Annotated in this window: 48 protein-coding genes, 1 pseudogene and 1 riboswitch (2 of these 50 cut by a window edge); of the genes and pseudogenes, 23 read left to right on the top strand and 26 right to left on the bottom strand. The window is 49.5% G+C overall.

Annotated features, from left to right (window positions below):
* The 8 genes from ABWH99_RS14340 to ABWH99_RS14305 all read left to right on the top strand — a co-directional run.
* Positions 1–75 carry the end of a hypothetical protein gene (locus ABWH99_RS14340; RefSeq protein WP_375582535.1) on the top strand. It extends 195 nt beyond the left edge of the window, so the window shows 75 of its 270 coding nt (coding positions 196–270); the start codon falls outside the window, past its left edge; the stop codon is at positions 73–75.
* 71 nt (positions 76–146) lie between these two features.
* Positions 147–1,238, top strand: a complete 1,092-nt coding sequence (locus ABWH99_RS14335; RefSeq protein WP_375582534.1) for a hypothetical protein — start codon at positions 147–149, stop codon at positions 1,236–1,238.
* Positions 1,231–2,562 (top strand): YcaO-like family protein, encoded by a 1,332-nt coding sequence (locus ABWH99_RS14330; RefSeq protein ID WP_375582533.1) that lies wholly within the window; start codon positions 1,231–1,233, stop codon positions 2,560–2,562. Before ABWH99_RS14335 ends, ABWH99_RS14330 begins: the two co-directional genes overlap by 8 nt.
* 31 nt (positions 2,563–2,593) lie before the next feature.
* Entirely contained in the window at positions 2,594–3,397 is an 804-nt protein-coding gene (locus ABWH99_RS14325; RefSeq protein WP_375582532.1) for a SagB family peptide dehydrogenase, read from the top strand.
* Complete coding sequence (locus tag ABWH99_RS14320) at positions 3,375–5,615, top strand: hypothetical protein (RefSeq protein ID WP_375582531.1); 2,241 nt, start codon at positions 3,375–3,377, stop codon at positions 5,613–5,615. Before ABWH99_RS14325 ends, ABWH99_RS14320 begins: the two co-directional genes overlap by 23 nt.
* On the top strand, positions 5,540–6,073 hold the full coding sequence (locus ABWH99_RS14315) for a papain-like cysteine protease family protein (RefSeq protein ID WP_375582530.1): 534 nt from the start codon (positions 5,540–5,542) through the stop codon (positions 6,071–6,073). Before ABWH99_RS14320 ends, ABWH99_RS14315 begins: the two co-directional genes overlap by 76 nt.
* A 299-nt stretch (positions 6,074–6,372) precedes the next feature.
* Positions 6,373–7,368: an NADP-dependent oxidoreductase gene (locus ABWH99_RS14310; protein WP_375582529.1), complete on the top strand. Its 996-nt coding sequence runs from the start codon at positions 6,373–6,375 to the stop codon at positions 7,366–7,368.
* 252 nt (positions 7,369–7,620) lie between these two features.
* Positions 7,621–8,184, top strand: a complete 564-nt coding sequence (locus ABWH99_RS14305; RefSeq protein WP_375582528.1) for a hypothetical protein — start codon at positions 7,621–7,623, stop codon at positions 8,182–8,184.
* A gap of 131 nt (positions 8,185–8,315) precedes the next feature.
* Here the strand turns inward: ABWH99_RS14305 and ABWH99_RS14300 are convergent, their stop codons facing one another.
* Together ABWH99_RS14300 and ABWH99_RS14295 are read right to left on the bottom strand one after the other, a co-directional pair.
* Positions 8,316–9,713, bottom strand: a complete 1,398-nt coding sequence (locus ABWH99_RS14300; protein ID WP_375582527.1) for an aldehyde dehydrogenase family protein — start codon at positions 9,711–9,713, stop codon at positions 8,316–8,318.
* Complete coding sequence (locus ABWH99_RS14295; RefSeq protein ID WP_375582526.1) at positions 9,710–11,350, bottom strand: acetolactate synthase large subunit; 1,641 nt, start codon at positions 11,348–11,350, stop codon at positions 9,710–9,712. Before ABWH99_RS14295 ends, ABWH99_RS14300 begins: the two co-directional genes overlap by 4 nt.
* 257 nt (positions 11,351–11,607) lie before the next feature.
* On the opposite strand from ABWH99_RS14295, the gene ABWH99_RS14290 reads away from it, so the two are divergent.
* The gene (locus ABWH99_RS14290; protein WP_375582525.1) at positions 11,608–12,708 is read left to right on the top strand and encodes a zinc-binding dehydrogenase; all 1,101 of its coding nucleotides are present in this window, start codon (positions 11,608–11,610) and stop codon (positions 12,706–12,708) included.
* Positions 12,709–13,965, top strand: a complete 1,257-nt coding sequence (locus ABWH99_RS14285) for an MFS transporter (protein ID WP_375582524.1) — start codon at positions 12,709–12,711, stop codon at positions 13,963–13,965. It abuts the gene before it with no gap.
* A gap of 351 nt (positions 13,966–14,316) precedes the next feature.
* Here ABWH99_RS14285 and ABWH99_RS14280 read toward each other — a convergent pair whose 3' ends face one another.
* The 7 genes and pseudogenes from ABWH99_RS14280 to ABWH99_RS14250 form a co-directional block, all read right to left on the bottom strand.
* Positions 14,317–15,282 carry a nucleoside hydrolase gene (locus tag ABWH99_RS14280; RefSeq protein WP_375582523.1) on the bottom strand — a complete coding sequence of 322 codons (966 nt, stop codon included), beginning with the start codon at positions 15,280–15,282 and terminating at the stop codon, positions 14,317–14,319.
* A 96-nt stretch (positions 15,283–15,378) separates the two neighbouring features.
* Positions 15,379–16,734 carry a sodium:solute symporter family protein gene (locus ABWH99_RS14275; RefSeq protein WP_375582522.1) on the bottom strand — a complete coding sequence of 452 codons (1,356 nt, stop codon included), beginning with the start codon at positions 16,732–16,734 and terminating at the stop codon, positions 15,379–15,381.
* Between the two features lie 66 nt (positions 16,735–16,800).
* Positions 16,801–18,278 (bottom strand): annotated as a pseudogene (locus ABWH99_RS14270) (aldehyde dehydrogenase family protein).
* Entirely contained in the window at positions 18,275–19,942 is a 1,668-nt protein-coding gene (gene betA, locus ABWH99_RS14265) for a choline dehydrogenase (protein WP_375582521.1), read from the bottom strand. The pseudogene ABWH99_RS14270 and the gene betA overlap by 4 nt, the downstream one beginning before the upstream one ends.
* A gap of 79 nt (positions 19,943–20,021) precedes the next feature.
* Complete coding sequence (locus ABWH99_RS14260; RefSeq protein WP_375582520.1) at positions 20,022–21,149, bottom strand: PQQ-dependent sugar dehydrogenase; 1,128 nt, start codon at positions 21,147–21,149, stop codon at positions 20,022–20,024.
* A 70-nt stretch (positions 21,150–21,219) separates the two neighbouring features.
* The gene (locus ABWH99_RS14255; RefSeq protein ID WP_375582519.1) at positions 21,220–23,664 is read right to left on the bottom strand and encodes a ligase-associated DNA damage response DEXH box helicase; all 2,445 of its coding nucleotides are present in this window, start codon (positions 23,662–23,664) and stop codon (positions 21,220–21,222) included.
* Complete coding sequence (locus ABWH99_RS14250; RefSeq protein ID WP_375582518.1) at positions 23,654–25,246, bottom strand: ATP-dependent DNA ligase; 1,593 nt, start codon at positions 25,244–25,246, stop codon at positions 23,654–23,656. Before ABWH99_RS14250 ends, ABWH99_RS14255 begins: the two co-directional genes overlap by 11 nt.
* 104 nt (positions 25,247–25,350) lie before the next feature.
* Between ABWH99_RS14250 and ABWH99_RS14245 the strand changes: the two genes are divergently transcribed.
* Complete coding sequence (locus ABWH99_RS14245; RefSeq protein ID WP_375582517.1) at positions 25,351–25,866, top strand: hypothetical protein; 516 nt, start codon at positions 25,351–25,353, stop codon at positions 25,864–25,866.
* 190 nt (positions 25,867–26,056) lie between these two features.
* Positions 26,057–26,266, top strand: a complete 210-nt coding sequence (locus tag ABWH99_RS14240; protein ID WP_375582516.1) for a hypothetical protein — start codon at positions 26,057–26,059, stop codon at positions 26,264–26,266.
* A gap of 412 nt (positions 26,267–26,678) precedes the next feature.
* On the opposite strand, the gene ABWH99_RS14235 is transcribed toward ABWH99_RS14240, so the two are convergent.
* The 4 genes from ABWH99_RS14235 to ABWH99_RS14220 all read right to left on the bottom strand — a co-directional run bounded on the left by ABWH99_RS14235 (position 26,679) and on the right by ABWH99_RS14220 (position 30,876).
* Entirely contained in the window at positions 26,679–27,632 is a 954-nt protein-coding gene (locus ABWH99_RS14235) for a DUF4625 domain-containing protein (RefSeq protein ID WP_375582515.1), read from the bottom strand.
* A 113-nt stretch (positions 27,633–27,745) separates the two neighbouring features.
* A complete protein-coding gene (locus ABWH99_RS14230; RefSeq protein WP_375582514.1) occupies positions 27,746–30,121 on the bottom strand; it encodes a TonB-dependent receptor in 2,376 nt (791 codons plus the stop codon).
* Between the two features lie 95 nt (positions 30,122–30,216).
* Positions 30,217–30,432 (bottom strand): DUF3820 family protein, encoded by a 216-nt coding sequence (locus tag ABWH99_RS14225; protein ID WP_375582513.1) that lies wholly within the window; start codon positions 30,430–30,432, stop codon positions 30,217–30,219.
* A 12-nt stretch (positions 30,433–30,444) separates the two neighbouring features.
* Complete coding sequence (locus tag ABWH99_RS14220) at positions 30,445–30,876, bottom strand: hypothetical protein (RefSeq protein ID WP_375582512.1); 432 nt, start codon at positions 30,874–30,876, stop codon at positions 30,445–30,447.
* A 273-nt stretch (positions 30,877–31,149) separates the two neighbouring features.
* On the opposite strand from ABWH99_RS14220, the gene ABWH99_RS14215 reads away from it, so the two are divergent.
* Together ABWH99_RS14215 and ABWH99_RS14210 are read left to right on the top strand one after the other, a co-directional pair.
* Positions 31,150–32,430 (top strand): MFS transporter, encoded by a 1,281-nt coding sequence (locus ABWH99_RS14215; protein WP_375582511.1) that lies wholly within the window; start codon positions 31,150–31,152, stop codon positions 32,428–32,430.
* Positions 32,431–32,548: 118 nt separating this feature from the next.
* Complete coding sequence (locus ABWH99_RS14210; RefSeq protein WP_375582510.1) at positions 32,549–32,770, top strand: hypothetical protein; 222 nt, start codon at positions 32,549–32,551, stop codon at positions 32,768–32,770.
* 2 nt (positions 32,771–32,772) lie between these two features.
* On the opposite strand, the gene argH is transcribed toward ABWH99_RS14210, so the two are convergent.
* From argH to ABWH99_RS14170, 8 genes are read right to left on the bottom strand one after another with little or no spacing between them, the layout of a single operon-like run.
* Complete coding sequence (argH, locus tag ABWH99_RS14205) at positions 32,773–34,101, bottom strand: argininosuccinate lyase (protein ID WP_375582509.1); 1,329 nt, start codon at positions 34,099–34,101, stop codon at positions 32,773–32,775.
* Entirely contained in the window at positions 34,098–35,183 is a 1,086-nt protein-coding gene (locus ABWH99_RS14200; RefSeq protein ID WP_375582508.1) for a M20 family metallo-hydrolase, read from the bottom strand. Before ABWH99_RS14200 ends, argH begins: the two co-directional genes overlap by 4 nt.
* Before the next feature lie 25 nt (positions 35,184–35,208).
* Complete coding sequence (gene argB / locus ABWH99_RS14195; RefSeq protein WP_375582507.1) at positions 35,209–36,009, bottom strand: acetylglutamate kinase; 801 nt, start codon at positions 36,007–36,009, stop codon at positions 35,209–35,211.
* A 12-nt stretch (positions 36,010–36,021) separates the two neighbouring features.
* The gene (locus ABWH99_RS14190) at positions 36,022–36,963 is read right to left on the bottom strand and encodes an acetylornithine carbamoyltransferase (protein WP_375582506.1); all 942 of its coding nucleotides are present in this window, start codon (positions 36,961–36,963) and stop codon (positions 36,022–36,024) included.
* A complete protein-coding gene (locus tag ABWH99_RS14185) occupies positions 36,960–38,117 on the bottom strand; it encodes an aspartate aminotransferase family protein (RefSeq protein ID WP_375582505.1) in 1,158 nt (385 codons plus the stop codon). The genes ABWH99_RS14190 and ABWH99_RS14185 overlap by 4 nt, the downstream gene beginning before the upstream one ends.
* Before the next feature lie 43 nt (positions 38,118–38,160).
* Positions 38,161–39,129: an N-acetyl-gamma-glutamyl-phosphate reductase gene (gene argC, locus ABWH99_RS14180; RefSeq protein ID WP_375586582.1), complete on the bottom strand. Its 969-nt coding sequence runs from the start codon at positions 39,127–39,129 to the stop codon at positions 38,161–38,163.
* A complete protein-coding gene (gene argG, locus ABWH99_RS14175) occupies positions 39,116–40,312 on the bottom strand; it encodes an argininosuccinate synthase (protein ID WP_375582504.1) in 1,197 nt (398 codons plus the stop codon). The genes argC and argG overlap by 14 nt, the downstream gene beginning before the upstream one ends.
* 58 nt (positions 40,313–40,370) lie before the next feature.
* A complete protein-coding gene (locus ABWH99_RS14170) occupies positions 40,371–41,060 on the bottom strand; it encodes a GNAT family N-acetyltransferase (RefSeq protein ID WP_375582503.1) in 690 nt (229 codons plus the stop codon).
* 536 nt (positions 41,061–41,596) lie between these two features.
* On the opposite strand from ABWH99_RS14170, the gene ABWH99_RS14165 reads away from it, so the two are divergent.
* The 3 genes from ABWH99_RS14165 to alr are packed head-to-tail and all read left to right on the top strand — an operon-like array spanning position 41,597 to position 45,988.
* A complete protein-coding gene (locus ABWH99_RS14165; protein ID WP_375582502.1) occupies positions 41,597–42,817 on the top strand; it encodes an acetyl-CoA carboxylase biotin carboxylase subunit family protein in 1,221 nt (406 codons plus the stop codon).
* A 25-nt stretch (positions 42,818–42,842) separates the two neighbouring features.
* The gene (locus ABWH99_RS14160) at positions 42,843–44,837 is read left to right on the top strand and encodes a hypothetical protein (RefSeq protein WP_375582501.1); all 1,995 of its coding nucleotides are present in this window, start codon (positions 42,843–42,845) and stop codon (positions 44,835–44,837) included.
* Complete coding sequence (alr, locus tag ABWH99_RS14155) at positions 44,831–45,988, top strand: alanine racemase (RefSeq protein WP_375582500.1); 1,158 nt, start codon at positions 44,831–44,833, stop codon at positions 45,986–45,988. Before ABWH99_RS14160 ends, alr begins: the two co-directional genes overlap by 7 nt.
* Before the next feature lie 25 nt (positions 45,989–46,013).
* Here alr and ABWH99_RS14150 read toward each other — a convergent pair whose 3' ends face one another.
* The 5 genes from ABWH99_RS14150 to ABWH99_RS14130 all read right to left on the bottom strand — a co-directional run bounded on the left by ABWH99_RS14150 (position 46,014) and on the right by ABWH99_RS14130 (position 51,316).
* A complete protein-coding gene (locus ABWH99_RS14150) occupies positions 46,014–47,618 on the bottom strand; it encodes an alkaline phosphatase family protein (protein ID WP_375582499.1) in 1,605 nt (534 codons plus the stop codon).
* A gap of 4 nt (positions 47,619–47,622) precedes the next feature.
* Positions 47,623–48,402, bottom strand: coding sequence for a glycerophosphodiester phosphodiesterase (locus ABWH99_RS14145; protein ID WP_375582498.1), 780 nt, complete (start codon positions 48,400–48,402; stop codon positions 47,623–47,625).
* Positions 48,403–48,536: 134 nt separating this feature from the next.
* Complete coding sequence (locus tag ABWH99_RS14140) at positions 48,537–48,926, bottom strand: VOC family protein (protein ID WP_375586581.1); 390 nt, start codon at positions 48,924–48,926, stop codon at positions 48,537–48,539.
* Positions 48,927–48,946: 20 nt separating this feature from the next.
* A complete protein-coding gene (gene metX / locus ABWH99_RS14135; protein WP_375582497.1) occupies positions 48,947–50,002 on the bottom strand; it encodes a homoserine O-acetyltransferase in 1,056 nt (351 codons plus the stop codon).
* 15 nt (positions 50,003–50,017) lie between these two features.
* Positions 50,018–51,316: an O-acetylhomoserine aminocarboxypropyltransferase/cysteine synthase family protein gene (locus ABWH99_RS14130; RefSeq protein WP_375582496.1), complete on the bottom strand. Its 1,299-nt coding sequence runs from the start codon at positions 51,314–51,316 to the stop codon at positions 50,018–50,020.
* Between the two features lie 169 nt (positions 51,317–51,485).
* Positions 51,486–51,595, bottom strand: a riboswitch (SAM riboswitch).
* 125 nt (positions 51,596–51,720) lie between these two features.
* Between ABWH99_RS14130 and ABWH99_RS14125 the strand changes: the two genes are divergently transcribed.
* From ABWH99_RS14125 to ABWH99_RS14100, 6 genes are all read left to right on the top strand, one after another.
* Complete coding sequence (locus tag ABWH99_RS14125) at positions 51,721–52,779, top strand: acyloxyacyl hydrolase (protein ID WP_375582495.1); 1,059 nt, start codon at positions 51,721–51,723, stop codon at positions 52,777–52,779.
* 153 nt (positions 52,780–52,932) lie between these two features.
* Positions 52,933–54,588, top strand: a complete 1,656-nt coding sequence (locus ABWH99_RS14120) for a S8 family peptidase (RefSeq protein ID WP_375582494.1) — start codon at positions 52,933–52,935, stop codon at positions 54,586–54,588.
* A gap of 34 nt (positions 54,589–54,622) precedes the next feature.
* A complete protein-coding gene (locus ABWH99_RS14115; protein WP_375582493.1) occupies positions 54,623–55,789 on the top strand; it encodes a cysteine desulfurase family protein in 1,167 nt (388 codons plus the stop codon).
* Positions 55,790–55,801: 12 nt separating this feature from the next.
* Positions 55,802–56,287 carry a cyclic pyranopterin monophosphate synthase MoaC gene (gene moaC / locus ABWH99_RS14110; RefSeq protein WP_375582492.1) on the top strand — a complete coding sequence of 162 codons (486 nt, stop codon included), beginning with the start codon at positions 55,802–55,804 and terminating at the stop codon, positions 56,285–56,287.
* Complete coding sequence (locus ABWH99_RS14105) at positions 56,271–57,449, top strand: NTP transferase domain-containing protein (RefSeq protein WP_375582491.1); 1,179 nt, start codon at positions 56,271–56,273, stop codon at positions 57,447–57,449. The genes moaC and ABWH99_RS14105 overlap by 17 nt, the downstream gene beginning before the upstream one ends.
* A 46-nt stretch (positions 57,450–57,495) precedes the next feature.
* Positions 57,496–57,671: the 5' portion of a class I SAM-dependent RNA methyltransferase gene (locus tag ABWH99_RS14100; protein WP_375582490.1), read on the top strand. 1,021 nt of this gene lie beyond the right edge of the window; the window shows 176 of its 1,197 coding nt (coding positions 1–176); the start codon lies at positions 57,496–57,498; its stop codon lies beyond the right edge, outside the window.

Genomic DNA, 57,671 nt, shown 5'->3' with positions numbered 1-57,671 from the left:
GTGGGCGCCAGCTGCTGCTGTACCTGTACTCCCGCCTGCTGTTGCACGGCAGCGGCTGTAATCAAAGCGGCCTGACCGACTTCTTTGTCTTGAAAGTGGGGAGATTTCCCCACTTTCTTTTTGTACGATCTATTAATTCACGTAATATGGAACATAAATTAAAGGCACTTCCCTTTCAGGTGATTGAATTGGAGGACCGGGTGGTGCTGAAGCGGGGCCTATCCTCCATGGCCATCCCGGACAAAAGTGCACTGCTGATTGTAAAGGTCATCCAAAAAGCCCTGCTGCAACGTCCGCTAACGGTGGATGAACTGGCAGGCTTGTTTACCGGTTCGCTGCGCAACCTGATCACCAGCTTTATCCAACACCTAATCGCCAAAAAATTCATCGTGCCGCTGGAATCGGAGGCGCCCCATCCGATCTCCGGGACGGAAAGCCCGCAGGATATCTTCTATTGGCATTTCAACGCCCAGCAATCCCGCATCGCAGAAGCATTGAACGAAAAGCCCTGGGCGTTTATCGGTATCAACCAGCTAAACAAGCAGCTGCTCCGTTCCCTCTTTCTGGACGGGAAGGATTCGGTATGGGTCGTAGACGATCCTTCGCTTCGAAACGTTTCTTTTTTTGACGACAGCCAGGACATCCTGGATGATTTTTGGAAGGACGAACGCATACGTTTGATGACAGAAACCGAATTTACGGAGCACAGTCAGGAAGTCGGCTTCCTTATCGCTTCTTCCGAATTCGGAAGCTTTTATTTGCTGGAATCCTGGAATGCCCTTGCGGTCAAGCAGGATATTCCCTTTTATCCACTGCTGTTGCAAAATATGGTGGGCTACGCCGGACCGCTGGTAATCAAAGACGAAGGGCCTTGCCTGGAGTGCCTGAAGTTGCGGCAAAACTCGGCCAGTTCGGATTTCGCGGAAAAACGACTGACGGAGAAATTTGCCTTTGAGGGGCAATCCATTGCGGCCTACCATCATTCCATGGTTACGGTACTGGCGGAAGTGGGCGCTTTTGATCTGATCAAATTCAAATCCAATATTCAGTGGGATTTGGGTACGCTATGCGAAGTTGATCTGCTGGCCGGTTCGATGAGCAAGCGAAAGCTTGTGAAAGCGCCACGTTGCGCTGTTTGCAGCCCACTGACCGAAATGCCGCTGATCAATATTCATCGGCAACTAACCTCTGAGGATTCCTGGAAAGAAATTGAACAAACCGTGGGCTACGATGAATGAGTTGCTGAACCCCATTCGCCGGCTAACGGACACCTTGCCTCAGCTATTGGACCCGAAAGTCGGCATCGTTACCGGTGTCAGCGAGCACCCCATGGAAGTGGATTCTCCGCGGTTTTTCCGCTACAATGGTTCCGCAGCCAATACAGAGGCTTTTGGCGAGTACCGCAATTTTGCTATCGGGGGAGGCGCTGCGACGACCCGGGAATTGGCCCTTGCCAAAACCGTGGGTGAGTGCGTGGAACGCTACTGTGCGGCCATCTACGACAAACAGCAGTTTCCCTTGTGTTCCTATAAGGAAGCGCCGTTTGCCTGCGTGCATCCGGAAAGATTTGCCCTGTACCGTGCCGATCAATACAACCACCCGGAATTTGATTTTGACGAATTTACCGAAGACGCTCCGGTACGTTGGGCACCGGCAATCAACCTGGCAACCGGAGCGAAAGAGTCGGTTCCGGCTTCCATGGTATTTGTGCCTTATTTTTTCTATGAAAACGGGGACGAAACGCCCATCGTACAGCCCATTTCCTCCGGCTTGTCCTGCCATTGTTCCTTTGAAGAGGCGGTAGTAGGCGGTATCTGTGAAGTGATCGAACGGGATAATTTTATGATCACCTGGCAGGCCAAACTCTCCCGGCGAAAAATCCGGAAACAAAGTCTGAGCGAAAAAAACAAGGATTTGATTCAGCGTTTCGAGGAGGTAGGCTACGAAATCCACCTGATGGACATTTCCAATGAAACAACGATTACGGGCATATTGGCGGTAGCTACCCATAGGAAAACCGACTTTGTACCGCTGGTAGTGGCCGCTTCGGTAGCCCTTTCACCAGAAGAAGCGGTTCGAAAGGCACTGGAGGAGCTGGCTCATACGGAACGGTACGCCTATCAGATTAAAAACGAGTTGCCCCGGTTGGAGGCCCATCCGGAGTATGACAACGTGCTGGGGCAGGTACACCACGTGAATTTCTGGGTAAATCCCAGCGTTAGCGAACATGCGGCTTTTCTGTATGCTTCGGAAGAAGCAATGGATTTTGAGGAATTGGTGGACCATTCCCAGGAAACTGCCAGGGCAGAGATGCAAAAGCTGGTTTCGCTAATTAAGCATTCCGGATACGAGGTCCTGGTGACCGACATCACCTCATCGGATATCCGAAGTTTGGGCATGACGGTGGTTCGGGCGATTATTCCCGGTTACCATCCGCTTTTTATGGGCTACCACAAGCGCCCCTTGGGAGGCGAACGCTTGTGGACAATTCCTCAGCAATTGGGTTTTGAGGGATTGGCGTCGGGCAGCAACGATTACCCCTTTCCTCATCCTTTTCCTTAATCGGTTAGTACCAAAAAAAAGACAAACACCTATGTTACATTCATTATGGAAAGAAGCCGAACTTAGCAGCGAGTCGGCCACTCCTTCTTGGGAAATATTCCATGAAAATTCCAAAACCGGGCATTACGACGGTGCCTTGACGAACGATCAGGTCGTGGCGGAAATGGATAATCTGTACGACGTGTTTCCGTACAAGCAGTTTCCTACCCTTCCCTTGCCCGAAACCCTGGCACCCATCAGGCGCTCCTTTATGGAGACGGTGACGAATCGGGTGACGCCGAAGGAAATACAGCCAACCACCCTTACACTGGAGCAGCTGCGCACCATTTTATACTGTGGTTACGGCGTCACCAGGGACAATTCCGATAACGAGTACATCACCCGTCCCTTTCGAACCGTTCCCTCCGGAGGTGCGCTGTACCCCTTGGAATTGTATTTCTACACCAATCAACGAGTCACTTCTTTACCTGCTGGTTTGTATCACTATTCTCCGGTGGAAAACGGCATTCAATGTATACGGGAGGGCAATTTTGACGAAGAAATTGCAAACACACTGGTGAGTTTTCAATCCCACCTTGCTTTCGATACGTCCCTGATCCTGTTTATCACCGCAGCATTCAATCGGTCTACCTTTAAGTACAAGGAAAAAGGCTACCGGTTTGCGCTCTTTGAAGCGGGTCACGTGGCACAGAACATCAATCTGGCGGCCACCGCCCTTGAATTGGGAGTTATTAATATCGGCGGGTACCACGATCGCCTGGTGGATCGCTTTTTGAAAATCGATGGATTGAATCATGCAACGGTTTATTTGAATGGAATTTGCAAAGGAAATTGAACCCACACGGCCGACCTTCACCCGAAGCGATGAGCCGCCCCGACTCAAGGGATTTCATTTTGAAACCTGGGATCGCTTGGGGCAGCAGCTGGGGGTCGACCGCCTGAACGAAAGTTGCCTCTTTTCGGATCTTTCCATGGGCGCCTGGAAAGGGCACTGGATCCTGCATGAATTGTGCCTGCAGTTGGGTATCGATGCCTATGCCAACGTGCAGCCAATGATTGGCATGGAAAGGGAAGGGGAGGAGTATGGCGGTGTGATCAATCGCCTGATCGATAACGAAAGTACAGGGAATCAAAACTTTCTCATTGCGTACGAAAGCAGTAAACGGATTATTGCCGAAATCCAACGAAAAGAAATCGCCTGGGTGCTGATTGTACCTCCGACACCGGGCCGTTCCTGGGAGCCGGAAAACGAGATGCTTATTCGATTACTTTCCCAGGGATTGACCGATACTTCCTGCAAGTTGGGCTTGCTGACCTTTCACAGGGCAGTCATCCCGGGAGATTGGGAGGTAGTGCCTGCATACCCGCCGGGCAATTGCCCTCCCTCCAACCGGTCCTTTGCGGTCGCGGGTCTACTGGACGCCAGCTTGCAAAACCTGCTGCAGGAGTGGATTCCGGCGTCCTGCCTGCAGCTAGCCGGGGGACAGCTGCTGGTGCCACCGTCGGCCCGGCCTGAGAAGGTGTCCGACCCGGCCTTATATGCGGAACTATTGCGTGCGAACGATGGTGCCGCCCATTTACGAGTGGTGTTTGAATTACAGCGGCTTGGTAGCGACAGCGACATTGGCTTTTTGCAATGGGAGGCCTCGCGTCGTTTTTCCGAAGGCGGGTATGCTATCGCGCTGCGCATACTGGAAGCCATTCGTAAGGAGATTCGAGATGCGTTAAAATTGGCTGGGGTTATCTCTCAGATTCAAAATATCCGAATCGCCCTGATGCACTTTTCCGCCGCTGCTGCTGAAGCCACTCCCGACGAGGGGTTACCGGAAGATTACAAAGCCTCCCTGTACCAAAGTAAGGCCTGGGGATTGGTGATGACCAACCGGGCGCAAGAAGCCGAACCCTTGTTCGAAAAGGCAAGAAGGTACCTTTCCAAAGAACGGTTTCCACGGGTGTACCTGTACCTGTTGAACATTTCCGCGCTGAATAAACTGAAGATCGGTGCGTTGGAACAAGCCTTCGCTTTTGAAAAAGAAATAGAACAAACGCTGGCAGCCCAGAAAGCAGTTGACTGGCACATTCGCTACATCAATTCCATTAACCTGGCGCGGCTGTACAAGAAAACGGGAGCTTACGCTCTGGCACGCACCTACTACCTCAGGGCTTTCGCCGTTAATACCAGCCTGAAGGTAGAAAGCGATTTGCTCTACGCTAATTTATGTTTTGCACAGCTGGAGGAACAGGAGGGAAACCATAAAGCAGCCTTTCTTTTCTGGCTTCGAACCTGCCTGCATTGGTTGAGCAATGAGACTCCCGAGGCGTTGGCACCCCGTGTAGCCCAGGCCATTTTGGGGCGTGCATTATCTGCCAGAGGAGGTTCGGTTGCAGCCATTTCCGAAAAGCTGGAGCAGACCTTGCGAGGTAGCGTTCAGAAAATGGATTTAACCCTTGACGCCCTAGAAGGGGAGGATTGCCCCTCTTTTTGCCGGATTGAACGGGCAGAAGAGCCTCCGGGAATTGCCCTCGGTACCGCGGGCATTGGGTTAATGGCCTCATCAAACACCGTACGAAGCGTTTGTGAAGGCGTGGAATACCGTGCCCTGCAGAAACTATGTTACCGCGTCTTGTGTGCCCTACTGCCCGATTTGGTCGGTTACCGATCGGTTTACACGGATTCCCAATTTGGCAACGAGTTACCGGTTACTGCCAAAGAGCTGATTGCTTCCTGCATCCGTCATGGGGTAGGTAAAGTGGTATTTGGAGAAAAGAAGTATTCTTTCTCGGAGAGCGAGCGGTTACGTTATTTGATGAGCGCCAAGGTAGGGATTTGTCCTGCCATTGCCTCAGTGGATCGGCAAGAGGATCAACTCCGGGTCTTTTTTAAACGGTATCGACCATCACTTCTCGTGTCTGATTTGGAAAAGTGGGTGCTGGAAAACGTTCACCGACACGAGGAGGTGAAGCAACTTTATTCGGCATGGACTGGTGGAGAGGAGCTTTTAGAGGGGTTGCACCGAATGGAAGCAAAACGATTGATTACCATTTATTTGTAACCACCGTGTCCATCCTGCTCGACTTTGATATGGAGTTGCAACGCGAGTCCCGATTATGTTGGGCGGCTGTATCCGTCGCTATCGGACGCTATTACGGGCAAATGGCCGTGCCAGAACAGCTTGCTTTTGCCGAAAGCGTATGGGGTAGTCGTTACAACCGGTTTTTTGAACCGGATAAATCCCTTGCGTTAGTGGGGAATCTTGGGGAAGTACTGGATCGGCCCTTGCGCTTGGATGAAATCCGCCAGGAATTGGCAGCTGCCCAACCGATTGTTGCCTGCATGAAGCACTTTGTGGGTTGGCACCTGGTGGTCATCTATGGAATGGATGAAACGGGCATGCTCTCCGTCGCGGATTCCCAATTGGGAAAAAGCCAGTGGATGTTTCCTGCATTTACGAGTAAATACCGGGAGTATTACAGCTGGACCCATACGTACACTACCCGAAGAAACGAATAAGGAACGGTTTCCCCCTAACTAAAGGAAGGTTGCCAATCTGTCCGTGCAGCACTTTTCTTCCACATGCTTACTATCGAACCACCCTATGGACTTTCGGAACGATCTTTGTCAGGTCTCATCCGTGTACATCGCGGGGGCTTTTTTGTAACTTGTCTGCTTTCTTCCGAAGGTGATCGGGGAATGGTGCTGAAGGTACCGGATGCTGTTACATCTTTTCCATACAGAGCCAGCGGTACCGGCGACCAGCGGGATACATCCGCCGCTTTTAAACACCTTACAATAAATCAATAGTAAAAAACATGAATAAGACGATTCTTTTAAACAAACGTCCGCAAGGAAAACCGGAACTTTCTGATTTTAAAACAATTACAGAAACAATACCAGCAGCTGGGGCAGGGGAGCTTGTATTGAAAACGCGATACGTATCCGTGGACCCCTACCTGCGGGGCCGGATGAACGATGCCCGTTCCTACGTACCGCCCTTTCAATTGAACGAGCCCATCCAATCCGGTATCATTGCCGAAGTAGTGGAAAGCAAGCATGCCGATTACCAAACGGGTGATTTTGTTTCGGGTATGTTGGCATGGAAGGAATACCAGAATTTTTTTTGCAAAGGGCTGCAGCGGGTAGATCCCTCCGTGGCTTCATTGTCCAGCTACCTGGGGGTACTGGGCATGACCGGGTTAACCGCTTATTTGGGGCTGACAGAAATAGGAAAGCCAGTTGAAGGGGAAACCTTGATCGTTTCCGGGGCAGGAGGAGCCGTAGGAACAGTGGTGGGTCAGGTAGGCAAACTGCTAGGCTGCCGGGTAGTGGGTATCACCGGAAGTGACGAGAAAGTACACCTGCTGAGAGATCGTTTTTCTTTCGATGAGGCCATTAACTACAAGAAAAGTCTTCATTTGAAGCAGGCGATCCGAGCGGCCTGCCCGGATGGAGTGGATTGCTATTTTGATAATGTGGGTGGGGAAATTTCGGATGCCGTTATGACGCAGCTCAATACCTTTGCCCGCATAGCGGTCTGCGGAGCAATTTCCCTGTATAATGAGACAGAGGTCCCTACCGGCCCTCGCCTGCAGCCCATAATCCTGACCAGGCGAGCTACCATGCAAGGCTTTATCATCAGCGATTTTTCTAAGCAATTTGCCTCGGCTAGCAAACAACTCGCAACCTGGCTTGGCGAGGGAAAGTTGACCGCCACGGAAACCATTGTCGAGGGCTTTGATCAGATTCCGCAAGCATTTCTCGACCTGTTTGAAGGCAAAAATACCGGAAAAATGATCGTAAAGGTTTAGCCGCGGCTTTTCACCCCTACTGAATCATGGGTGCGTGAAAGAGGTATGCGGAAACAGCAGGGCTGGTTCTGATTTTGGAGGATGGATCCGTATCGCTGCTTCCCTTCCGGAGACAGAATTCGGGGGCGCCCTTTTTCCCGATTTGATGGATGCATCCTGCCAGGAAGGGGGGAGATTCTTTTTGTTAAATATGGGGATTATTGCAGCTAATTTCTAAAAAAGTTGTTTCTTTCGTGCCAATACAGATAGGAAATGTTCAAAAAAATCGGATTTAGTTTGCTGGCCCTATTCCTTGCTTTTCGTACGTACGAGCAAGTCAATGGCTTACTTAGAATGGGAGACCAAAACTTTTCTGCGCTTGTATCGGTGCTCGTTTCCATGGTATTGGTGGTATTTGTTACCGGAGTATTCGCTTTTCCCGGCTTTGTTTTCCCGACGAGCCGCATGCTACCGGAAGCGTATTACCGCATCCGACATCCCGCGGCACTCCTGCGCCTTTATCATTGGTTGGGGGTGGATTATTTTCGTCAGTTGCTACTCCTTGCTTATTGGGGGAAAGACAAGCAGCGAAAGAAGTATTTTGATGGCAGCAAGGCGGGCATCGCCAATTTGGATTATCAAACCAGGCAGTCCGAATTCGGGCATTTGGCTGCTTTCTTGGTGCTGTTATTGATCGCCCTCCGATTATGGATAGCCGGGTATACTGGGGTATTCATTGGTACTACGGTACTCAATATCTTCGGTAACGCTTATCCAATTATCCTACAGCGTGTGCACCGTATTCGGATACAGGCACTACATGAGCGAATGGGTTAAAGCTGTATTCCTATTGATGAATGATCATCTAGAACCAGGATCTCTATCATCAATCGCCTACTTCCTTAGCTGAAAAAAAAGCCCCTCGCCCAAGGACGAGAGGCTTTTTTATACCTGGTTTTATTAAAAATTTATGGCAATAGTTTGCTTCGGAAAACCATCAGTTTTTCCCGGCTCATTTCGTGCATGGAATAGGGGATGCCTCCCAAACCCTCTCCGGAAGCGTCTCTTCCTCCGAACGGCATCCAGTCCACCCGAAAAGCCGTATGGTCGTTGACCATCACCGCGGTCGCGTTGAGCTTTTGTACGGTGTCTAGTGCCAGGTCGATATTTTTGGTGAATACAGCGGCCTGGAAATGGTAGTCCAGGCTATTGGCTTGCTCAATGGCTGCTTCCCGATCCGTATAGCTATAGACGCAAACGACCGGGCCGAAAATTTCCTCCCGGGAAACGCGGGCATCAGCCGGAGGATTGTACAAGACGGTGGGTTCGAAGCAGGTATTTCCCATGCGTTTGCCACCACAGAGCAGTCGGGCTCCTCCGTCTACGGCTTCCTGTACCCAGGCTTCCACGCGGTCTACCTCCCCGGTAAGGATCAATGGGCCTACTTCCGTATCCTCATCCAAGGGGTCCCCGACCTTCAGTTGTTTGGCCGCTTTGGCCATGTCTTCCGCCAGTTTCTCGGCAAGTTCGGCCGCTACAAATACTTTCTGTACGGAAACACAGACCTGTCCTGCATGGTAAAACCCACCTTTTACCAATAGGGGTAACAGGTCTTCCAGATCTGCATCGGAGGCCACGATCACCGGAGCCGCTCCTCCGTGCTCCAGGGCACATCGGGTTCCAGGGGCCAGTTTGGATTTCAGGTACCAGCCAATTTTCGCAGAACCAATAAAAGACAGGTAATTGATACGCTTATCGGTGGCCAGTTTTTCGGCAAGTTCATTGGAGCATAGAATGGGCTGCACCCAACCCTCCGGAACGCCTGCTTCTTTTAAAATATCCACCAGGGCCAGGCAGCTAAACGGGGTATTGCTTGCCGGTTTGACGATCACGGGGCATCCGGCGGCAAATGCGGTAACGGTCTGGTGCACAATCAAGTTTAGCGGATGATTAAAGGCCGAAAGGGAAGCCACCACGCCGATGGGTTCGCGCATGGTGAATGCGAGTCGATTTACCGAAGATTCGGTAATTCCCATGGGTACTTGCACCCCCTTCATTTGGGAGATCTCTTCCGCAGCGATTTTTACCCCGTTGATCGCCCGAATCACTTCCACTTTGGAATCCCGATAGGGTTTCCCGCCCTCCTGAGCTGCTGTACGGGTCAATTCCTCTACCCGGCTTTCCATAAGCTCTCGGGTTTTCTCAAGGATTGCGATGCGTCGATGGGCTGGAATCCAGGATTTTCGATCAAGAAATAGGTTATGGGCCGTTTGAAGCACATTTTCAAGTTCTTTTTCGTCGATTAACGGCAGGGTATCGATCAGTTTTCGGTCATACGGGGAATATACGGCTAGTTGGTCACTCATAGTTTCGCAGTTTTTTCTTTAATTAATACATTTAGAATGGGGTGATTTAGGGAATAATCCACCTGCAGATCGATCAGGTGCACCCCGGGGCTGTGCAGGGTTTTATCCAGTACCTGTTGTAGTTCCTCATCGCTTTCCGGGCGGTATCCATGGGCACCGTAGCTTTGCGCATACTGAACAAAATCCGGATTTTTGAAATCCAGCCCAAAATCTTTGAATCCCATGTCTTCCTGCTTCCATTTGATCATCCCGTAGGACTGATCATTTAAGATAATTACCAATAGGTTGAGTCCCAGGCGGACAGCAGTCTCCAGTTCCTGTGAATTCATCATAAACCCGCCGTCTCCGCATACTGCCACAACTTTCTTATCCGGGTGTAGCAGGTTCACGGTCATAGCCGAGGGAAGACCTGCCCCCATAGAGGCCAGCGCATTGTCCAGCAAAAGGGTCTTTGGCTGGTAGCAGGTATAGTTACGGGCAAACCAGATTTTATATACCCCATTGTCCAGGGTGATGACATCCGATTCGCCAAGTTTTTTTCGCAAAAGATTTACCAGTCGCTGGGGAAGGGTAGGAAATCGCTCGTCTTCAAAATATTTGCTCAAATGGCCGGCTATTTCTGCCTTTACTTTCTGGTAAAAGGAAAAGTCCCAATTGCTGGTTTTGGTAATTTTTTCCGTAAGCTTCTGTACGGCAGTCGTGATATCGCCCACCACATTGAGTTGGGGGAAATACACCGGATCCACTTCCGCAGGGGCGAAGTTAATGTGTATCACTTTTTTACCGCCCTTTTGCATGAAGAAGGGTGGTTTTTCGATCACGTCGTGACCTACATTGATGATAAGATCCGATTCGTCCAATGCGGCGTGCAGGAAATCGTTGCTGGAGAGTGCCGCAGTGCCCAGGTATTGGGGATGACGTTCGTCAATGACTCCTTTGCCCATCTGTGTGGTAAAGAAATACAACCCGCTCTCGTTTACAAAGGCGGCAAGCGCATCACAGGTTACTTTCCGGTTGGCTCCCGCTCCGATCAGCAAGAGCGGCATTTTGGCTTGTTTGATCAGGTCTACCGCTGCATCTATGGCGGCATCGTCCGGCTTGGGAATGATGTGTCCGACTACCTCGAATACGGTGTCTTCCGTTTCTTCCTGAGCAATGTCTTCGGGTAATTCCAGGTGTACGGCACCGGGCCTCTCTTCGGTTGCCAGACGGAAGGCTTCCCGAATATTCGAGGCAATCACACTGCCGTTGACAATCTGTTTGGTGTATTTGGTGATGGGACGCATCATATCCACTACGTCGATGATCTGAAAACGGGCCTGTTTGCTCTTTTTGATGGGTTTTTGTCCGGTGATCATTAGCATGGGCATGGCACCGAGTTGGGCATAGGCGGCCGGAGTTACCAGGTTGGTTGCTCCGGGACCGAGGGTGGCCAGGCAAACACCCGGCTTACCGGTCAGCCTGCCATAGGTGGCCGCCATAAACCCGGCTCCTTGTTCGTGCCGGGTGAGGATCAGGCGAATGGAAGACTTACTCAATGATTCCAGCAGGTCCAGGTTTTCCTCCCCCGGTACGCCAAAAATATATTCCACGCCTTCTTTCTCAAGGGCTTTGACAAATAAATCGGATGCTTTCATAGGGTTTCGTTAAAGGGAAGTATAAACTTAAAAAAATTAAGTCACTTATAATAGTTTACCGGGAGGGGATCAGGGAATACTGAAGGGGAGGTAATGCAAACCAATTGAAGCGGTATAATGGCAGCGGGCACTTGGCAGTGGAGAACATTTCTTAACGATTTGGTTACATACCCCGGCAAAAAAAGTGGAAAAAATCAGATATCTTTCGATTTAGATGAATCAGACGGTAAAGTAAAACTACCGCTAAAAAGCTATTGATGAAAAAAGGCAGGCTGATAGCATTCAATGGTCCTGGAAACGGCATGGAAATCTGTAACGAACCGATTGGAGAACTGGATCCGGCATCCGTGCTGGTAAGAAATGAGATTACGACCATTTGCGGAAGTGATTTACACACCTATACCGGTGTTCGAAACGAGCCATGTCCGGTAGTGCTGGGTCACGAAATCGTGGGTACCATCGTCGAAATTGGGTCGCAACACAGCGGTCGGGACTATGCCGGCGAAAAGCTGGAGCGGGGCGACTTGGTTACCTGGACGATTTTTTCAAGCGATCCTTCCTCGCCACTGTCCAGGGAAGGAATTCCCCAAAAAGGTGCCGATTTGTTCAAATACGGACATGCCCAACTTACCGAAAAAGAGCATTTTCATGGAGGTTTGTCTGAATTTTGCATCCTTAAACCTGGAACAGGAATTTTGAAACTACCGGTAAACCTACCCCTGGAATTAGCAGCGACGGTCAATTGTGCCGTTTCCACGGCAGCAGGGGCCATCCGTCTGGCAAGCACCCTAAGGGGTAAACGTATCCTTATCTTTGGCGCAGGAATGCTCGGCATCACCTGTGCGGCTATGTGCCGAGATGCCGGCGCAAAATGGGTGGGCATGGTGGATGTGTCTTCTGTACGGCTGAATAATGCCCTTCAATTCGGCGTGGATGCGATTTTTCAGCGTAGGGACACTTCCGGTACCTTGCTGAGCGAATTAGTGGGTGCTGGTTCAGGAGAGGGGATGGATCGGGTATTCGATATGAGCGGAGCTCCGGATGCGATGGAGGTAGGGCTGGATGCCCTGGGTATTGGGGGAGTCGCCGTTTGGGTGGGTGCCGTTTTTGCTACCAGAAAAGTCCAGGTAAACCCGGAAAACCTCATCCGAAAACTGATCACCATTCGCGGCCTTCACAATTACAATTACGAGGATTTCGTAAAAGGACTGGATTTTATGCGTAGGAACTGGCAACGCTTTCCCTTTGCATCCGTGGTCGAAAAAACTTTTGATTTCGAGCAAGCTGAAGAGGCATTTGCCTATGCCCTCGCAAACAAACCCCTGCGGGTTGCCATCCGCATCCATCCAACAACCTAAGTGGCAGCTGCGACGAATTTTCGAAAGGATCAATGGACCATGTTGCTTGCAACCATGTTTTGCTACCTGTTTTTCTATACAGGGAGGCATAATTTTGGCTGGGCAGCAACGGAGATGGCAGCAGACCTGGAGATTTCTTATACGATGATTGGCTGGATAAGTGCTGCCATGCTTTCCGGCTATGCATTAGGTCAGTTTGTCAACGGCAACCTTTCTGATCGGTATAGCCCCAGAAACATGATCGTTTTGGGAGCAATTCTTTCTGTAGGAGCAAATGTTGCCATCAGCTTTAGTACGACCTACCACTACATTCTGGTATTATGGGCACTTAACGGCTATTTTCAGTCCCTGGCCTGGGCACCCGGGAGCCGGCTCATTTCTAACTGGTGGAAGCGGGAGGAAAGGGGAAAGGCCTTCGGTTTGTACACCATGGCTGCAGGGAGTTCTTCGGTGGTGACGTTTTTACTTTCAATTTTGATTATTCAGCATGGAATTCCCTGGCCTTATCTGTTTCGACTACCGGTGCTGTTCCTTTTGTTTGCAGCCATTGTGTTTTTGCTGGTCGCCCGCAGCAAGCCCTCCCAAAAAGGCTACCCGGATTTGTATCCGGACGTATCGAATCAGCCGACAACCTCCTGGATGGAGCGGTACCGGGTGGTGCTGAAAAATAAACGTTTTCTGCTTACCTCCCTATCGCTGGGCTTCGAGAGTATGGCACGGTATGGATTGCTCGTTTGGGTGCCGGTACATTTTCTTGGAACGGTTGCTACCGATGGAGCAGAAAGCCTTTGGGGAAGTTTGTTGTTACCTATCGGTATGGCCTCGGGTGCCTTTTCTTTTGGCATCGTGTCGGACAAGCTTTTTTATGGTAACCGGATTCGATCGATTGGTATGGGCATGCTGCTGGCAGCAGGTACCATGCTGGTGATCTATGTTACACCGCCGGAAAACTGGCAGCTAGGCGCGGTGTTGATGTTTCTGGCTGGATTTTTTGTATACGGGCCACAAGCCAATTTCTGGCCCCTTAGTCCAGAGATTTTAGGTGAACGATTTGTTGGAACAGGCGTGGGAATTATGAATTCCAGTGCCTACCTTTTTGCGGCGTTGGGGGAACCTGTTCTGGGTAAAATCATCGATGTTTATGGTAGCAGCACGCCTGTCTTTCTGGCGCTTGCAACTATTTGTTTCCTTTCCGCCGGGACAATTTTCCTAAGCAACTACCCCAGCGAGTCGTTTAGCTCTACAAAATCCAAGTAAGCTATTATTTACTGCCCCGCCGTCAGCGCTATCGCGTACTGTATCCTGACTACTTCCCGCTGGTTCCAGCCAGGTTGAAATAGCTACCGGAGAGGATGGTTTGTTTGATCTTCCGGATCTTTTTGGTGGGGCAAAATAATCCGGAACAGGCAAAATTCCATAGAAACAGGAGGTACACCCGGCGCTGGGTGAATCCAAGGAATTTTATATTTCCACAGGTGGTTTTGAGGGAGGTCGCTCCACTATTGGGTAGGCTAACCAATAAATCTAAAGGTGTTGCTGTAAAGTCACGGAAAAACCTTTTTGTACCTTTCGTAGCAGGGAATTCTTCTCCTCGGTATTGGGTGCATACTAAAACCCCGGCCGGTACATGCCCACCATCAACGCATCTAGAATTTTTGCGATTTCCTGAGGAGCTAGTTTCTCTTTCAGGTATCGGTGATTGCCAGAGGGGTCCGCTTCCCAGGCATTGGAGCCATCTTCGTAGACCAGTACTTTTCCCGGCTCACTTAACTCCCAATAGGCTTTCTCGGAAAGGGCATACAAAAGGGCTGCCTGGTCCCAGCTTTGCCGACCAAAAAACTGGTTGTACAAATCATAGGCCCGGTAAACCGGGTGGGTATCGGGTAGGCTGTTTTTCAGAAAATCACTTCCCGTGATAATGGCGTTGCCGATTTCCCAACCGGCAAACACGACCTCTCCCGGCCAGTTGGCCACCGCGATGCGGGTGGACTCGGGGTCCGGCCGGTAAAAATTGGCTTCTTTCCCCTCGGGAAATTGCCCACCCATACAGGACCATAGCCGTACCTTTTGGCGAACCAATTCAGCTCCACTCAAGGGACTGATGCTATCGGGGGGCGATTCCAGCAAATGTCGGATATTGGTCAAATGACCGATGCTAATCACTACCAGGCTCTGATCCGCTGCTTCGGCCAGTAATTTCCGGTACAAAAAGGTGGCATCCAGGGGCGGCTTCGAGCCGGCAAGAGATTCGTCCGCCAGGGCCTTTGTGTAGCGGGAGAAGCTTCGTAGCGGGACTCCTTTTTGCACCCCTACAGGAATTTCAGGCCTTTCGTAAAACGTATTGATCGCGGCAGCACAGGCGGCTGCATGGGTATCGTCGCTGGTGACGATAACCCCGAGAATATCTACGCGACGGTTGGCTTCCAGGCTGTGCAGCATGGCCAGGGCACCCACATCGTCTACATCCGAATCCAGGTCGGTATCCAAAATGACCTTGATTTGAGCCCAGCTCGGAAAACCGGCAAGGAAAAACAAAAAGGTCAGAACAAGTAAGTTAGTTTTTAGTGATTTCATTCGGTTCTCGGGGTTCCGGAAAGAGACGGGAAACGAGCAGGATGCAAAGCAGGCTACTCACCATGGCAAAGGTACGGAATGGGAACTGAATACCCGCTACCGGATCTCCATGGGATAGGGTAAAAAGGGAGGGATTCCGAAAATCGGTTCACCGCCCCCAAACCGTAGTAGTAAACCAACCACGATCCCGCTCAAGGCGCCGGTTCGGTTGCTTTTTTTATCGTACAAGGCGAGCAACAGTTGTGGAAACAGAATGACGTACACGAGGTCGGCACAAAGGTACCATAGGTCGTACACACTTTGAAGGGTCAGTGCCAGCCAGGTGGCCATGGAACCAATACCGAGAATGGCCCACCGGATGGTGGTTTTGATCTGTTTGTCACTGCAGCCGGGACGCAGGAGGGGCCGGTACAGGTTCCAGGTAAATAGGGAGGCGGCAGAAAGTACCGATGAATCCACAGAGGACATAACGGCTGCTGCCACCGCCCCCAAACCTAAAGCGGCGATTAGTGGGGGGGTCATTTCCAGCAATACATAGGGCAGTACCATGGTTGCGTCCGGAGTTGAGCCCAAGGTAGAATTGCTCCAATCAAATCCCACACCCGCGAGGCCGATTAGTACCGCCGGAATGGCCATCAGCGCGCAGCAGATCCCTCCATAGATCGACAGGCGAATGGCAGAACGGTCGGAACTGGAGGACAATACCCGTTGGAAATAGACTTGCCAGGGGATGCCGCCCATCACGAGTAACAGGGCAAAATCCAACCACACCCAGATCTCATTTCCCCAGGCTGGATCATTTCCTGAAAATGCGTTCAGGGATGGAAACAGACGAAATCCGTGGGCAATGGCCCGATCGTACTGTGCCAATGCCTGGTCTATGCCACCGACTGTTTCCAGCGCAAAGGGAATGCTGATCCCCAGGCCGATGAGGATGAATACCAGCTGAACCACGTCTGTGTAGGCTACCGACCAGAGCCCACCCAACATGGTGTAACCCACAGCGATAGCTGCAGAAACCAGAATGGAAGTTTCAAGGTCCAATCCAAAGATGGTCGCGAAGGTAATCCCCAACGCGGCCAATATGGCTGCACTCCAGAAAATCTCCCCAATCAATGCGGGAATAAAGAGTACGGCTGCCGTTCGTTTTCCGTATTTTCGTTCGAACACGTCGATGAAGGTGGTAAATCCGAAGCTGCGGATTTTTCGTGCAAAGAACAATCCTCCGAGAATCAGGCTCAGTGCATAGCCCCAGGGAGCCTGCGCCCAGACCAATCCACGGGCGCTATCAAATACCGCTTCGCTGGTTCCGATAATGTAACCACCTCCCACCCAGGTAGCCGTCATCGTAAAGATACCGATCCATGCAGGCATTTTTCGACCTGCCAGGAGCATGCCTTCGGAACTGGTATCCCCCGATTCTTTTCTGCTGGCATAGTACCCCGTCAGCAAAATGATCAGATAAAAAAATACGGTGACGAATATGCCGAGGCTAGTGGTATCGATAATTTTAGCGGTTTATTTCCCGAACCAGTTGAGCGGTTGGGGGTTGAAATTTTGATAGATGTGTTTGATTTCCTGAAACTCTTCTAACCCGGTGCTCCCCAGTTCTCTACCCAATCCCGATTGCTTGTATCCTCCCCAGGGAGCCTGTGTAAAATACACGTTGAAGTCATTTACCCAAACGGTACCAAACCGAAGCGCTTTCGAAACACGTGAAATACGCTCCGGGTCACGCGACCAAAAGCCCCCAGACAAGCCATAAATGGTATCATTGGCACGAGCAACAACCTCATCTTCCGAGTCAAAGGTTTCGACATGGACCACGGGGCCGAAGATTTCTTCCTGTACAATACGCATGCCTGGCTTGCATTCGGTAAGAAGGGTTGGTTCAAAAAAAAACCTTTACTAAGGTGGGGATCGTCCGGCGGGTGCCCCCCGCAGACCAAATGAGCCCCTTCCCGGATGGCTGTTTGAACGTGGTTGGTTACTTTTTGTAGCTGATCGGCTGAAATAAGCGGCCCCATCTGAGTGCCCTCTTCCATCCCGTCGCCCAAACGGATATTCCGGATTCTGCTTTCCAAATGGGCAACTACCTGATCGTGAAGGGAGGCGTGTACCAGTACCCGGGTTCCTGCCAAACAAATTTGTCCGGCGTGAAAAAAGACTCCGTTTAATATAAAATCTACGGCGGTTTCCCAATCTCCATCTTCAAAGAGGATGTGAGGGTTTTTTCCTCCCAATTCCAGCGCAACCTTCTTCACGTTTCCAGCGGCTGCCTGCATGATTTTTTTGCCCGTCACCACGCCGCCCGTGAAAGAAATCATGTCCACATCCTGACTTTCGGCCAATTCAGCGCCAACGGTAGAACCCGGGCCGGTCACCGTATTGATTACTCCTTTCGGAAATCCCACTTCTTCTGCCAGGCGGGTCCATTCCAGCGTACTCAGGGGAGTGAGCTCACTGGGTTTGATCACCAAGGTACAACCTGCGGCAAGTGCCGGAGCGATTTTCCAGGCCGCCTGCAGCAAGGGGTAGTTCCAGGGACAAATCATGCCTACCACGCCTACCGGTTCTTTTTCGATTCGGCTGTGACTGTTTGGATTCGGACTGGCGATGATTTCCCCTGCGTGTTTGTCGGCCAAACCTCCGTAATACCGGAAGATACCCGCAATATCATCCATGTCCCACAGACTTTCGGTAAAGGTTTTTCCGGTGTTGAGCGTCTCCAAGCGTGCCAGGGTTTCTTTTTCTTCGGCGATGCGCTCTCCCAAAGCGTATAGCATCGCACCCCGTTCCGTAGGCGCCAGCTGTGCCCAGCCGGATTCCCGAAAGGCATCGCGGGCGCTTAGAATCGCTGCCTGGGCATCTGTCCTGTCTCCTTCGCAGACGGTGGCGATGGGTTGTTGATCAAAAGGGTTGATGATCAGGCGCTCCTGTCCTGCCTGTCCGGTGACCCAGGATCCATTAATAAAAAAGGGTTGTGCGTTCGTCAATGCGAAAGGTGTTTTTTTTCCACTTTCGGAGAATGTGTATAATAAGGGACTTCCTGAGGTGGTTCCGGGCTATTTCCCAACAAACTATCGGCTGCTTTTTCAGCGATCATGATTACGGGAGCATAGATATTTCCATTGGTAATGGCCGGCATGACGGAAGCGTCCACCACGCTTAAGTTTTCCAGTCCGTGCACGTTTAAGTTAGCATCCACAACGGAAAGTTCGTCGTAGCCCATTTTACAGGTACAGCTGGGGTGGTAAGCGCTTTCCCCCTCCCGAGCCACAAAATCCAGAATCTCATCATCCGATTCGATTGCAGCCCCAGGCGACAATTCGTTACCCCGCAGTTCGTCGAACGCGGGTTGGTTGATCAGTTTTCGGGTACAGCGGATGGCTTCTATCCATTCTTTCCTTTCCTGTTTGGTAGACAGGTAATTGAACAAAATGCTGGGGTACTCGCTGGGGTCGGCTGATTTGATCTTTACGTGTCCGCGCACATCGGTGTTCATGGGACCTACATGTAGTTGAAATCCATGCCCTTCATTGGGAGCAGATCCGTCATAACGAATGGCAATCGGTAGGAAATGGTATTGCAGATTGGGGTAGGCCACCTCTTCGTTTCCACGAATAAAGCCTCCGGCTTCGAAATGGTTACTGGCACCAATTCCCGTTTTATTAAAGAGCCATTCCAACCCGATCTTAGGTTGGTTGTAAAATTTAAGGGAAGGGTATAGGCTGACCGGCTTTCTGGCCGCCCATTGTACGTACACTTCCAGGTGGTCCTGTAGGTTTTCTCCCACTCCCTTCAGATCCGCCACGACGGGAATGCCTAGTTTTTTGAGATCCTCCCCGTTGCCAATACCAGAAAGCTGAAGGACTTGAGGTGAATTGATGGCTCCTCCGCTGCAAATGATTTTGTTGCCGTACACCAGGTGTTTTTTCTTGCCTTTGATAAATTCCACCCCGATGGCCCGATTTCCTTCAAACAAAATGCGCGAAACAGTAGATTTAAGGGAAATTGTGAGATTTTTACGGTCTTTTACCGGATGGATATAGGCCCTTGCTGCATTCCAGCGTTTGCCTTTATAAATTGTAGCATCGAATTTTCCAAAGCCTTCCTGCTGGTATCCGTTGACGTCATCGGTCAATGGGTAGCCCGCTTGCTGTACAGAGTTAAAAAAAGCATCAAACAAGGGATTATCGCATTTCGGTGTGGTAAGGTGCAAGGGTCCACCCATACCCCGGTAGTCATCCCCACCAATGAGGCGGTTTTCCATGCGCTTGAAATAGGGGAGACAATGCGCGTAACTCCAATTTTCCAAGCCATCCATTCCAGCCCATTTTTCGTAGTCCAATGCGTTGCCCCGGATATAAATCATGCCGTTGATACAACTGGAGCCTCCTAGCACTTTTCCACGAGGCTGATAGATCCTACGGTGGTGCATGTAGGGTTCGGGGTCGGATTCGTACCCCCAGTTGTAGAAATTATTGGATAGCGGATAGGTGAGGGCTGCCGGCATGTGAATGCGAAAATCCCAGGCATGGTCCATTCTGCCTGCTTCAATGACGAGTACGTTAGTATCGGGTTCCTTGCTTAATCTATTGGCCAGTACACTTCCGGCAGAGCCGCCACCAATAATGATAAAATCATACGTAGTATTCAACCTAACTTATTTTTTATGCAATTCGAGTTTTGTTTTCCGGTGGCTGCGATAAGGCTTCATCGGACAGGATGGTCGGCAATCAATTGGCCGATGGCACCAGCCGCACGATTCCCTTTCCTTCGATACCGGCGTAGATGTACCCGTCGGGTCCCATCACTACGTTGCGAACCCTTCCCATACCGTCAATGATTTTTTCTCGTTTGGTAACCGTCGAGCCTTCCAGCGTTAGTTTTTCGAGATAGGCAAAACTCAGGGATCCCACCAGCAAATCGCCCTTCCAGGCAGGATACCGGTCACTGGTTACCACAGCAAAGCCGCTTGGCGCAATGGAAGGCACCCAGTAGTAAAGCGGTTGCTCCATACCGGGTTTGGCCGTTTCCTCGGTAAAGGTGGTACCGTTGTAATTGATCCCATAGGAAATTACCGGCCACCCGTAATTGGCCGCTTTTTTGACTACATTGATTTCGTCACCTCCCCTGGGACCGTGCTCGTGCACCCATATTTCTCCGGTTTTCGGGTGGACAATCATTCCCTGCGGATTTCGGTGTCCGTAGGAATAAATGGCTTTTTTGGCACCGGCTGTCGTAACAAATGGATTGTCAGTAGGTATTTTTCCGTCATCGTGCAGGCGGTAGACCTTGCCTCCATCCCGGGTGATATCCTGCGGGTTTTCGTCGCGGGCACCCCGCTCACCAATGGTAAAAAACAAATAGCCGTCTCCGTCGAAGACAATCCTGGAACCGTAATGCTGCCCTTTTTCGGTGTTTGGCGTCGCCTTGTACAATACCTCCAGGTCGGTTAGACGGGTTCCCTGCAGCTTTGCCCGGCTGATGGCTGTGTGCGCACCACTACCCGGACCTTCTTCCGACGAGTAAGAAAAGTATATCCAGCCGTTGCTGGCGTATTGGGGATGGAGCGCTATGTCGAGCAATCCTCCCTGTCCTTTGGCCCGGACTTTGGGTACACCGCTTATTTCTGTTTTCTTTCCGTTTTTGAAATGAATCAACTCTCCAGACCTTTCGGTAATAAGCAAGCTTCCATCCGGTAAAAAAGCCATTCCCCAGGGTAACTTTAAGCCCTCTACCACCGGTTCGATGGTGTATTGGTCCCACTGAGGTTCAGTTACTTCCGGGCCATTGGGTGGCGTTTGACCCATACAGGCCACGTACAGGCTGACCATTAGTAAGGAAAGGAATAGTGATTTCATAAAGGAATTTTTAGAATTTTTAAAGTAAATAAAAGACCAATTTAACGGGAAAATCGCTTCTAAACAAATGCTAAGCCAGTAGTTCGGCTTGTAAACGTTGTATTCGGTCTTCAATATTCTCCGAACTTAGGCTGTTTCGGCTTAAGCGGTCCACCATGATCGGAAAGGCGAAGGGACTTACCCTTGGGGTAGTAACCAGGTGAATCTTTTGTGAATTAATGCGCTCGACTACCTTTTCCAATCTGCTTTTTTCCACCTGCACATGCAGCACTTCATCACGGGCCTGTTTGAGTAGTAGGTTTTCCGGGTCATAGGTTTCAAAAACGCCATAAAGTATTCCTGAGCTTGCCTGCAAATGCCGGGTTTGTATTCCTTTGCCAGGGTAACCCTGAAAAACCAGGCCTGCAATTGCCGCGATTTCTCTAAAACGCCTGCGGGCCATTTCGCTTTCGTTGATGCCTGCAAAGATATCTTCCATCAGTTGGTCGGTGGAAAACAAATCTTCTTCCAGCGCTTCTGCTATGGGAATGGGACTTTCAGACAGGAGCTCGAAGCCATAGTCGTTCATGGCGATGCTCAGACTTATTGGATGACTAACGCTGATGCGGTAGGCTAGCAGCGCTGCCAATACTTCGTGTACAAACCTGCCTTCAAATGGAAAAAAAAATACGTGGTAGCCTTCCCTGGTTTTACATGTTTCGATCAGAAGGGACCTCTGATCCGGTATTTTGGACAGGGATTGCTGCAGGGTCAAAATGGGTTCAATGGTGCGTAGTTCGATCGAATCTTCCCTGTGATCCGCAGCCTTTTGCAATTCGATCCGAATCAATTCGGCCAGCCGGGAAGAAAGCGGCATGCGCCCTCCCATCCAACGGGGAACCGTACCGGTTTTCTTGGTAGATCGGCGGACCAGCGCTTTCATTTCCTTGATTTGGACAAACTCCAGGCTCCGGCCCGCGAACCAAAAGACATTTCCCGGCTTGAGTTTGGAAATAAAGCTTTCCTCAACCGAACCGATGTACCCGCCCCGCAGGTATTTGACCTGAATCATGGGATCACTCACAATTGTTCCCATGGACAAGCGGTGCCGCATGGCAATTTTTCGGCTCGTTACTTTGTACAGACCATCGGGTTGGATGGCGACTTTCGAGAACTCTTCGTAACTACCGAGTGCCGTGCCGCCGACGGTAATAAATTCCAGCATCCAATCAAAAGCTGCTTGGGTTAAATTCCGAAAAGCATACGTCGATTGAATGATCGGCAATAGTCTTTTTGGATAAAAGCCTTCGCCCAGGGCAAGGCTTACCAAAAATTGGATAAGCACATCGTAGCAATTTTCCAGTGGGACCTGTTCTTCGAAGTGGTCCTGCCGAATGGCCTGTCGCAGCGCGCTCGCCTCTATCAGTTCCAGGGAATGTGTCGGAACAAAATAGATGCTGCTGACAGCTCCCGGTCGATGACCAGCCCGGCCGGCACGCTGTACAAAACGGGTTACACCTTTAGGCCCACCTACCTGAATGACCGTGTCCACCGGACGGAAATCTACGCCAAGGTCAAGACTGCTGGTGCATACCACCAATTTGAGTTTTTTTTGGTGAAGAGCCTGTTCTACCCAGGCCCGTACCGATGGGTCAAGGGAACCGTGGTGCATGGCCATGATTCCTGCCCATTCTGGTTTTGCCTCTAGAATTTTTTGATACCAAATTTCAGTTTGTGCGCGGGTATTGGTAAACAATAATACACTTTGGCTTTTTTCGATCACCGGCAGAATTTTGGGAATCAGTTTGTTTCCGAGGTGGCCTGCCCATGGATAGCGCTCTACTTCATCGGGCAGGACAGATAGGACTTGAATTTCTTTTTTGATGCGTGACCGCACGATTAGTTCCGATGCCTGCTCGCCCAATAACACCCGGTGTGCCTGGGAAAGATTACCGATAGTGGCCGATACTCCCCAGATTTTCAACGCTTTTGGTGTCAGTCTGCGGATGTGGCTAAGCGCCAGTTGTACTTGCACGCCTCGCTTATTGGCGAGTAATTCGTGCCATTCGTCCACGACGATGGCTTTCAGATTGTTGAAGAGGGCTGGATGGCCTTTTTGGGTGAGCAACAGGTGCAGGCTTTCCGGCGTGGTAATCAGGCATTCCGGCATGGATTTCTTTTGTTTCTGTCGTTCTGTTGTCCCTGTATCTCCATTCCTCACCCCGATACGCCAGGGCAGACCCGTTTCTTCACACACGCGTACCATCGCTTGTTGTATGTCCTGGGCAAGGGCCCGCAAGGGGCAGATCCAGACGATTTGTAAGCCGTTTTTCTTCGGTTTTTGCCAAGTAGTTGGATGCTCACGCAGGTATTCCATCAGGATAGGCATCCACAAAGCCAGGGTTTTGCCGGAGCCGGTGGGGGCATTGAGCAGGCCACTTTTTCCATTCAGATAGTGCTTCCAACAGGCCCGTTGGAAATCAAAGGGAGTCCACCCTTTCGACTCGAACCACTGTTCCGCCCAGTTACTTTCCATATTTTTCCAATAGGTCCTTTAAATCATCCAGGGTATTGGCGCTTTCAATGGTCTTATCCTTGCGCCATCGGTGGATCCGTGGAAACCGCAACGCAATACCGGATTTGTGTCTGGGGCTTTCCTGTATTCCCTCAAAGGCAATTTCAAACACCAGCCCCGGCTTGACGGTCCGAACCGGCCCAAACCGTTCCCTGGTATTTTTTTTTACATAGCTATCCACGTCTTTCATCTCCTGGTCCGTCAACCCGGAATACGCTTTGGCAAAAGGAATAAGCACGCCGCTGTTCCAAACGCCAAAGGTGTAATCGGAGTAAAGATTGGCTCGACGCCCATGGCCTTTTTGGGCGTAAATCATTACCCCATCTACGGTCAGGGGATCGATTTTCCATTTCCACCAGCCTCCTCGTTTTCTTCCGGTTTCGTAGACACCGTTCTTTCTTTTTAGCATTAATCCTTCCGCTTTTACCGAACGGGATTGTTCCCGAAGTGCAGCCAATTCGGTCCAGTCCGTTTCCGATAGCTCTCGGGAGAGTTTTAGCTTGTCTGCAGCCAGAGAATGGACCAGCTCCTTCAGGTTTTCGCGCCTTTTCCACAATTCCCAATGGCGTACATCCTTTCCTTTCCATTCGAGCAGGTCGTAGGCCATAAAGGTAACCGGGGCTTCTCGAAGCAGCCGTGTACTGACGGTTTTCCTGCCCAATCGGGTCTGAAGCACTCCGAATGGAAGCGGGCTTCCCTTTTCAAAAGGCATGATTTCGCCGTCCAGTACAGTACCTTCCGGGAGCAGCTTTCCCATTTGCTCCAACTCCGGGAATTTACCGGTCACTAATTCTTCCCCCCTTGACCAAATGAATACCTCTCCTTTTCGTTGGATCAGCTGTCCGCGGATACCGTCCCACTTCCATTCTGCCAGCCAATCTGACCGGGTACCCGTCAGTGCTTCAGTTTCTTCCAGCGGATGAGCCAGGTAAAATGGATAGGGTCGGGAACGATCAGCGGACAGATCGCTCTCAAATAATAAATCCCGGAACGTCGTTTCAAAGGGATTCCAGTTGCCCATTATGCGGTGAGCAACGCTAGATTTTTCCATGTCAAAAGTAGCCGCTAATGCCCTGGTAATTAGTTGCTGGCTTACACCGATGCGGAAACCACCGGTGATGAGTTTATTAAAAACCAATCGCTCGTCTCGCTTCAGTTGATTCCAGGCTTTGACGATCTCACGCTTTTTACCCGTCTCGTCCTGGATTTTAAGGCTTTCTAAAAATTGAATCCATTCGTGCAAGGCTCGCTCGGACTGTTCCCTGTTTTCAGGAAGGACCAGGGCGATGGTTTCTGCCAAATCCCCGACCGTTTGGTAGGACTCTTCAAATAACCAATCCGGGATGCCTGCTATTTCACAGCACCATTTTCGTAACTGCCGGGTAGTCACCGTGCGTTTGGGTCGTTTGTGTGTAAAAAGTGCCAGGGTCCACAGGCGATCCTGATCCGGCGCTTCTTTGAAATAGCCTTGCAAGAGGATGAGTTTATCGCCGGTTTTATTGGTCTGATCGAGTTGTGCGATCAGTTCTGAAAATCGTTTCATTTGGATTTTATGATTTTCCTCACTTATTTTCACAAATTCAGGTCCTTCATAAACCAATAATTTTATTTGTTCGTTTAGAAAATTAGTAAGTAAACTACTAACAAATGAAAAAAATCTCATTTATCGTTCCTTTGGTGCTGGCATTGGCCGGGTGTCAGCTGGAAGAAAAACAACCGGAAGTAGCCTCCGTTACCTATCCACTGTACCAAAGCGCGGACTATGCGTTTGAAGGTACGGCAACTTTTGAAGTAAATGATGCCGACATAGCGTTGCTAATCCAGCTGGAAGGCCTGAAATCCACGGATCCTTATTTCTACACCGCACACCTTCACTTTGGGAGTTTTGACGAGGCAGATGCATCCATTGCCCAAGTGCTGAATCCGATCGACAGCCGAACCCTGCAAAGTCGGACAGTCATTGGACGCCTTACGAACGGTTCCGAAATTGACTTTGAGACTCTTCGGAACTTTGACGGACACATTAAGATCCACCTGGCAGACCAGGGTCCGGATTACGATATCATTCTGGTCAGTGGCAATATCGGTAGCAACGACACGTCTCTCGAAAATTTCAATACCAACAAGCTCGCGCTTTGTTCACCTTCCTACCCTAATTATTAATCATTGGTTTTGTCCAGTTTTAATGGATAGAAAAGCCTGTAAATGGATTGGGATAGTCTTTTTTTTTCAAAAATGGCTAAAATGGATGGATAGAGCCTAGGAAATTGTGGAACTATTTTCCAAAAAAGAACGCGGAGGAAAAACATTTTTGTTTAATGTGTGTTAGGATACTATTAAACGAAAATTAAAGATGAGGTTATCCGTCAAATACATGGTAATTATTTTCGCTTTTCTGGTTGTAAGCCAGCAAGGAGCCTGGATGCCCTTGGATGTTGAGATGCCTACCGTTTTTGGTGCAAATCGGATAGCCATGGCACTTACGGATCTGGCTTCCGTCTTTACCCAAGCCATGGCGGATCCTACCTTCGATTTGCCCCATACCTCGATTGTTATAGATTAATGAAGGACTAACGAAAACCATATATACTAAACCAACAGTGTTGCTACCAAAAAAAGCGAAGCCATTTGACTTCGCTTTTTTTATACCAGTGCTTGACCCAAGAAAAACTTTTCTCAGGGGTGATTGCGCCTTCGGGCGCAAGATATACCTTGTATTCGTTAGAATTTCCGCTTTCGTTTTATACAGATTATCGTTAGGTGTTTTTTAAAACGAATGGTGCTTTCCTGCATGGGAGAGAAACCTTGGAAAAAAATGCCGGTTGGTTGGAATCAAAAAGCGGTCGCACCCAAACGGGCTACTTCTTACAACAGCCCCGGGACGACCGCTTTTTATTTTCAAGCTGTCATTCCATTTCTAAAAAGTCTTTTTCCGAAATCACAGCAAGTGGATGGTTTTTAAATCCATTCTATTGTTATTCAACGTGCACGGAATACTTCATTTCGGTGGTATTGCCGTTGGTGTCTTCGGCCAGAATGATTAAGTCTAGATGATCCTCTCCGGAAGGCACCATGATGGCATCGTCTCCCGTTAAAACTTTTGAGAGGTCGATCATCTCATCATGCGGCAGGTCGGGCCCATTTCCTTCGTCCAGCCAAGCCGAGCTTCCCCACATCTTGTCATAGAAATACTCTTCGGCGATTCGGTGGTTATGATCGTCGTGTCCACCGCCGTGGTCCTCGTGTTCCTCCGTCAAACGAATCCAGAGAAAAGCAATGGGAGCGCTCAGTGTGTGATCGGTTTTGCTGACGGTCCCCTGTACCTCAAGGGGGGAACCGGCGGCCCCTTCCAGTTCATCGTCGTGCAAATTGCTGATGGAAATGGCTGGAGCGTAGGGGGCACGGATTTGTATGGTCGCTATATAGCTGCTGCCGTCGGCATATCCGGTCTGGTTTCCATGAATATCGGTGGCTTCAATCCCAAAATGATAGGTACCAGCGATCACCGGATCGGAAATGCGTGAGTTGGATCCCGTCCAATAGATATCCGTTCCGGTTCCATCAATATTTATGCGGGTACTCCCGGCGGGAAAGCGAAGGTCTGGGTTCGAAGCATCCGGGCTGTAAATATCGTTTACGTCCAACCGTACAAAATCATTATTCATTCGTGCATGTGTGTGTCCATCGAAGTTGGCATGGATGTTCACCCGCACCTGTCCGATTCCCGAAGGGTCTTCTACGGAAAAGCGTACGTGGGTATGGTCGGCCGTTTCACTAAACACCTCACCGTTTTCGGGTTCAATGTACTCGTGCCCATCGGCATGGTCTATGACGGGCGCTTCCAAATCCTGCGGGGCTTCGTCACCGGTTCCGCAAGCGAACAAGAAGGTAGAGGCAAAGGCGAGGAGTAGTATTCCGTTCTGTTTCATAAATCTAATGACGATTACGTGGATAGTAATTAATTCAATTTTATTGCAAATGCATTCTTGTTGCAATAATAAGACATACGTAGAACAAGTCCTAAAAGTTGGCCTTGAAAATCTCAATTACTTTTTATGTTGAAAGGAATTTTAAGGTGAAAGTTGATATTTCGACCTTGTTCGGGTAGGTTTAGCAGTCGATAGCGACTGAGGTGGTTGAAATAATAGGTGTTAAGCAGGTTTTGACCGCTCACCTGAAATTTCCAGGGGTATCCATAAACCGAAACTTCCCAACCCAATCCTGCATGCAATAGACCATAACCATTGGTTGTGCGTTCGTTCCGGTCCACCCGGTTTTGGCTGGCTACCTGCCGATATTCCAGGTACAGGTAGCTATTTTCCAGGAATTGGGCGGTTTGGGGCAGGGACCATTCGATGCTTCCGAGCAGACTGGCAGGCGGTGTTAAGGGCAAGGGCAAACGGGTGTCCAGATTTTGATTGTATACGTATTCTCCGGCCAGTGAGGCCTGCATGCCTTTTGCCGGTGCCCATTGAAATTTCAATTCAGCTCCCGCAAAAAAGGCATTGTTTTGCCGGTATTCCCACAGCGTGCTAGCTCCGGGAAGTGTGGAGAATCGGCCTGTAGGAGCCAGGTAAATGTAATCCTGGTAGTATGCCATAAAAGGACTGAATCCCACTAAGAGTTTTTCGAGTGAATGCGTGATATTCAGATCCGCCTGGTAGCTACGTTCGCTTGTCAGTCCGGCATCGCCGATTTCATGACGAAAATTGCCATGGTGGATGCCATTGGTTGCCAGTTCTATGGGAGTGGGAATGCGGTAGCTACTTCCAAGATTGGCTTTGAAATTGGTGTGTTCGTTGAAGATCCAGGACATTCCGGTAGAGCCGCTTAGGTTGGCAAAGTTCCGGTTGATATCCGGATTCCGCACGACCGTTTCTCCCGTGGGATTTAGGGAGGCGTCGTATACCGGTTGTTCGTGGGATTCTATTTGATGCCAGGCACCATCGAGACGCAGCCCGGCGTTCACGATAATGTTTTCCCGCCATCGGTATTCGTGGAAGTAAAACATACCGGCATTCCAAGACTGGAACGTCGGCAATAAAAATTCGAAGCCCCCGAACCGATTGTCCATCAGTGAGGTCTGAAAACCGATGATGGATTGATGTTCAGCATTGATATAATGATTAAATCGCACATTTGCGGTGAACGTGTTGAGGTCCAGGTAGAGTGCCAGATTCCCTTCGGGTGTGGGACCAATCCCGTGGATATGGGGCAGGGATTCCTCCCTTCGTTGGTTACGCTGGTACCCCAGATCAAGTTCCAGCCAGTTTTTTTTCAGTTGCACCGTTGTATTCGAAATCACCTTAAGGTGCGTGTTGTTTTGCCGGGGAAACTCAATGTTGCCATAATCACCATTGTGGCGGAGGTTGTAGCTATTAGGGATGCCTACGGCGCCCGTGAAAATGCCTGCTTTCTGATGGAACCGGCTGACGGTGATCGTGGTTTTTCCCCAATTTTTCCGCAAGCCTCCCATGAGGGAGAAATGCCTCTCTTTTCCTGCAGTATTTTTTAAACGGGAATCAAATACCGGTAATTCAAATCCGGCATACACGAAATTGTCTGCCGGAACGCGGTAATCCTGATAATCTTGAAGTGTGACCCGTCCTTTGAATACGAAATCTTTTTCGTTTCCTTCGACCGTGGCCGAATGGCTTCTCATGGCGTTATTGGTTCGGTAGCTGTTGATGAAATGGCCCCGAATGATTCCTTCACGGGGCAGTGGGGCAGGAGAGATATTGATGACTCCGGACATCCCATCCGAACCATATATCAGGGAAGCGGGCCCTTTGACCACTTCTACCCGGTCCACGTCGAAGGGGTCTATTTCCAGCCCATGGTCCGCCCCCCATTGTTGGCCTTCTTGCTTGATTCCCCGGTCGTTGACCATGATCCGGTTAAAGCTCATTCCCCGAATCACGGGTTTGCTAATACCCACTCCGGTATTGATCGTGCTGATACCCGGCAATTTTTCCAGGGCATTGGCAAAGGTACCGGAATTATTCTTTTCCAAAAATTCCCTGTCTACTACCTCGATGGTCTGTGATTGTTCTACCGGCCCGTTTTTGAATGGGTTGGCCTCTATGGTAAGGGATTGAAGGGTAATGGCAGACTCGGACAGTGTTAGGTTCAGCTCCAGGTCCTTTGCGTCGAGGGTAATGGTCTGCGTCAACGCCTTAAAGCCCAGGTGGGTTACGTGCAGGTGGTAGTTACCGGGATTGAGCCCCTCAATGCGAAAATGGCCGTCCATGTCGGCGGCAGTTCCTTTGCCCAACTCGTGAACAACGATGAGTGCCGGCAGTCCTTCGCCTTGTTCGCTGCGAACCGTTCCGGATACCGTAAGCGAGTGCTTTTCCTGGGCGAAGCAGAAAACGAACAGAAAGAACGACAAGAAGCTTGACAGAAGAAATGACCGCACAAATGGAGGAATTGGAGGATACAAAACGAAATTCAGTATACGAAGATATCAGTATTAATCCATCCTTGCAACAGTATGGCAAAAATACCAATAGGTTAACGCTTGGGCTTAATCCGGTCGAGCAAGTGTTCTAATCCGTTAAGACGAATTTCATACATGGTTTCCAGCCAGACCCCCAATTTTCCTTCGGGGAAACCCTGCCGCTTGAACCAAATCAGGTAATGTTCGGGAATATCACAAATCAGCCGATCTTTGTATTTACCGAAGGGCATTTTTTTGGATACGAGGTCGGATAAAATGCCTGAGTCCATCAAGATAAAAAATTAGTTTAACCAGGAATCCCAGGGAATACGGCTGAGAATCAGGATAAATCCGATGCCATAAAACAGGTAAATGCTCCGAAACTTACTCTTACTTTCGGATAGTCTTTTCGCCCGGCTATATCCCACCGTGATCAGCGCAACCGCCAAAATGTTGATAAGCGGATGCTCGAGGGCATATAATCGGCTCATGGAGTCACCCATGGCTTCTCCACTGAGGTTGGCAAAGCCAAGTGGGCTGAGGAAATACAGTACAATACCGATGAGCAGTTGAACGTGCGCGAGTATCATTCCGACCAATCCGAATTTCCGATCTTTCTCGCTGAAAGCCTTGTTTCCCAATGCTCCGAAGAGGGCGGCAAAAATACTAAATAACAAGCCTGCCAGAACGATGTAGGCGAGAAATGAATGAAGATGCTGAAATCCGGTGGTCATGAGTTATCTGTTTTCTATTTTTCAAAAGCCTAAATAAATAAAAAAATGCGACTATTTTGTCGATCAAGCGGTCTTTGTGGATGAATTAGAAATTTTTTTTAACGTTGGCGGCCCCTTTGTCGCTGGCTGTCAGAAAAAGGAAGAGGTATGCTTCCTGATAAGTGCTCCGAAAAGTATTGCTTTCGGTGGAAATTAGTAATCCCTGATTTTACAAATTATCTTTGCCTTTCGATCACCCGCTTTTTCTCAAACCAGCAATAATTTCCCTGGGTAATGAATTATTTGAATTTTGTACTGGAGAACAAAAAACTTCTGACGTTTGGCTTGCTGATGACCAGTCTCTCTGGCTACGGACAAACCTACCTGTTGGCCCTGTATGTCCCTTATTTGATCGAGGAATTTTCCTTGCAAAACGTCCAGATTAGTGGCTACTACATGATTGCCACCATCGCCAGCGCCTTGCTTTTGCCTCAGTTGGGCAAATACATTGATAAGATAAGTCTGGTCAAATACACACTGATGGCTACGGTAATCTTTATTTTATCGATGGTTTTGATGAGTGTCAATCATTACTGGTACCTGCTGCCCCTGGCTTTCTTTGGACTTCGCATTGCCGGTCAGGGGTTGTTCAGCCACATCGCCATTACGAGTATGTCGAAATACTTCTTAAAGGGAAGGGGCAAGGCCATCAGTCTCGCTTCTCTGGGCCATCCGGTGGGGCAGGCCGCACTTCCCATCATGGTAGTGGCCCTCATAAATTTGTTTGGATGGCGGCAGTCCCTTTTGGTGAATGCGGTTATCGTCCTGATCGTAGTTCCGGTGTACCTGAAGCTATTTATTGACGAAAAGAACTTGATTGTTCACGAAGATAGCGGCAATTCGGGAGCGGGCGCCGCTGTAAAGGAAGTTACGCAATGGGAAATTTTGAAATCCAGAAGGTTTTGGCTATTAGCTCCGAATTTATTTGTACTATCCTTTACGGTGACGGGTTTGTTTTTCTACCAATTTGCCATTGCTGAGTTTAAAGGCTGGACGCTGGAGTGGATGGCGGTGGGATTGACGTTTTACGCCCTGGCCGGATCCCTTGCGATTTTGTTTGCGGGCCCCTTGATCGATAAGTACACCGCGCGAAGATTTTTCCCGTTTTACCTGATCCCATTTTTGGTGGCCATTGTCTTTATCTGGTTGGTAAACGATTCCCTGGTTATCTTTCCGTACATGATTCTGATGGGGGCTTCGGCAGGCTTCGGTAACGCGATCATCTCTGCCCTTCAGGTGGAATTGTTCGGCGCAGGCTTTATCGGAAAAGTACGGAGTATGTTTGCTTCGGTGATGGTACTTAGTTCAGCCGTAGGTCCTGCCATTTACGGACTGGTAGTAGACGCAGGCTATAACTTTGATGCGCTTTTTTTTGGTTCAATGGTGCTGATGTTTGGTATCATTTTACTGTCTTTTCGGATCGTTCCCAACTACACCTATGCCAAAATGAAATATAAATTTAAACGAAGGCATCGCAGATTCGATTTTTTTAATGTTTTTAATTTAAAGCATTGATAAATAATGGATTGGTTTACACGAAAGAGTTGAATCTCCAAAAAAAAAGAAGCTTTTTGGAAGCAGATCTTGGTGCTTTGCCGGTCAGCATGTACCTTTGATTCAACGACAAAAAGTTATGCAAACATTTGTGGCGCTACTTTTATTTACCGTTTGTTATGGACTGTTGTTTTTGTCCATGTTTCCGGTCAAACGGTTTAAAAAGTTTAATAAATTCACCCATTCGGCGAAGAAGGCCCTGTACCGCCAATACGATTTGACCTGGCCTTACTTTCTATCCTTTCTCGGTGGGTACTTGTTGGCCTCCGTGATGGTGTACATGATTCAGGATTCCATCTGAGTTTAGGTTTCCCAAAGCTTTTGTTCCGCCTCCAATGCGGGTGTGAAGTCAATTGCAAGCCCTTTCATTTTTTGTGCAATTGCGTCCAGACAGAGGTTACCTATGCTCCCTTCGTGGGTATGGTATACCCGTTTTCCTGGAGAAAAGCGCTGGTTTTCGATATCCAGTCCCACTTTTTTATAGGCGTCCCGAAAGGGCATCCCTTCGAGTACCAAGCGGTTTACTTCTTCTACGCTAAACAAATAGGCATACTTTTCGTCTTCCAGTAAATCTGTTTGTACGGTGATGTTTTCCAACATCAGTTGGGTAATCGACAGGCAATCCTGAAGCTGCTCAAAGGCTGGAAAAATGGTTTCTTTCAACAATTGTAAGTCGCGGTGATAGCCGGTGCTCAGGTTGGTCAAAAGAAGGGTGATGGTTTGGGGATAACTTTGGATTTGGTTGGTTTTGGCACGTACCAATTCAAACACATCCGGATTTTTTTTGTGCGGCATGATGCTTGACCCGGTGGTCAGTTCGTCTGGAAACCGAATAAAGCCAAAATGCTGGTTCATGAACAAAATAGCGTCCGTCGCCAGTCGGTTAAGGGTTCCGGCGGTAGCGGCCATAGCAAAGGACAGGGATTTTTCGGTTTTTCCACGGCTATTTTGCGCATTTAGCACGTTGTAGTGCATGTCTGCAAATCCCAATAGCTCCGTGGTCATGGTGCGATTTAAGGGAAAAGAGGAGCCGTATCCTGCTGCCGATCCGAGCGGGTTGCGGTTTACCAGAGCATAGGCGGCCTGCCATAGGTGCATGTCTTCGGCCAGACCCTCGGCCATTGATCCAAACCAAAGGCCAAAGGAAGAGGGCATGGCCAGCTGGGTATGGGTGTATCCGGGCATGAGGTTGTCTTTGTGGGTTTCGGCCAGTCGAAGTAAAAGCCCGAATAATTTTTCTATTGCCTCCATGGTTTGCCGGATAGCTTGGCGGTAGTACAACTTGAGGTCTACCAGCACCTGATCGTTTCGGGATCGGCCGCTGTGAAGCTTTTTGCCCACGTCACCGTAGCGTTCGGTAAGCAAAAACTCCACCTGACTGTGCACATCCTCGACTCCGCTTGCTATTGTAAAGGTACCCTGCGCTATTTCCGCTCGAATTTCCTTCAGCCCCTTTTTTAGCACCGATAATTCTTCGGTAGTAAGTAAATCGATGGAGGCTAGCATTATGGCATGGGCCATGGATCCCGTGACATCGAACGGCGCAAGGATTAAGTCAAACTCAGGGTCACGACCGATGGTGAACGATTCAACTTCTTTTTTGCTCGTTTTGTCTTTTTGCCAAAGCTTCATGGTGTTTTCGGGGTTAGGTGGGAAAAATAATTCTCCAATAGTGCAACGTACAGCGAAATGCCGTCCTTGAGTTCGCTGGTATAAATGAATTCGTCCGCGGTATGGGATCGGGCGGAATCTCCCGGGCCGATCTTTACGGAGGGATAAGGAATCAGTGCCTGGTCAGACAGGGTAGGGCTACCGTAGCTTTCCAGTCCCATTGCCCGGCCGACGCGGAGTAGCGGGTGGTCCTGACTGATCCGGGAGGGACGCAAGCGCATGGAACGCGGGTGGAGGTCAGCTTTTACCACTTGTTTGAGTTCGGCCAGCGCTTCTTCCAGGGTATACGCATCGGTTACCCGCACATCGAGGGTATAGGAGCATAAATCCGGGACCACGTTGTGTTGGGAACCGGCCTGTACGATCGTAGCCGATACTTTGCTGGCCCCGAGGTATGGGGAAACCTTGCGGAAGCGAAAGTCACGTATGGCGATTAAATCGTCCAGGGCCAGGTAAATGGCATTCAGTCCTTCTTCTCTGGCGGCATGGCCCGCCCTGCCTTCTACCCGGGCATCAATAACCATCAGCCCTTTTTCGGCCACCGCCAGCTTCAACTGCGTGGGTTCGCCGACAATGGCCAGGCTCATTTCCGGCAATTCCGGGATCAGGGATTCGATTCCTCCTTTTCCACTGATCTCTTCTTCGGCCGAAGCGATCAGGAGAAGGTTTACGGGAAGCTGCTTTTTGTGATAATACACAAAAGTGGCTATCAATGCCACCAATGGGCCTCCCGCATCGTTGGATCCCAGTCCAAACAGTCTTCCTTCCTTTTCCAAGGGTTCGAATGGATCCAGCGTATACCCTTGGTTAGGTTTGACGGTATCGTGGTGGGAATTCAGTAGCACGGTGGGTAGTCCGGGGTCGTATGCGTTGGCATAGGACCAGATGTTATTCCCTTTTTGGTGGCTAGTGATTCCCTTGTTTTCCAGATATGCCCGGATAATTGCCGCCGTGCCGTCTTCTTCCCGGCTGAAGGAAGGCGTTCGGATCAAGTCTTTGAGTAAGTGAAGGGCTTCGCTATATAGTTTTTCGATGGATTCCAAGGATCGGATTGGTTTGGTCCGGCAGTCAGTACAAGCCGTATTTTTGAGACTCTATGGTGGTGCCGGCGTTTTTTCCTTTAGCGGCAAGTAATAAGTTATCCGGCAATCCCAGCCATACGTGGACCACCCCTTTTTGCAAGGCCTTGAACGCGTTTTCCAATTTGGGTATCATGCCGGAATGAATGATCTGATCCCGTAGCAATTCGTTATAAATGTCTTCATTGATCAGGGGAATCAGGGAAGCTTCGTTGTTGGCATCCATGAGAACGCCGGTTTTATCAAAGCAGAAATAGAGGTTTACCTTGTGTTTTCGGGCCAGGGCGGTTGCGATTTCGGAGGCGATGGTATCCGCATTGGTATTCAGCAATTGGCCTTTTCCATCGTGCGTAATCGCCGAAAATACGGGCGAAATGGATTGCTGCAAAAGGGATTCCAGGAGTTCCGTGTTAACCTGTACCACGTCCCCCACGTACCCGTAGTCCACGTCCTTCACGGGTCTTTTGACGGATTGTATGGCATTGCCGTCAGCACCTGTTAGACCAATGGCTTGCTGCCCGTAGGTATGCAACTCGGCAATCAGGTTTTTATTGATCAGCCCGGCGTACACCATGGTGACCAGGTCCAGGGTTTCTTTGTCGGTGATGCGTCTTCCCAGATGCATCTGCGGCTCTATTCCCAAGGACTTGCCAATCCGGCTGGCCAGTACACCCCCTCCATGAACCAGGATTTTCTTTCCCGGAAATTTAGCGAAAAGCTTGAGGAAACGGCTGGCATTTTCTGGATGGTCGATGACATTTCCCCCAATTTTTATAACATTGATTTCCATGGCAGGAAAGATTTATAGCAGCCGATCAATAACCGCCTGAGCGGCGAATATCCGGTTTTTTGCTTGATTTTGTACCAGGCTGCGGTTACCGTCAAGGACTTCGTCACTAAGCTCCAGGTTCCTACGCACAGGCAAGCAGTGCATGACCTTGGCTTTGGAATTTTTCTTGATTTTGCTTTCCTTCAGCAGCCAGTTTTCGTCGACTTTCAGGATTTTTCCATAGGGGTTGAATGCACTCCAGTTTTTCACGTAAACGAAATCTGCATCTTCCAGCGCTTTAGTCTGGTCGTATTCAATGGTTGCTCCTTTGGTAAACTGCTCGTCCAATTCGTAGCCTACCGGATGGGTAATCGTCAGGTCGTGGCCACAGCCCAAGGCCCATTCGGAAAAGGAATTGGCTACGGCATGGGGAATGGATTTGATGTGGGGTGCCCAGGTGAGCACTACTTTTGGTTTTCGTTTTTCCTGGAAATTTTCCCGAATGGTCACCATGTCGGCAAGGCTCTGCAAGGGGTGTCGGATGGCGCTTTCCAAGCTGATTACGGGGATCCCGGAATAGCGGATAAATTGGTTGAGGATAAAGTCCTCCGTGTCCTCTTCCTTGTTCGTCAGCGAGGGAAATGCGCGAATCGCCAGAAAATCGAAATAACCACCCAATACGGCAGCGGCATCCTTGATATGTTCCACTTTGTTTTTGTTCATCAGCACGCCGTCCTGCATCTCAAGTGCCCAGGTTTCCTTGTCCATGTTCAATACAAAACTTTCTACTCCCATGTTGGAAGCTGCAAGTTGTGTACTTACCCTGGTTCGTAGGCTGGGATTTAAAAAGATCAATCCCAGTCGCTTGCCTTTACCTTTTTCCTGCCGTTGCATGGGAGCGGCTTTGAATGCCAGGGCTTGATCGATCAGGGAGTCGGCCAGGGAACGTGAGTCAAATTGCGTAAAGTTTTTCATGGTTTTATCGGGTCGGCTTTTTGTTCGGTTACTTTTTTCAGGCTGGCAAGAAACACCTCCAGGTCAGCCCGTTGAATGCCCAACGGGGGCAGCAGGCGAATGGTTTCCTTGCGGGCAGCGCTGCCTGTAAAGATGCGGTGGTTTTTGATCAGTTCGGAGCGAAAGGGCGCTGCTGCTTCCCGTAGATCGAAACCGATCATCAGGCCTTTGCCTCTCACGGCGGAAATCGCGGAGAATTCCGACGTTAGTGCTTCCATCAGGAATTTGCCCTGCCGCGTTGCATTTTCCAGTAAATTTTCCTGTTCAATGATTTCCAATACAGCCATGCCCGCTGCGCAGGCCAGATGGTTTCCGCCAAAGGTAGTCCCCAGTAGTCCGTGTCGGGCTTTAATATCGGGATGAATGAGTACACCACCGATGGGAAAGCCGTTTCCCATGCCCTTAGCTACCGGAATTAAATCCGGCTCCAAACCAGCGGTCCACTGATGGGCAAAGAACTTTCCGGTTCTTCCATAGCCCGCCTGTACTTCATCTACAATAAAGCAGGCGCCGTATTTCCTGGCCAATGCGGAAAGCCCCAGCAAAAACTCGGAAGTAGCTACCTGAATACCATTGACACCCTGTATGCTTTCGATCAGTACGGCAGCAATTTGTTCGGTTTTCAGTCGATGTTCGACCGCCTCCAGGTCGCCCCAGGGTTCAAAAAAAACCTGGTGACCGCTGTTGAAGGGGGCGACAATTTTGGGATTATCGGTGACGGCCACCGCTCCGGAAGTCCGTCCATGAAAGGCACCTGTAAAGGCGATTACACCTGCTTTTCCTGTCTGGAAAGAGGCCAGTTTGAGCGCGTTTTCATTGGCCTCTGCCCCCGAATTGCATAAGAAAACATCGTAGGCATCGTATCCCGATAGTTGTCCCAGTTTGGCAGCAAATTCGGTTTGTAAAGGAATGCGCACGGAGTTGGAATAAAAGGCTATTTTTTCCAGCTGATCGCGCAGGCGTTCCACAAAGTGCGGATGACTGTGCCCCACCGAAATGACTGCATGTCCTCCGTACAAGTCCAGGTAGCGGTTTCCTTCCTCATCCCAGAGGTACACGCCCTCTGCTTTCACCGGCGTTACCTGCATCAACGGATATACATCAAATGGCTTCATTGGTCGAAGGTTAAGTTGTTTAGCAGCGTTTCCATCAGGTATTCTAGAAGGCAACGCTTTTTAATTGTAATCCCATTTTTTCGTCCAGACCAAAGGCAAGGTTCATGTTTTGTACGGCCTGTCCGGAGGCTCCTTTTAACAAGTTATCAATGGCCGAGTAAATCACCAACTGCCCTGCCTCCTTTTTTAAGTGGAGCAGGCATTTGTTGGTATTGACCACTTGCTTGAGGTCCAGGTCTTGCTGGCTGACATGGGTAAAGGCAGCCGTTTGGTAGAACCGGGCATAGACCTCCTTTGCAGCTTCCTCTGTACCGGAGTAGGGGAAATAGGCGGTTACCCAGATGCCCCTGGCAAAATTTCCCCGGTACGGAACGAAGAATACCTGTCCATCGAAACCCGGATCCAACTGCCCAAAGGTTTGATTGATTTCCTTTAAATGTTGGTGGGTAAACAGCTTGTAGACGGATACGTTTTGCGTCCGCTGGCTAAAATGGGTGGTTGGACTAAGCTTTTTTCCGGCTCCGGTACTTCCAGTAATACCCGTGACATGCACGGAACTACTGCACCAGCCCTCTTTTACAGCGGGCGCCAGTGCCAGCTGTATGCCCGTTGCAAAGCATCCGGGATTGGCGATTCGTTTTGCTTGCTTGATACGGGGGGCATTCACCTCCGGTAATCCATAGACGAAGTCGTCTGACTCGTCCCGAAAATCAGTACTCAGATCAATAATCACCGTCTCTTTCCTAAAGGAGTGTTGTTGCAGGAATGGACTTGCTTCTCCATGGGGTAGGCAGAGAAAGACCAAATCCAGCCCGGAGGTATCTACTCGCTGGGTAAAGACCAAATCCGAATCACCGATTAAATCGGGATGTACTGCCTCCAGGGGCTTTCCTTGCTGACTGTTGCTATGAATCCATTGCAGCGAAACCTGAGGATGGTGAATAAGTAAGCGAATGAGTTCTCCGCCGGTGTATCCAGCTGCTCCAACGATTCCGGTTTTAATCATTTTTATCTTGGTTTACGCTATGAAAAATGGCGGTTTGATTGCCAAGAATTCGGGTAAATCCCTTTACGTCCGCTGCCGTATATCCCTTATTCATCTCTCCGTAGCTGCCAAATTTTGAGGACATCAGATCGTGGTCCGAATGGATACCGATCATACTGAAGCGGTAAGGCATTAGTTGCACCTTCACTTCCCCGGTGACGTAGGTTTGCGTAGCTGCCATAAAGGCTTCCAGGTTGCGCATCACCGGATCCAGGTAATGCCCTTCGTGCAAGTGATTTCCGTAAAACTCGGACAACTGGTTTTTCCAGTAGGCCTGCCACTTGGTGAGTGTATGTTTTTCGAGCAATTGATGCGCTTTAATAATGACGAGCGGAGCGGCGGCTTCAAACCCCACTCGCCCTTTGATGCCGATGATGGTGTCGCCTACGTGTATGTCTCGTCCGATCCCGAACGGACCGGCTATTTCCTGTACTTTTATTATTGCAGCCACCGGATCGGTAAAATATTCCCCATTCACACGGTGTATCTCGCCTTTTTCAAATCCTATGCTCAGATTTTCGGGGTCGGATTTACTAACTTGAGTGGGATAGGCATCCTCCGGTAAGGCCTGGTCCGAGGTAAGCGTTTCCTTACCTCCGACGGAAGTACCCCAAATCCCTTTGTTAATGGAATACGCAGCTTTTTCGAAATTCATGTGCACCTCGTGCTTCTTCAGGTAGCTGATTTCTTCCTCCCTGCTCAGTTTTAGGTCTCGGATGGGGGTGATAATCTCCGCCTGTGGGAGGATGGTCTGAAAAATCATATCGAACCGTACCTGGTCGTTTCCTGCCCCGGTGCTGCCGTGGGCCACTGCGGTGGCACCGATGCTTTTTGCGTATTCTGCCAACGCTTTGGCCTGTAGAATTCTTTCCGCACTGACCGAAAGCGGATAGGTTTGGTTTTTCAGTACGTTTCCGAAAATCAGGTATTTGATTACTTCCTGATAGTACGTTTGGGTAACGTCCAAAACTTTGAAGGAGGCTACTCCCAGCTTTTTGGCCCGTTCGGCTATGCTGTCCAGTTCCTCTTGCTCAAATCCACCGGTATTGACCAGGACTGCATGTACCTCAAAGCCTTTTTCCTGACTTAAATATAGGGCACAAAAAGTGGTATCCAATCCACCGCTGTATGCTAAAACTACTTTTTTCATGGTATATTTTACGGTTTGCATGCGTTGATGTCTGCAACGCACGCATGATGATGATTGATTAACTTTTGCCCTTGACCTTGGCAAGTGCGTTTCGCTTTCCTTTGGCAATATTAAGAAACATGGCCCGTTTGATTTTTACCAATCGTTCAAAAAGGCTGAGATTCTTATTAAATTCCGAGGATAGCTTCTTCTGTTCCGCTTTTTTTACGCTTTTGGGTTCGTAAAGCATCGCCGTACATAGACAGTTTGATCGGTTTTTGCTCATGAGAATCGGATAATTCACGCAGCTTTGGCAGCCTTTCCAAAATTCATCGTCCGTGGTAAGGTCCGAATAACTTACCGGATAGTAACCCAGTTCCGAATTGATCTTCATCACGGCCGCACCAGTCGTGAGGCCGAAAATTTTTGCGTCAGGATATCTTTTTCGGCTAAGTTTAAAGACTTCTCGTTTGATCTCTCTGGCCAGCCCGTGTTTTCTGAATTCGGGAGCGACGATTAGCCCGGAATTGGCGACAAATTTCCCGTGGCCCCAGGCTTCAATGTAGCAAAATCCGGCCCAATCTCCAGACTTGGTAAGCGCGATCACCGCCTTTCCTTCGTTCATTTTTGTGCGGATGTATTCGGGAGACCTTTTGGCTATTCCTGTACCCCGGGCTTGCGCCGAACGTTCCATTTCCTGGGTAATGATTTCAGCGTAATGACCGTGCTCTCCGGTTGCGGGCTTGATGATAAATTTTTGGTTAGACATGGCAACATTGATTTGGGCTTGCTGGCATTTTCTCACTGACCTGCGCTGCGACGAATGGCCCGAAGAAGATTTGGTTAAAATGATTTGATGTATGCTTTCGGTAGGGATGCATCCGCGTAGGATACATAAAAATACGATAGGGACTATGCCCTGAAAACTGTCCGAAAGGTCTTTACAGGAAACAGAACCGGAAACCCAAAAAGATTGGTATGGGCCAGGTAAGGATTGGAGGCTATGTGTGTTTCTCTTCTCATTTTACACCCGACAAATATTTATTTATTTGATCAAATATACAAATTTTGAACCCAGATAATGCAGTTGGCGAAACAACCTTCTTTTTTGGCAACGTTCCGTCGGTTTTAAGGTCCTCTACTTCAGGATTTTTTTAAGGGACAAATTTGAATAAAAACGTGTATTTTACATTATTTAAAGACATTTATTCACTATAGTAGGAAATTTTATTTATTTATTTTTACAAATTGACTTTAGCCTGTTTTTTGTTGCATGGTTTAGCTGAACCAAACAGATATATCAAAATGGCAAAATGTTTTGCACTAATGGGCTGGAGTTTGCCCGTGATAGAGAGTATGCAAAAGCTCAACAAACCGTATGTGGTAGTTTCCTATCCGGATTTCGAAGGATATGCCAAAGAGCATGACATTCCCTTTGTTTCGTACACGTTTAACGAATGGAGCGATTCCTCTAATTCGCTGGATTTAAAAGCAAAATTGGATGCCTTCGGTGCTGATGTGGCAGTTCCTCTTTTTGAAGAAACGGTGGAATGGGCCGGAGCACTCAATTCTCTGTATCGAGACGATCCGAGAGTATTGAACAGAGCCTTTCTCTTTCGGAACAAAGCCATGATGAAGCGGAAAGCATTAATTGGCGGTCTACGTGTAGGACTTTTTGAAGAGGTGTATAACAAAGAGGGAGTTCGCAATTTTATGAAACGTCTCAACGAGGCCAACCTTCAAATTGACGCGGAAGAGGACAGCTGGGTACATATCAAACCCTTTGCCTCTGCCGGGACGGTTGGACACCGCCTGCTTCGCTCGCAATCAGATATCGATACCAAATGTGAGGAGGATGATTTTCCCTGTCTGGCAGAGAGCCATTTGCCCGGACGGGAGTTTTCCTGTGAGGCTTTCATCCATGGAGGAAAAATTCGGTTTATGAATATCACCGAATACGTTAAGCTTGGCTATTCCAATTTTATTCCGGAAGGAAACTACCTGCACACCAAACGGGATAAAATTTTGAAAGAAATGCAGAAGTTGGTCGATTTATTCGGGATTCAATACGGTATGATTCACCCCGAATGGTTTTTGACGGAGAACGATGAATTGAGCTTTGGAGAGGTAGCTTGCAGGATTCCCGGAGGGCACATTCTCGAACTCTGTGGTCAAGCGTATGGGTTTGATGCACTGGCGGCATTCGTTTTGTGCCACGATCCGGAACTCTCCGAAGAGGAGTTGCAACAAATCCTACCGCCGTTGGATGCGCGGCCCAAAACCTTTTATGGAAATGTCATGATTTATCCGCATAAAAACCAAATATCAAAATTGGTGATTCCGGAGGAATTGAAAGAAGAATCCTATTTTCTGGATCACAACCTGGTACCTCCTTTGAGTTCGCAGAAAATCAATGCCCGGGAAGGATTTGGTAATCACTTTGGGACCGTCAATTTCAAAGGGGATGATCCCGATCGAATGACAGAGCTATTGCTGCATTACGAAAATGTAGATTTTTATCATTAGAAACGAGTTTAAGTAAATCAACTATATGCAAGAAGGAGTGATCTCAGAAAGCAATCTGGCGTCTTTTGACGAGTTGTTTGAGAAGTATAAGTCGGCAACTTCGCTGACCAGGGGAGAGAAGGCACAGAAAATCATGGGGCAATTGGACACCTGGTGCGGAACCCTGCAGGGAATTCGTGAGGTGTACGAGCGAGTTCCTGACCTGACGGAGGCAGGAATTTTCAGAGATAGTCCCTGGGAACACCCCGATAAATTGGTTCCCCAGCTGGTAAATGGGACCTATAAAAGTGGTCATCCGAGCTCTACCGTCGAACTTCTCAGCGAGTTGCGCATGCTTGCTATTTTGGAGGGGCAGATTGCCGGGACTGAGGAAGCCAAGGAGGAAGCGGACAATTACCTGCAGGAAGTGCTGGTCCACAACCTGGAGTTCGTTTTCAATGAGCCGCAGGAAGATACCCGCCTGGCAATGAGCGCGCATGAATTGAAAAAGGTTCATGCGCTTTTTCAGTTCATACTGGAAAAAGTACAGCTGTCCAAGGTCAAGTCAAAGTTGGTCGAGGAATTGACGCTTATTTGCGAGCAACGGCCCGTGGTGACGGAAAAGCAACGCAGCATCATCGCTTTGGTAAAAGAGAAGATTGAGTTGAACCCGGAGGATCCGGCAGACATGGCCCTGCTGGAATTTCAGCGGGCGATTTATAAACCTTCGGCGGGGGCCGCTGGTAAGGATCACCTGGCTTACGGGAAATCGCTTCAGGGAATGAAAATAGAACATCTGGAGCAGGAGGCGAAGGCCATGGGGAGCAGTATGTTGCAATTCGGATTGGTCAGTACGTACCAGGCGGTTTTATTGGTCCACTTAGTCAAAAAGGATTATCAGGAACTGATTCCGGTTTGCCTGGGACTGAACCCAACGGGGCTCGCCCGCTTTAATGAATTTAAGGATTTTGTCTGTTTTCTTATTCTTCAGGTCATCCATCCCTTCAACGCACAATGTATTTTTGGCCTGGCCAAAATGCTTGAAAATGGAATCATTTCCCGGGAAGCGGTCCGCTCCGGGCTCTACAACCTGAGTAAGATTACCGTTCATCCCGAAGTAGCCCGTAGAATCCTGAAATCTACCCAAACGCCCCACGAAAAGGTAAGTCCCAAACAGTACCTGATCGGTGCACTGTTTCGGATTCTGGGACAACCATTAGGGGTGGGTCAGGGCAACAACCCAACCTGTCAGAGTGCGCGTGGCATCAGCATGTGGAGCCAACATGCCCCGGCCAAGCTCATTCACATGGTGCAGACAGCAGCGGTGTATAACGACCTCAGCTTCCGGTTTGAGGGCCAGGAGATAAGCTATTCCACGACGCCTGCAGGCTTGGTTCAAAATCTGGATCACCACCTGGATGCGGTATCCGTAACGCTGGTTCCCATGCTGGACAGGGTGTACAATGAGATGATGCGCCGGGCAACCGGAAGGGGAGAAGATCCCCACAAGTGGGTAAACCCGGGCTTGTACGGGCAATGGATCCAAATCGGATTTGCTTCCGCCTACGATTACCTATCAAATGCCATCGTAGATTTTGATGGGTTTGTGCGGGTGTTTTACTCCATGTGCCATCCTCGTTTCAATGGTGGGCACCGGCTGGTATATCCCAATCCTGTAGGAATTTTCATCACCTCTGCCAAAGGCGAAATGCTTGGGTTCCATGCCGTCTCCCTACTTCGGGTCGACGAAGACCCTTCTGGAATCGTCCGTGCCTATTTCCTGAACCCTAACAACGAAGGCCGGCAGGACTGGGGACAGGAGATCAAACCTTCGGTATACGGAAATGGTGAAATCCACGGGGAGTCTTCCCTGCCAATTCATCAGTTTGCTGCCCGGGTCTATGCCTTTCACTACAATAACCTGGAAGCCGCTTCGATAATGGATACAATCCCCCAGAAAGAAGTGAGCAAAGTAAGAACGCTGGCCAAAGAAAGCTGGGGGAAATCCTATACATGGTTGGAAACAAAGAAAAAATGGTAAAACATTCATCAAGAATCGAATTAAAACAAAGTGCCTATAAGAGCAATGTTAATTTTATCCGAAAGAAAATAGGTGAGAAACCCATTCTCTCTTCCGTGGTCAAGGCGAATGCCTACGGCCACGGAATCGAGTCGTTCGTGCCAATGGCCGAGCGGTGTGGCATCAATCATTTTTGCGTGGCTTCCTCCTTTGAGGCAGAACAGGTATTGGAGGTATGTAAGCCAGAAAGTGAGATTTTGATTATGGGAATTATTTACGAAGAAGATCTCGAATGGGCGATATCTCATGAAATCGCTTTCTTCGTTTATTATTTCGATCGCCTGCCAAAGGCTTTGGAAGCGGCAAAAAAGGTCGGCAAAAAGGCAAAAATACACCTGGAAGTAGAAACCGGCGCCAACCGGACGGGGATGCATGCCAAAGAGTTTCCCAAAGCGATCGCATACCTCAAAAAAAATTCAGATTGGCTCGTTTTTGAAGGACTTTGCACGCATTTCGGAGGAGCGGAAAGCGCGAGCAACCAGTTTAAAATTGAACGGCAACACAAACGTTACAAGGAATTTCTCAGGCAATGTAAGGAAAAAAAATTCCTTCCGCAGCTACGGCACATCGCTTGCTCGGCGGCTGCGCTTGCGATGAAAGAAACGGTATACGATCTGGTCCGAATAGGTGTTGCCCAGTATGGGTTCTGGCCAAGTCCCGATATTTATTTTTCACACCTGCACGAGACCAACAAAAAAGCCGATACTTCGCTAAAACGGATTTTCAGTTGGAAGACCGATGTGATGGACATTCGGGAGGTAAACGAGGGCGAGTTTATTGGCTATGGCACAGCGTTTCAAGCCACGCAGAAAATGACCATTGCGGTACTCCCGTTGGGGTATTCCAACGGCTATCCCCGCGCGCTGTCCAACCGGGGGCAGGTGCTTATCCGTGGAAAGAAAGCACCTATTGTGGGCTTGATAAACATGAACTTATTCATGGTGGATGTGAGTCATATTCCAGGTGTACAGGTAGGCGAAGAGGTGGTGCTGATCGGCAGGCAAAACAATAGCGTCATCAACGTGTCAAGTTTTACTAATGTTACCCAATTGCTAAATAACGAGATGCTCAGCCGCCTGCCGGCAGCCATTCCGCGTACGGTGGTTCGTTAGTGGCTGCAGTACCCCTTTTGTGAACCTATTCAAAAAAATTACCGGAAACGATTTGCTTCGGAATACCCGGACCGGAAAGATACAGTTGTAATTCTTCACCCGCAATGTCTTCGAAGTACCGCACCTCCAGGGGATGCGTTCCCGCATCCAATTCCACCGCAGCACTTTCTTCCTGCCTGGAATGGGATCCATCGTTATCGATCAGCAGTTCTTCGTTTAACCAAAGCCTGCTCCCATCATCCGACTGCAAGTAAAAGGTATACAAGCCCGCAGTAGGCACACGAAGGTTGGCTGTAAAACGAAGGGCGAAATGATCTTCCCGGTGAGGAATTTCTACCAGACTGATTTCTGAACTTTTCCCGCTCGATTTTTTAGGTAATTTCTGAAAGTCGGGAACCTGAGAAAAGATTCCCTCCAGGTATTCCCAATTGACTTTACCCGCTTCGTTCGAAATCCGGTATTGTTGTACATCTGCCCGGCTGGTTTTTCCATTGACAACGGAAACTGCGGTGACCAGCTCATTGCTACGTATTCGCAGTGGCTCTCGGTAGACCGTTCCGGTATTGGCCAAGGGAACGGTCCCGTCCAGCGTATAGCGAATTTCGGCATTCGGAGCGTCCGAATGGAGCTCAAGGCGTAGTTCTTCCTGTTTAAAAAACCCTCCGGCGGGAAAAATCACCGGCATGGGTACAAAGGTACTGGCGGGTGTCAAGGGGTCAAAAGCCTCCAGAATTGGCCTGCCTATTCCGGCTTTGGGTGGGACAACTCCCAGCGCATAGGCGAGGGTGGGGGCCACATCGTATTGGTAGCAGGGCTTGTCGATTACGCGGCCCGGTTGGATCCCTTTTCCATACAGAATTATGGGAATTTCCAATTCATTCAGACTGGTGCCTCCATGTCCCTTGCCAATACCGCCGTGGTCACCCGTGATCAATAGTAGCGTTTCCTCCATGATTCCCGCCGCTTCCAATCGCTGAACAAATTTACCGATCAGGCTATCGTAATGAGAAATGGCGTGGAAGTAGGCAGGAGAGTCGTGCCCCTCCTGATGTCCGTAATGATCGATTTCGTCGATATCAATGAAAAGAAAATCGGGTTTATCTTCAAAAAATGCCTCTACCGCCTTGGAAAACACCTCGTCCCCACTGCTTCCTTTGTAGACTCGTTTCACTGCATCCAGGTCATAAAGGCGTGCCAGCCCTCCCCATTCGTAAAAAAGCTGCATATTCGCATCCGGTAGCTGCTCCTGCAGCCAGTTAAACAAGCTGGGATACCTCCCGCTTTCGGTCATCAGCACGGGAGGCCATCGCTGTTTATCCAATTCCCAGGCGTTGTCGTAGACACCGTGTTGAAGCGGATCGGCACCCGTAAGCATGGAAGTCCAATTAGGGGAAGAGTTGGTGGGCAATACGGACCTGGCAAAGGGAGCAATGGCGCCCTGGGCAACCATCTGATTCATAAAAGGTGTTTCTGCCTTCTGAAAACCCCGGGAACCGAAAGCGTCAAGCCCTATGAGTATGGCATGGCGAACGGTTCGTTTTGGTGTCGCTTGCTCGCAAGCAAAACAGCAAACGAGGAGCAGCAGGTGTAAAAGCAGCAGGTGGGAAGATAGGAGACGTTTCGTTTTCATGGGATTAGCGGATCAAGGAGAATAATTTTTCCGGCTCGTCCGTCGTGATGTAATCTACGTTTTTTTCCAGTAGCCACTGCATGTCCTCTTCCTTATTCACTGTCCACACGTTGACCGTCAAGCCCAGGGCATGGGCCTCTTCTATCCATTGCGGATTTGCTTTCACCGTTTTGATATTGTAATCAAAACCGAAAAACCCATCCTCCTTGAGCTCTTTTGGAGTTTTATCGCCCATCAGATAGGCGACATTTGCATCCGGGTCCAATTCCAGTACCCGTAATCCGATATCGTAATCAAAGGTAATGTAGTCGACCCATTGTTCGGCATTCAGTTTTTTTACCAATGCTACCGATTTTGTCGCCAACTCCTGTCCTCTTTCCCTGGATACACGGGAAGGTTTGATTTCGAAGATCAATTTGGTGCCGTGTTGGGCCATTCCCTTCCGGATGTATTCCTCAACCGTCGGGATTTTCTCCCCATTGGGTAGGGGTTTTTTCAGTAGTTCGGCATAGGTGACTTCTTCGATAACCATTCCCTCGTGATCGGCATCGTGATTGGCTACCAGCACTCCGTCCGCCGTCATCCAGGCATCAAACTCAGACCCTTCGCATCCCAAGGCGACGGCCTGTTGAAGGGAGGCCAGTGAATTTTGCGGATGGGGGGCCGCTTTCCAGGCCCCCCGGTGAGCGATTACTTTATTGCGATGGAAGTTCATTTGCTGGGCATTGCTTTGCAGGAAAACTGTTTCTAGTAGCAGGAAGATAAGAAGAATGCGGTGTACCATGGGTATTTTGTTGCTGGTTTTTACGCAATATTCGAAAAGAAAAGGGAATCACCAATAGATGAGTAGAAATAAACACGGATCGGGTGACGGGCGATTGTTTTTCGGGGAATAGCGGGAAATCAGTCAAAAAAAGACTATTCCCAGATACCGGTAGGTACAATTTCAAGAACATGGCCAAAGGGATCTTCAAAATAAAAACTATTTCGATCACGCCCCCAGTCCTGTTCGTGGGTGATGTCGATGCCTTTATCAAGAAGTAAGGCACGCGTAGAGACGTAGTCTTTCTGAGACACTTCAAAGGCGATGTGTTGCTTCCCGTAGGCATGGTGTGCAGGTAAGCTGGACTTTTTTTCGGTTGCTTCGGGCAAAAAGCATAACAAAACCGAATCTCCGCACCTAAAAAAAACATGTCTTCCTTCGACCTTTGAAATAAGCGGCATTTCCAAAAGGCCATGGTAGAAGGCTACCGCATCGTCCAGGTTTGGAATGTAGAGGCAGGTTTCTTTGATTCTGGTAAAAGGAATCATCGCAGGCCGGTTGCTGATTAGGGATTGTTTTCCAGGTAGAAGGATTGCAAGATGTAATGCAATTGCTCGTATTCAATCAGAAAGGCATCGTGTCCATAGGTGGATTTTATTTCCCGGTAGGTTCCTTTGGCTACATAGCGGGAGATATACCGGGATTCGTCGCAGGTAAACAACACATCGGTATCTACGCCTATGGAAAGTACCCGGCAATGGATACGTGCCAGAGCGTTGGACGTTCCGCCCCGTCCTCTTCCCAAATCATGACTATCCATGGCCTTGGAGAGAATCCAGTAGGACAGCGCATTGAAGCGATTGGCAAGTTTCTGGCCCTGATAGCGCAGGTAGCTACTGATTTTAAAGTGATCCGTTTTCTCTTCTGTTTCACTTTGGCTTTGAGCAAATGTCTGTGGGTGCCGGTAGCTGAGCATGCCGATGGCTCGAGCGGTTTCCAGGCCTTTTTTCCCCGCATCGGGATGCTCTTTTCCCCAGCTTTGATCGGATTCGATGGCCATGCGTTGCGTTTCGTTAAATCCAATAATCCAGGGAGAGGCTTTTGCATTGGATGCGATAATAATGGCATTTTGCAAGCGGTTTTGTAAGGAATATGCCCATTCCAAAGCCACCTGACCACCCAAAGAACCTCCAATCACCGTATTTATTTCGTCAAGGCCCAGATGCAGCCGCAACCGGTCGAGAGACGCCGCAATGTCACGGGTGGTCAGGTTTGGAAAATCGTAATAATACGGCTTTCCGGTATCCGGACGTTCACTCAACGGCTGTGTGGACCCATAGCAGGACCCCAGATAATTGGCACAAACTATGAAATAATTGGCAGGATCGTAAAACTTATCTTCTCCTACCAGGCCCGACCACCATTCCTGCGGATTGGCGTCACCGGTCAATGCATGCATGATCCAGATAACGTTGTCTTTCTTGGCGTTGAGTTGCCCCTGCGTGGTGTAACTCAGCTGAAATTCAGGCAATAGTTCTCCAGACTCCAGCGGGAGTGCTTCCTTGCAAAAAAAAATATCTCGGGTCATTTCAATGGTCAAATGCGGCGATTGAAGGTTCATTTGATGCAATTATAGTTATTCAAAAGCGGCGCTGAGGTCTGCTTTCAGATCTTCCACGTGTTCAATTCCGCAAGAAATCCGCAGCAGGGTTGGCGTCACTCCGGCCGCCAGCTGCTCTTCCTCGGAAAGTTGTTGATGAGTGGTGGCGGAGGGTTGGATGATCAGGGTTTTTGCATCCCCCACATTCGCCAGGTGCGAGATCAATTCAAGGTTATTGATAAACTCCGATGCGCCTTCTTTTTCGCCTTTCAGTTCGAAGCTCAACACGCCACCGTATCCATTGGGGAGGTATTTTTTTGCCTGCTCGTGATATGCGCTCGAAGCTAATCCGGGATAGTTGACCTTTTTTACCTTTGGATGTTGCTCCAGCCATTCCGCCAGTGCCAGGGCGTTGTCTACGGTTCGCTGTACGCGAAGGGAAAGCGTTTCCAATCCCTGCAATAATAAAAAGGAATTAAACGGACTCAGGGCAGGACCAAAATCCCGAAGACCTTCTACGCGTACGCGAATCGCAAAGGCCACGTTTGGCAGGCCTAGTGGGTTATTGTCGCCAAAGGTTTCCCAGAAATTCAGTCCATGGTAACCCTCCGAAGGTTCCGAGAACTGAGGGAATTTGCCATTTCCCCAATTGTAGTTGCCACCGTCGACGATGATTCCTCCAATCGATGTGCCATGTCCACCAATCCATTTGGTGGCCGAAGAGGTCACAATATTGGCCCCGTGCTTGATGGGTTGGCAGAGATAACCGCCCGCGCCAAAGGTATTATCGACCACCAACGGTATGTCGTATTTTCTGGCAAGTTTTGCCACCGCTTCAAAATCGGGAACATTGAATTCAGGATTTCCGATGGTTTCTACGTAAATCGCTTTCGTTTTATCGTTGATTTTTGCTTCCAGATCGGCCGCCTTGTCGGATGCTGCAAAACGGGCTTCGATGCCTATTCGCTTGAAGGAAACTTTAAACTGGTTATACGTTCCTCCATATAGGAATGGTGAGGTGACAAAATTATCTCCCACCGTCAGGAAGTTGTTCAGTGCCAAAAACTGGGCAGCCTGTCCGGAGGCGGTAGCTACCGCCGCCACTCCTCCTTCCAAAGCGGCCACCCGCTTTTCAAACACATCTGTTGTCGGATTCATGATCCGGGTGTAGATGTTTCCAAATTCTTTCAGAGCAAACAGATTGGCTCCGTGCTCGGCAGAATTGAACACATAAGAAGTGGTTTGGTAAATGGGAACCGCCCGCGAATTGGTGGTGGGGTCCGCTTCCTGACCTGCATGGATCTGCAATGTTTCGAATCGGTAAGCTTTAGACATGATTGTTGTGTTTTAGGTTTATTTTTTATAAAAATGATTTACGTGAGATGGCGATCAAAAGCGCCGAGGACCTACATTTTCTCCAAGGGTGCATGGAAAGAACTGTAGCTGGATTGTTTGCGTGGAACTGGTTTCCTTTAGTCTAACCAAACGTGGCCTCATGTTGCAGAATTTATATTCCCAGGAGGAACCATTCACACCTGGCAGGAATTGGCACCTTGGATTTTCCAGGTTGCCAGAGGGTCACCGAGCCTGTCTCTCACCTCTTCTTTATAAATCCTTTCGACTTATAAAAAGTTAAAGGATGCGACAAAATAAGCTTAGGCCGGACTATTTTCCAATTTATTTGGTGAATTTTTTTCTTTTTTTGAAACAATATCTCAGAAAATCAGTGAGATAAATCGATGAAACACTTGCTTCCAATCGGACTGGTTTTTTTGGCCGTTTTTTTTTCAATTCCGGACGCACGCGGACAACGCCACACAAAGTTTGGCCTGGAAGGTCAGACCAGCTGGATCATTCCCCATTCGGCAGAGCTAGTGCCGATTTCCCGGAGCAACCCCCAGGGAGTTCGCTTTTCTTACGAGAAGCTCTCCCTGGAAAAAACAAGCTGGGACAATTGCAGTTGCTTTTACCTTTGGGGGGGAGAGCTCGGGTATACAAACTTTAATAACCCGGCCGTGCTTGGAGATGCCGTTTTTTTTTCGGGTTTTTTCGAGCCGTTCCTTTGGTACCGCGGCAATTGGCAATTTCGTCTAAAGGCCACATTAGGCACGACTTACCTGACGAAGGTGTACGATGCGAACAGCAACCCGGAAAACACCTTTTTTAGTAGCCCGCTTAGCTTTTTGCTCGCCATTGAGCCGACACTTTCCTATCAGTTTTCCGATCGTTACGAGGTTTTGGTAAGTGCACATTACAATCATATTTCCAATGGGGGACAGAAGCAGCCCAACCGGGGAATGAACTTTCCTGGTATGGGTCTTGGCATTGGCTATTGGCTGCAGAGACCGGTTTTTCCACTATACGAAAAACCGCCCTTGGAACATCGCCTTTCCTTTCTCCTGGAAAGCTTCGGTACCTTCCGGGACAATCCTTCCGGCAGCGGTAGGGTCCCGGCACTCGGTGTTTCGCTGGCCTTGATCCAAACCCTGACACGAGTCAACGAACTGGGGCTGGGTACAGAGTTTTCCTGGGATCGGTCGCTTTCTTCCCGCGGCGAAGGTCAGGGCTTTGTTCCGGCGGCATTTATATCCCATCATTTGGTTTTCGGTCGGGTGGATTTCAGCCAACGCATGAGCCTGTACCTATCCAGTCCGGATCGCACCGGCCGGAGGCACCGTTGGTTTCAACGTTATGCACTCAGTTATCGGTTTCCCCCGGGGCTTGTTTTTGGTGTCGATCTAAAGGCGCATGGCCATGTGGCGGAAAACATTGGGATGCGTCTCGGTTGGTTTTTTTAGTGAAAGACTTGACCAGACAAAAGGTATTCTTGCCGTAGACCGCTTTGAGATTTGATGCAAAATGGATCTTTCTTACCTTTCCTTCGTTATTATACGGATTCTGATATAAAATCCCTGTATCTTTATTTATTGATTTCACACATGTTTACCTTTATGAGAATACATTCATCGATTGCATTTTGTACACTATTGGCTGGGGTTTTCCTACTTGCCGGTACCGGCTATGGAGAACCTTCCTTTCTTGTTGAGAAGGACAGTCTAAAGACACCCACCAATTGGTTTTTATTGGATCCGATCGAAGACGGATTTATGGGAACGGCTGCAGAAAAAGCCCATGATAAATTTTTAGCCGGAAAGTCCGCCAAACGAACCGTAGTGGTGGCTGTCATCGACTCGGGCGTGGACATCGTACACGAGGACCTGAAAGATAAAATCTGGGTAAATCCCGGAGAAATCGCCGGGAACGGCGTCGACGACGACGGAAATGGATACGTCGACGATGTCCACGGCTGGAATTTTATCGGGGGTGCAGACGGCAGCCATGTGGCAGAAGATTCCCACGAGCTGACAAGGGAATACAACCGGCTCAAAGCCAAATTTGGAGAGATGGCGGCCGATGAGGTGAAAAAGAAGGACCGGGAGGAGTTTGCGTACTGGCAACGCGTGAACGATAACTTTGAAGAAAGCAAAAAGGAAGCGGAGATGAACTACAACATGTACGGCAACATGCAAAAGGGATTCAGCAACATGGCGAACCTGGTAAAAAAGGAGTTTGGGATGGATGACTTCAAATTAGCGGATATTAGCGAAATGGAATCCGATAAAGAGGAGATCAGCAACGCGTTAGAAATGCTCGAGCAGTTATTTTCGATGATCAACCTACCGGACCCGAGTGTTAACGAGATTTTGGACGTTTTGGAAGGGGCCGTAGAGCATTTTGAAGTACAGGCTAAATATGCCTACAATACCGAGTTCGATCCACGGGATATTGTGGGAGACGACCCGGAGGATTACAAAGAAAAATACTACGGAAATAACGATCCCACCGGCCCCGATGCCACCCATGGTACCCACGTAGCAGGGATCATTGCCGCTAAACGTGGAAACGACCTTGGGATCGACGGTATTGCAGAAAACGTACTGATCATGCCCGTTAGGGCAGTACCGAATGGAGACGAACGGGATAAGGACATTGCAAATGCGATCCGGTATGCCGTAGACAATGGCGCCCACATCATCAATATGAGTTTTGGTAAGTCCTATTCTCCTGGAAAAAAATACGTGGATAAGGCGGTAAAATACGCACGCAAGAGAGGAGTTTTATTGATCCATGCGGCGGGAAATAGCTCGAAAGAAATCAAGCCGGATAACAACTTCCCCAACCGTTGGTATGCTCGTAGAGGTTCTTCCGATGCATGGTTGGAAGTAGGCGCCTCGTCTGCGATTGATTCTGACAATCTGGCGGCTGACTTTTCTAATTTTAGCGGTGAGGGAGTGGACCTATTTGCACCTGGAGTGGATATTTACTCCACCGTACCCGGATCGGAATACGAAAATAATAGCGGTACCAGTATGGCCGCGCCAACGGTGGCAGGCGTGGCAGCCATGGTCTGGGCCTATTATCCGGATCTAAAGCCAAAAGATCTAAGAGAGATTTTGATCCAATCGGTGTACAAACCGACAACCAAACAGGTGCAACTTCCAGGACAGGAGGAGCTCATTGGCTTTGACACACTTAGCGCCACCGGTGGTGTAGTAAACGCGTATCAAGCCTTGCAACTGGCTTCAAAGCGAAGCAAATACGACTAAACCGGCCCAATTATCAGCAACACTTGCGACTGGCATGAACTATCCCATTTACATGGATTACAACGCGACCACCCCTTGCCATCCGGCGGTCTTGCAGGAAATGCTCCCGTATTTTTCGGAGCACTTCGGCAACCCTTCCAGTGGTCAGCACCCCTACGGCTGGGTAGCGGAGGAGGCCGTGGAAACTGCCAGGGAACAGGTCGCCGCTTTGATCGGCGCCTCGGCCAAGGAAATCGTTTTTACCAGTGGGGCTACCGAAGCCATCAATCTTGCGTTGAGGGGAGTGGTGGCCCGGTCGAAAGCCAAAGGCAAACACCTGATCACCTTTGCCACCGAACACAAGGCCGTGTTGGATACCCTTAGGATTCTGGAAAACCAGGGATGCTCCCTGACGGTTCTTCCCAGTCGGCCCGACGGATCGGTATCGTTGGAATTGTTGGAAAAAAGTATCACTGCGGATACCATTTTGATCGCCGGCATGCTGGCCAACAACGAGACGGGCTACATCCATCCCATCCGTACAATGGCCGAGATTGCCCGAAAAAGAGGCGTGCTCTTCTTTGCGGATGCAGTACAGGCGGTGGGTAAAATACCGGTAGACGTCCGGGAGCTGGGGGTAGACTTACTGGCACTATCCGGCCATAAAATGTATGGACCCAAAGGGGTGGGCGCGCTCTTTCTTCGCAAATCTGATCCCGTATTTGGTCTGGAAGCGCAGATTACGGGCGGAGGTCAGGAGACGGGCCGTCGCAGTGGTACGTTAAACGTACCGGGTATCGTGGGCCTGGGAAAAGCTTCCGAAATAGCGCACCAGGAAATGGATGCAGAAGCTGTCAGGTTGAAGCGACTACGGGATTCCCTCCAACATGATTTACTAAAAATTGATGGCGCGCGGAGCAATGGCTCCACCGATTCCAGGCTGCCCCATGTATGCAATATTTCCTTCCGGGGGATCCCAGGCAAGCAATTACTCCTTCGTATCAATAAGAAGCTGGCGGTGAGTTCGGGCTCTGCCTGCAGCAGCATTTCGGACAAGCCCTCGCACGTGCTGCTGGCCATGGGCTTGGATTCCCAGACCGCCCTTGCTACCTTACGGCTATCTTTGGGAAGGCGTACGACACGGGCCGATGTGGAGCGAGCGAGCAGCCATATCCGGGAAACCGTTCACAAATTGATGGAGCGATCCCCATCCGAACATTGAACCAGAATCCTTATGAGTGATACCGATTTTTCACATGTAGACAAAAAGACCGGCTTGCCTGCGATGGTAGACGTAGGTGATAAAGCAGTCAGCCTGCGCGTAGCCACCGCGTCCTGCCGGGTGGTACTTGGAAAAGAAATCATGCAGCGTCTTAGCGGTGGAACCGATCTGATGACAAAAAAAGGTCCGGTTTTTCAAACGGCAATAATAGCCGGAACCATGGGTGCGAAAAAGACATCGGATTTAATTCCCCTCTGCCATCCTCTGGGAATGGATGACTGCAAGATCACCGTCGACCCACAGGGAGATACCGCCGTAATCGTACGCTGCACAACGAAAGTAACCGGAAAGACCGGTGTGGAAATGGAGGCCCTTACCGGCGTATCGGTAGCGGCCTTGACCATTTATGATATGTGCAAGGGAATGTCCCACGATATACGTATTCAGGATTTACAATTGGAAGAAAAGAAAGGAGGTAAACGTGACTTCAAGCGGTAATTACCAAAAGCACGCCGCATTGGCCCGTCCGGGCTACGGGGATTACGGCCGGGTTGAATTGGGTATTCTGGGTACTTCCTGCAGCGAGATTCAGAAACTGGCGGCAGCACTGATTCGCGACCTGTGCCCCCGAGTCGGTTGTGCCTACGTAGATGCCGATCACAAAGAAGGAGATCAATTGATGGACGGTAAGGGGAGCCCCGACAGTTTGATGCATTCCCCTGGCGTCATGGAGTACCGGGATAAAATCGTCTACCAACGCCTGGATATGCGGCTAGCGGAAACCACAGTATTTGATCAGCGGGAGTGGTTCAACCGGCAAGACCTGATCCTGATCAATGCCAACCATTTCAAAGCACTGAATCAGGTGTTGGTTATTGATCCTGCAAAGCCCATGGACAAAAAGCTGCATAAGTTAACCGAAGTGAGCCTGTTTCTATTAAAAGATGGCGCTTCCGAAATACCGGTGGCAATAAAAGAGCACTTGAAAGGCTGGAAATCCATCCCGGTGGTGAAATTCGACGAGCAGAAAGAAATTACACGTTTCGTTTCTGAATTCGTACGCGCCCGGATACCGAAGATAAACGGGCTGGTACTGGTAGGAGGAAAGAGTACCCGCATGGGTACGGATAAATCCGAACTTTCCTACCACGGATCGAGCCAAAAGGATCACCTGCTGGAACTGGCTACACCGCACTGTGAGGAGGTTTTTTTGTCATGCAATTCCTCCCAGGCCGATCGCTGGTCCGGACAGTATCCGGTAATCAGCGATAAAATCCTGGGCCTCGGTCCCTTCGGCGGGATTGTTTCCGCCTTTATGGAACGGCCGGAATCTGCCTGGCTAACGCTGGCTTGTGATTTGCCCTTTCTTACAAAAGACACCCTGGCTTATCTGGTGAGGCACCGAAACCCCTCCAAATTAGCGACGGCATTTCTGGACCCCAAGGGAGAATTTCCGGAACCCTTGATCACCCTATGGGAACCGCGTGCCTATCCCGTGCTGATGCGGTTTTTGAGTCAGGGATACAGCTGTCCCCGAAAAGTCCTGATTAATTCCTCCATTGAGTTGCTAAACGCGCCGGATCCGGGTGAATTCCGAAATGTGAATCGCCCCGAGGATCACGAGGCTGCGTTGGAAGCGTTGAGGGCATCCAAAAACTAATGCTTCGCGGCGGCCGATTACGAACAATTTCGGGTATATTTGCCACATGATAGACTTTGATCAGGTAGGTAGGTTGGTCGTGACCTGTTACGACAGAAACGCGCCATTTCTAGAAATGGAATTGAACGAATTAGGCTTTGTACCTACCGGTGTATTTCGCACGCATGTGGAATTAACCGGGAGCTTGAACGATTGCATTTTTTTGAACATGCATCTGCGTAC

Origin of the sequence: Cyclobacterium xiamenense (assembly GCF_042140265.1) — a bacterium.
Taxonomy (GTDB): domain Bacteria; phylum Bacteroidota; class Bacteroidia; order Cytophagales; family Cyclobacteriaceae; genus Cyclobacterium; species Cyclobacterium xiamenense_A.
Note: the sequence above shows the minus strand (reverse complement) of the source record. Positions and strands in the feature narration are given on the sequence as shown.

What these genes read in the sequence shown, in the direction of transcription:
- ABWH99_RS14170 (WP_375582503.1), bottom strand. Translation starts at nt 41,060, where the DNA reads ATGTCTAACCAAAAATTTATCATCAAGCCCGCAACCGGAGAGCACGGT.
- ABWH99_RS14225 (WP_375582513.1), bottom strand. Translation starts at nt 30,432, where the DNA reads ATGGACTCAGGCATTTTATCCGACCTCGTATCCAAAAAAATGCCCTTC.
- metX (WP_375582497.1), bottom strand. Translation starts at nt 50,002, where the DNA reads ATGAACCTTCAATCGCCGCATTTGACCATTGAAATGACCCGAGATATT.
- ABWH99_RS14260 (WP_375582520.1), bottom strand. Translation starts at nt 21,149, where the DNA reads ATGAAATCACTATTCCTTTCCTTACTAATGGTCAGCCTGTACGTGGCC.
- ABWH99_RS14315 (WP_375582530.1), top strand. Translation starts at nt 5,540, where the DNA reads ATGGACTGGTGGAGAGGAGCTTTTAGAGGGGTTGCACCGAATGGAAGC.
- ABWH99_RS14210 (WP_375582510.1), top strand. Translation starts at nt 32,549, where the DNA reads ATGCAAACATTTGTGGCGCTACTTTTATTTACCGTTTGTTATGGACTG.
- ABWH99_RS14150 (WP_375582499.1), bottom strand. Translation starts at nt 47,618, where the DNA reads ATGAAAACGAAACGTCTCCTATCTTCCCACCTGCTGCTTTTACACCTG.
- ABWH99_RS14160 (WP_375582501.1), top strand. Translation starts at nt 42,843, where the DNA reads ATGCAAGAAGGAGTGATCTCAGAAAGCAATCTGGCGTCTTTTGACGAG.
- ABWH99_RS14165 (WP_375582502.1), top strand. Translation starts at nt 41,597, where the DNA reads ATGGCAAAATGTTTTGCACTAATGGGCTGGAGTTTGCCCGTGATAGAG.
- ABWH99_RS14125 (WP_375582495.1), top strand. Translation starts at nt 51,721, where the DNA reads ATGAAACACTTGCTTCCAATCGGACTGGTTTTTTTGGCCGTTTTTTTT.
- ABWH99_RS14190 (WP_375582506.1), bottom strand. Translation starts at nt 36,963, where the DNA reads ATGAAAAACTTTACGCAATTTGACTCACGTTCCCTGGCCGACTCCCTG.
- ABWH99_RS14245 (WP_375582517.1), top strand. Translation starts at nt 25,351, where the DNA reads ATGAAAAAAATCTCATTTATCGTTCCTTTGGTGCTGGCATTGGCCGGG.
- alr (WP_375582500.1), top strand. Translation starts at nt 44,831, where the DNA reads ATGGTAAAACATTCATCAAGAATCGAATTAAAACAAAGTGCCTATAAG.
- ABWH99_RS14295 (WP_375582526.1), bottom strand. Translation starts at nt 11,350, where the DNA reads ATGAAAGCATCCGATTTATTTGTCAAAGCCCTTGAGAAAGAAGGCGTG.
- ABWH99_RS14255 (WP_375582519.1), bottom strand. Translation starts at nt 23,664, where the DNA reads ATGGAAAGTAACTGGGCGGAACAGTGGTTCGAGTCGAAAGGGTGGACT.
- ABWH99_RS14330 (WP_375582533.1), top strand. Translation starts at nt 1,231, where the DNA reads ATGAATGAGTTGCTGAACCCCATTCGCCGGCTAACGGACACCTTGCCT.
- ABWH99_RS14120 (WP_375582494.1), top strand. Translation starts at nt 52,933, where the DNA reads ATGAGAATACATTCATCGATTGCATTTTGTACACTATTGGCTGGGGTT.
- argG (WP_375582504.1), bottom strand. Translation starts at nt 40,312, where the DNA reads ATGAAAAAAGTAGTTTTAGCATACAGCGGTGGATTGGATACCACTTTT.
- ABWH99_RS14305 (WP_375582528.1), top strand. Translation starts at nt 7,621, where the DNA reads ATGTTCAAAAAAATCGGATTTAGTTTGCTGGCCCTATTCCTTGCTTTT.
- argB (WP_375582507.1), bottom strand. Translation starts at nt 36,009, where the DNA reads ATGGAAATCAATGTTATAAAAATTGGGGGAAATGTCATCGACCATCCA.
- ABWH99_RS14115 (WP_375582493.1), top strand. Translation starts at nt 54,623, where the DNA reads ATGAACTATCCCATTTACATGGATTACAACGCGACCACCCCTTGCCAT.
- ABWH99_RS14310 (WP_375582529.1), top strand. Translation starts at nt 6,373, where the DNA reads ATGAATAAGACGATTCTTTTAAACAAACGTCCGCAAGGAAAACCGGAA.
- ABWH99_RS14235 (WP_375582515.1), bottom strand. Translation starts at nt 27,632, where the DNA reads ATGAAACAGAACGGAATACTACTCCTCGCCTTTGCCTCTACCTTCTTG.
- ABWH99_RS14145 (WP_375582498.1), bottom strand. Translation starts at nt 48,402, where the DNA reads ATGGTACACCGCATTCTTCTTATCTTCCTGCTACTAGAAACAGTTTTC.
- argH (WP_375582509.1), bottom strand. Translation starts at nt 34,101, where the DNA reads ATGAAGCTTTGGCAAAAAGACAAAACGAGCAAAAAAGAAGTTGAATCG.
- ABWH99_RS14250 (WP_375582518.1), bottom strand. Translation starts at nt 25,246, where the DNA reads ATGAAACGATTTTCAGAACTGATCGCACAACTCGATCAGACCAATAAA.
- moaC (WP_375582492.1), top strand. Translation starts at nt 55,802, where the DNA reads ATGAGTGATACCGATTTTTCACATGTAGACAAAAAGACCGGCTTGCCT.
- ABWH99_RS14335 (WP_375582534.1), top strand. Translation starts at nt 147, where the DNA reads ATGGAACATAAATTAAAGGCACTTCCCTTTCAGGTGATTGAATTGGAG.
- ABWH99_RS14130 (WP_375582496.1), bottom strand. Translation starts at nt 51,316, where the DNA reads ATGTCTAAAGCTTACCGATTCGAAACATTGCAGATCCATGCAGGTCAG.
- ABWH99_RS14280 (WP_375582523.1), bottom strand. Translation starts at nt 15,282, where the DNA reads ATGAAATCACTAAAAACTAACTTACTTGTTCTGACCTTTTTGTTTTTC.
- ABWH99_RS14220 (WP_375582512.1), bottom strand. Translation starts at nt 30,876, where the DNA reads ATGACCACCGGATTTCAGCATCTTCATTCATTTCTCGCCTACATCGTT.
- ABWH99_RS14300 (WP_375582527.1), bottom strand. Translation starts at nt 9,713, where the DNA reads ATGAGTGACCAACTAGCCGTATATTCCCCGTATGACCGAAAACTGATC.
- ABWH99_RS14240 (WP_375582516.1), top strand. Translation starts at nt 26,057, where the DNA reads ATGAGGTTATCCGTCAAATACATGGTAATTATTTTCGCTTTTCTGGTT.
- ABWH99_RS14325 (WP_375582532.1), top strand. Translation starts at nt 2,594, where the DNA reads ATGTTACATTCATTATGGAAAGAAGCCGAACTTAGCAGCGAGTCGGCC.
- ABWH99_RS14185 (WP_375582505.1), bottom strand. Translation starts at nt 38,117, where the DNA reads ATGAAGCCATTTGATGTATATCCGTTGATGCAGGTAACGCCGGTGAAA.
- ABWH99_RS14320 (WP_375582531.1), top strand. Translation starts at nt 3,375, where the DNA reads ATGGAATTTGCAAAGGAAATTGAACCCACACGGCCGACCTTCACCCGA.
- ABWH99_RS14215 (WP_375582511.1), top strand. Translation starts at nt 31,150, where the DNA reads ATGAATTATTTGAATTTTGTACTGGAGAACAAAAAACTTCTGACGTTT.
- ABWH99_RS14290 (WP_375582525.1), top strand. Translation starts at nt 11,608, where the DNA reads ATGAAAAAAGGCAGGCTGATAGCATTCAATGGTCCTGGAAACGGCATG.